The organism is Pseudochelatococcus lubricantis (assembly GCF_011762225.1).
GTDB classification, from domain to species: domain Bacteria; phylum Pseudomonadota; class Alphaproteobacteria; order Rhizobiales; family Beijerinckiaceae; genus Pseudochelatococcus; species Pseudochelatococcus lubricantis.
In genome coordinates this window covers 57,672-115,342 of sequence record NZ_JAASQI010000006.1, presented here as the reverse complement: position 1 = coordinate 115,342, position 57,671 = coordinate 57,672, and the positions used below count along the sequence as shown (strand labels likewise).

The 57,671-nt window shown below is 64.7% G+C and carries 46 protein-coding genes (2 of these 46 cut by a window edge); 9 read left to right on the top strand and 37 right to left on the bottom strand.

What is annotated here, in order from left to right:
• Positions 1 to 440: the 3' portion of a DUF411 domain-containing protein gene (locus tag FHS82_RS13315; RefSeq protein ID WP_166953631.1), read on the top strand. The gene continues 25 nt to the left of window position 1, outside the view; 440 of the gene's 465 nt are visible here — the last part of the coding sequence; its start codon lies off the left edge, out of view; the stop codon is at positions 438 to 440.
• Positions 441 to 528: 88 nt separating this feature from the next.
• A complete protein-coding gene (locus FHS82_RS13310) occupies positions 529 to 1,266 on the top strand; it encodes an HAD family hydrolase (protein WP_166953629.1) in 738 nt (245 codons plus the stop codon).
• 4 nt (positions 1,267 to 1,270) lie between these two features.
• Here the strand turns inward: FHS82_RS13310 and FHS82_RS13305 are convergent, their stop codons facing one another.
• From FHS82_RS13305 to FHS82_RS13280, 6 genes are all read right to left on the bottom strand, one after another.
• Positions 1,271 to 3,172: an FUSC family protein gene (locus FHS82_RS13305; RefSeq protein ID WP_343042576.1), complete on the bottom strand. Its 1,902-nt coding sequence runs from the start codon at positions 3,170 to 3,172 to the stop codon at positions 1,271 to 1,273.
• 493 nt (positions 3,173 to 3,665) lie between these two features.
• Positions 3,666 to 4,721 (bottom strand): ABC transporter ATP-binding protein, encoded by a 1,056-nt coding sequence (locus FHS82_RS13300; protein ID WP_166953627.1) that lies wholly within the window; start codon positions 4,719 to 4,721, stop codon positions 3,666 to 3,668.
• Positions 4,722 to 4,755: 34 nt separating this feature from the next.
• The gene (locus tag FHS82_RS13295) at positions 4,756 to 5,589 is read right to left on the bottom strand and encodes a carbohydrate ABC transporter permease (protein WP_166953625.1); all 834 of its coding nucleotides are present in this window, start codon (positions 5,587 to 5,589) and stop codon (positions 4,756 to 4,758) included.
• Positions 5,590 to 5,597: 8 nt separating this feature from the next.
• Positions 5,598 to 6,488, bottom strand: coding sequence for a carbohydrate ABC transporter permease (locus FHS82_RS13290; protein ID WP_166953624.1), 891 nt, complete (start codon positions 6,486 to 6,488; stop codon positions 5,598 to 5,600).
• A 32-nt stretch (positions 6,489 to 6,520) separates the two neighbouring features.
• On the bottom strand, positions 6,521 to 7,810 hold the full coding sequence (locus FHS82_RS13285; protein ID WP_166953622.1) for an ABC transporter substrate-binding protein: 1,290 nt from the start codon (positions 7,808 to 7,810) through the stop codon (positions 6,521 to 6,523).
• Positions 7,811 to 7,936: 126 nt separating this feature from the next.
• Complete coding sequence (locus FHS82_RS13280) at positions 7,937 to 9,385, bottom strand: hypothetical protein (protein ID WP_166953620.1); 1,449 nt, start codon at positions 9,383 to 9,385, stop codon at positions 7,937 to 7,939.
• A 197-nt stretch (positions 9,386 to 9,582) separates the two neighbouring features.
• On the opposite strand from FHS82_RS13280, the gene FHS82_RS13275 reads away from it, so the two are divergent.
• Positions 9,583 to 11,235 carry an SMP-30/gluconolactonase/LRE family protein gene (locus FHS82_RS13275; protein WP_166953618.1) on the top strand — a complete coding sequence of 551 codons (1,653 nt, stop codon included), beginning with the start codon at positions 9,583 to 9,585 and terminating at the stop codon, positions 11,233 to 11,235.
• Between the two features lie 198 nt (positions 11,236 to 11,433).
• Here FHS82_RS13275 and FHS82_RS13270 read toward each other — a convergent pair whose 3' ends face one another.
• From FHS82_RS13270 to FHS82_RS13260, 3 genes are all read right to left on the bottom strand, one after another.
• Positions 11,434 to 14,613 carry an efflux RND transporter permease subunit gene (locus FHS82_RS13270; protein ID WP_166953616.1) on the bottom strand — a complete coding sequence of 1,060 codons (3,180 nt, stop codon included), beginning with the start codon at positions 14,611 to 14,613 and terminating at the stop codon, positions 11,434 to 11,436.
• Between the two features lie 74 nt (positions 14,614 to 14,687).
• On the bottom strand, positions 14,688 to 15,887 hold the full coding sequence (locus tag FHS82_RS13265; protein ID WP_166953614.1) for an efflux RND transporter periplasmic adaptor subunit: 1,200 nt from the start codon (positions 15,885 to 15,887) through the stop codon (positions 14,688 to 14,690).
• A 52-nt stretch (positions 15,888 to 15,939) separates the two neighbouring features.
• A complete protein-coding gene (locus tag FHS82_RS13260; protein ID WP_166953612.1) occupies positions 15,940 to 16,776 on the bottom strand; it encodes an alpha/beta hydrolase fold domain-containing protein in 837 nt (278 codons plus the stop codon).
• A gap of 108 nt (positions 16,777 to 16,884) precedes the next feature.
• Between FHS82_RS13260 and FHS82_RS13255 the strand changes: the two genes are divergently transcribed.
• The gene (locus FHS82_RS13255; RefSeq protein WP_166953610.1) at positions 16,885 to 17,778 is read left to right on the top strand and encodes a LysR family transcriptional regulator; all 894 of its coding nucleotides are present in this window, start codon (positions 16,885 to 16,887) and stop codon (positions 17,776 to 17,778) included.
• A gap of 93 nt (positions 17,779 to 17,871) precedes the next feature.
• Here the strand turns inward: FHS82_RS13255 and FHS82_RS13250 are convergent, their stop codons facing one another.
• The 7 genes from FHS82_RS13250 to FHS82_RS13220 all read right to left on the bottom strand — a co-directional run bounded on the left by FHS82_RS13250 (position 17,872) and on the right by FHS82_RS13220 (position 28,736).
• A complete protein-coding gene (locus tag FHS82_RS13250; RefSeq protein ID WP_166953608.1) occupies positions 17,872 to 18,474 on the bottom strand; it encodes an NADPH-dependent FMN reductase in 603 nt (200 codons plus the stop codon).
• Between the two features lie 74 nt (positions 18,475 to 18,548).
• The gene (locus FHS82_RS13245) at positions 18,549 to 19,763 is read right to left on the bottom strand and encodes an FAD-dependent monooxygenase (protein ID WP_166953606.1); all 1,215 of its coding nucleotides are present in this window, start codon (positions 19,761 to 19,763) and stop codon (positions 18,549 to 18,551) included.
• Between the two features lie 45 nt (positions 19,764 to 19,808).
• The gene (locus tag FHS82_RS13240) at positions 19,809 to 21,482 is read right to left on the bottom strand and encodes a dipeptide ABC transporter ATP-binding protein (protein ID WP_166953604.1); all 1,674 of its coding nucleotides are present in this window, start codon (positions 21,480 to 21,482) and stop codon (positions 19,809 to 19,811) included.
• On the bottom strand, positions 21,482 to 22,288 hold the full coding sequence (locus FHS82_RS13235; RefSeq protein WP_166953602.1) for an ABC transporter permease: 807 nt from the start codon (positions 22,286 to 22,288) through the stop codon (positions 21,482 to 21,484). The genes FHS82_RS13240 and FHS82_RS13235 overlap by 1 nt, the downstream gene beginning before the upstream one ends.
• Positions 22,285 to 23,232: an ABC transporter permease gene (locus FHS82_RS13230; protein ID WP_166953600.1), complete on the bottom strand. Its 948-nt coding sequence runs from the start codon at positions 23,230 to 23,232 to the stop codon at positions 22,285 to 22,287. Before FHS82_RS13230 ends, FHS82_RS13235 begins: the two co-directional genes overlap by 4 nt.
• 96 nt (positions 23,233 to 23,328) lie before the next feature.
• Positions 23,329 to 24,864: an ABC transporter substrate-binding protein gene (locus FHS82_RS13225; RefSeq protein ID WP_166953597.1), complete on the bottom strand. Its 1,536-nt coding sequence runs from the start codon at positions 24,862 to 24,864 to the stop codon at positions 23,329 to 23,331.
• Positions 24,865 to 25,115: 251 nt separating this feature from the next.
• Positions 25,116 to 28,736, bottom strand: coding sequence for a hydantoinase B/oxoprolinase family protein (locus FHS82_RS13220; protein ID WP_166953594.1), 3,621 nt, complete (start codon positions 28,734 to 28,736; stop codon positions 25,116 to 25,118).
• A 305-nt stretch (positions 28,737 to 29,041) separates the two neighbouring features.
• Here FHS82_RS13220 and FHS82_RS13215 point away from each other — a divergent pair, with 305 nt between their 5' ends.
• Positions 29,042 to 29,590 carry a winged helix DNA-binding protein gene (locus FHS82_RS13215; protein WP_166953591.1) on the top strand — a complete coding sequence of 183 codons (549 nt, stop codon included), beginning with the start codon at positions 29,042 to 29,044 and terminating at the stop codon, positions 29,588 to 29,590.
• A 58-nt stretch (positions 29,591 to 29,648) separates the two neighbouring features.
• On the opposite strand, the gene FHS82_RS13210 is transcribed toward FHS82_RS13215, so the two are convergent.
• Positions 29,649 to 30,572, bottom strand: coding sequence for a DMT family transporter (locus tag FHS82_RS13210; RefSeq protein WP_166953588.1), 924 nt, complete (start codon positions 30,570 to 30,572; stop codon positions 29,649 to 29,651).
• Positions 30,573 to 30,670: 98 nt separating this feature from the next.
• On the opposite strand from FHS82_RS13210, the gene FHS82_RS13205 reads away from it, so the two are divergent.
• On the top strand, positions 30,671 to 31,537 hold the full coding sequence (locus FHS82_RS13205; protein WP_166953585.1) for a LysR family transcriptional regulator: 867 nt from the start codon (positions 30,671 to 30,673) through the stop codon (positions 31,535 to 31,537).
• A gap of 185 nt (positions 31,538 to 31,722) precedes the next feature.
• On the opposite strand, the gene FHS82_RS13200 is transcribed toward FHS82_RS13205, so the two are convergent.
• The 12 genes from FHS82_RS13200 to FHS82_RS13145 form a co-directional block, all read right to left on the bottom strand.
• Entirely contained in the window at positions 31,723 to 33,339 is a 1,617-nt protein-coding gene (locus FHS82_RS13200; protein WP_166953583.1) for an ABC transporter ATP-binding protein, read from the bottom strand.
• A gap of 80 nt (positions 33,340 to 33,419) precedes the next feature.
• Complete coding sequence (locus FHS82_RS13195) at positions 33,420 to 33,638, bottom strand: hypothetical protein (protein ID WP_166953581.1); 219 nt, start codon at positions 33,636 to 33,638, stop codon at positions 33,420 to 33,422.
• Entirely contained in the window at positions 33,635 to 33,976 is a 342-nt protein-coding gene (locus FHS82_RS13190) for a cupin domain-containing protein (RefSeq protein WP_166953578.1), read from the bottom strand. Before FHS82_RS13190 ends, FHS82_RS13195 begins: the two co-directional genes overlap by 4 nt.
• A gap of 53 nt (positions 33,977 to 34,029) precedes the next feature.
• Positions 34,030 to 35,355, bottom strand: a complete 1,326-nt coding sequence (locus tag FHS82_RS13185) for an FAD-dependent oxidoreductase (protein ID WP_166953575.1) — start codon at positions 35,353 to 35,355, stop codon at positions 34,030 to 34,032.
• A 5-nt stretch (positions 35,356 to 35,360) separates the two neighbouring features.
• Complete coding sequence (locus FHS82_RS13180; protein ID WP_166953573.1) at positions 35,361 to 36,248, bottom strand: ABC transporter permease; 888 nt, start codon at positions 36,246 to 36,248, stop codon at positions 35,361 to 35,363.
• Positions 36,249 to 36,259: 11 nt separating this feature from the next.
• Positions 36,260 to 37,210, bottom strand: a complete 951-nt coding sequence (locus FHS82_RS13175) for an ABC transporter permease (RefSeq protein WP_166953571.1) — start codon at positions 37,208 to 37,210, stop codon at positions 36,260 to 36,262.
• Between the two features lie 114 nt (positions 37,211 to 37,324).
• A complete protein-coding gene (locus FHS82_RS13170) occupies positions 37,325 to 38,980 on the bottom strand; it encodes a peptide ABC transporter substrate-binding protein (protein WP_166953570.1) in 1,656 nt (551 codons plus the stop codon).
• A gap of 101 nt (positions 38,981 to 39,081) precedes the next feature.
• The gene (locus FHS82_RS13165; protein WP_166953568.1) at positions 39,082 to 40,413 is read right to left on the bottom strand and encodes an NAD(P)/FAD-dependent oxidoreductase; all 1,332 of its coding nucleotides are present in this window, start codon (positions 40,411 to 40,413) and stop codon (positions 39,082 to 39,084) included.
• A 1-nt stretch (position 40,414) separates the two neighbouring features.
• On the bottom strand, positions 40,415 to 41,125 hold the full coding sequence (locus FHS82_RS13160; protein WP_166953566.1) for an SDR family NAD(P)-dependent oxidoreductase: 711 nt from the start codon (positions 41,123 to 41,125) through the stop codon (positions 40,415 to 40,417).
• Between the two features lie 2 nt (positions 41,126 to 41,127).
• The gene (locus tag FHS82_RS13155) at positions 41,128 to 41,631 is read right to left on the bottom strand and encodes a MarR family transcriptional regulator (protein ID WP_166953564.1); all 504 of its coding nucleotides are present in this window, start codon (positions 41,629 to 41,631) and stop codon (positions 41,128 to 41,130) included.
• 336 nt (positions 41,632 to 41,967) lie between these two features.
• Positions 41,968 to 43,392 carry an FAD/NAD(P)-dependent oxidoreductase gene (locus FHS82_RS13150; protein ID WP_246225340.1) on the bottom strand — a complete coding sequence of 475 codons (1,425 nt, stop codon included), beginning with the start codon at positions 43,390 to 43,392 and terminating at the stop codon, positions 41,968 to 41,970.
• On the bottom strand, positions 43,392 to 43,721 hold the full coding sequence (locus FHS82_RS13145) for a (2Fe-2S)-binding protein (RefSeq protein ID WP_166953562.1): 330 nt from the start codon (positions 43,719 to 43,721) through the stop codon (positions 43,392 to 43,394). The genes FHS82_RS13150 and FHS82_RS13145 overlap by 1 nt, the downstream gene beginning before the upstream one ends.
• A gap of 258 nt (positions 43,722 to 43,979) precedes the next feature.
• Here FHS82_RS13145 and FHS82_RS13140 point away from each other — a divergent pair, with 258 nt between their 5' ends.
• Positions 43,980 to 44,336, top strand: a complete 357-nt coding sequence (locus FHS82_RS13140; RefSeq protein WP_166953560.1) for a RidA family protein — start codon at positions 43,980 to 43,982, stop codon at positions 44,334 to 44,336.
• A gap of 169 nt (positions 44,337 to 44,505) precedes the next feature.
• On the opposite strand, the gene FHS82_RS13135 is transcribed toward FHS82_RS13140, so the two are convergent.
• On the bottom strand, positions 44,506 to 45,612 hold the full coding sequence (locus FHS82_RS13135) for an NAD(P)/FAD-dependent oxidoreductase (RefSeq protein ID WP_166953558.1): 1,107 nt from the start codon (positions 45,610 to 45,612) through the stop codon (positions 44,506 to 44,508).
• An 82-nt stretch (positions 45,613 to 45,694) separates the two neighbouring features.
• Between FHS82_RS13135 and FHS82_RS13130 the strand changes: the two genes are divergently transcribed.
• Positions 45,695 to 46,624, top strand: a complete 930-nt coding sequence (locus FHS82_RS13130) for a LysR substrate-binding domain-containing protein (RefSeq protein WP_343042574.1) — start codon at positions 45,695 to 45,697, stop codon at positions 46,622 to 46,624.
• A gap of 107 nt (positions 46,625 to 46,731) precedes the next feature.
• Here FHS82_RS13130 and FHS82_RS13125 read toward each other — a convergent pair whose 3' ends face one another.
• From FHS82_RS13125 to FHS82_RS13115, 3 genes are all read right to left on the bottom strand, one after another.
• Entirely contained in the window at positions 46,732 to 48,168 is a 1,437-nt protein-coding gene (locus FHS82_RS13125; RefSeq protein ID WP_166953554.1) for an NAD(P)/FAD-dependent oxidoreductase, read from the bottom strand.
• Between the two features lie 211 nt (positions 48,169 to 48,379).
• Positions 48,380 to 50,080, bottom strand: coding sequence for a hydantoinase B/oxoprolinase family protein (locus FHS82_RS13120; protein ID WP_343042572.1), 1,701 nt, complete (start codon positions 50,078 to 50,080; stop codon positions 48,380 to 48,382).
• Positions 50,077 to 52,134, bottom strand: a complete 2,058-nt coding sequence (locus FHS82_RS13115) for a hydantoinase/oxoprolinase family protein (RefSeq protein ID WP_166953552.1) — start codon at positions 52,132 to 52,134, stop codon at positions 50,077 to 50,079. The genes FHS82_RS13120 and FHS82_RS13115 overlap by 4 nt, the downstream gene beginning before the upstream one ends.
• Positions 52,135 to 52,297: 163 nt before the next feature.
• On the opposite strand from FHS82_RS13115, the gene FHS82_RS13110 reads away from it, so the two are divergent.
• Positions 52,298 to 53,194: a LysR family transcriptional regulator gene (locus FHS82_RS13110; RefSeq protein WP_166953550.1), complete on the top strand. Its 897-nt coding sequence runs from the start codon at positions 52,298 to 52,300 to the stop codon at positions 53,192 to 53,194.
• A 19-nt stretch (positions 53,195 to 53,213) separates the two neighbouring features.
• On the opposite strand, the gene FHS82_RS13105 is transcribed toward FHS82_RS13110, so the two are convergent.
• From FHS82_RS13105 to FHS82_RS13090, 4 genes are all read right to left on the bottom strand, one after another.
• A complete protein-coding gene (locus FHS82_RS13105) occupies positions 53,214 to 54,224 on the bottom strand; it encodes an ABC transporter ATP-binding protein (protein ID WP_166953910.1) in 1,011 nt (336 codons plus the stop codon).
• A gap of 11 nt (positions 54,225 to 54,235) precedes the next feature.
• Positions 54,236 to 56,119, bottom strand: a complete 1,884-nt coding sequence (locus FHS82_RS13100; protein ID WP_166953548.1) for a dipeptide/oligopeptide/nickel ABC transporter permease/ATP-binding protein — start codon at positions 56,117 to 56,119, stop codon at positions 54,236 to 54,238.
• A 9-nt stretch (positions 56,120 to 56,128) separates the two neighbouring features.
• The gene (locus tag FHS82_RS13095; RefSeq protein WP_166953546.1) at positions 56,129 to 57,079 is read right to left on the bottom strand and encodes an ABC transporter permease; all 951 of its coding nucleotides are present in this window, start codon (positions 57,077 to 57,079) and stop codon (positions 56,129 to 56,131) included.
• 65 nt (positions 57,080 to 57,144) lie between these two features.
• Positions 57,145 to 57,671 carry the 3' end of an ABC transporter substrate-binding protein gene (locus tag FHS82_RS13090; RefSeq protein WP_166953544.1) on the bottom strand. It continues 1,021 nt past the right edge of the window, so only the last 527 of its 1,548 coding nucleotides appear in the window; its start codon lies off the right edge, out of view — the gene reads right to left on this strand; the stop codon is at positions 57,145 to 57,147.

Below are 57,671 nucleotides of genomic sequence, written 5' to 3'. Positions count from 1 at the left end.
TGCTCGGCGTCGTGTCGATCAATCTTGCCGTCCCGATTGCCTGTGGCCTTGCATTTTTCGCACTGGCCGCGCCGCCGGCGGTCGACGTCTTCCGCTCCCCGGACTGCGGCTGCTGCGGAGGATGGATCGAGCATATGCGTCTGGCGGGCTTTACAGTGAACGAACGGCTCCGGGACGACCCGACGCCGGTCAAGGCGCAGTTCGGCGTGCCCGAAGACCTCTACTCCTGCCATACGGCGGTCATCGACGGATACATCATCGAGGGGCACGTGCCGGCCGGGGACATACGGCGCCTGCTGCGTGAACGCCCTGCGGCGACGGGGTTCGCCGTTCCCGGCATGCCAGCCGGTTCGCCGGGCATGGAGGTCTCCGACACGGCGGCGCCCTACGACGTGATCCTGTTCGGTCCGTCGGAACGCAAGCGTTTCTCACGGCACTGAACGCAGCCGGACCGGGCCGTCAGCCAAAGGACGAGTCACTCATGGGACGAGTCACTCATGGGACGATCGACGAAGAAGGAGCGGAACCATGCCGGCGAGCCTTTCCATCCGGTTTACCGGTATCGTGTCTGACAGCGCGCGTCCGATCGTCGTCTTCGATCTCGACGGCACGCTCGCCGATACCGCGCCCGACCTGATCGCCGCGCTGAACGCCACGCTGCAGGCAGAGGGCCTGCCGCCGCTCGTGTCCGAGAGGGCGAGACGCCTGCTCGGCTCCGGAACGCGGTCCATGGTCGAGCGCGGTTTCCGGGAGGCCGGCGTTTTCGGCAGCCCGGCAGACCTTCTGGAAACGCGGTTCCAGCGCTTCCTCGGCTTCTACGGCCGGAATCTCAAGCGGGACACGCGGCTCTTTCCTGGCGTTCCGGAGGCGCTCGACCGTTTCCGGGCGGAAGGCTGGCTGCTGGCAGTGTGCACCAACAAGGCCGAAGACCAGGCCCGCAAGCTGCTCGACCTGCTCGGTATCGGCGACCGGTTCGCGGCTATCTGCGGGTACGACACCTTTGCCTATCGCAAGCCGGACCCGCGCCACCTGACGTTGACAATCGAACGCGCGGGGGCGGACCCGCGCCGCGCGCTGATGGTGGGCGATTCCCGCACGGACATCGCCACCGCCCGCGCGGCCGGCATGCCCGTAATCGCCGTTCCCTTCGGCTACTCGGACATTCCCGTCGCCGCGCTGTCGCCAGACCGTCTGATCAACGATTTCGGCGAGTTGTGGGCAGCCGCCTCCGAACTCTCGGCCGGGATGCGGCGCCCGAAACGCTGATGCCTCACGCGCCACTGCGTTCTTCCGCGGCCAGACGGCGGTGCCAGGCGGCGGCGGCTTCCCCGGCGAGCAGCCTGAGCTTGCGAAGCGCGGCCGCATCCTCGTTCGACAATCTCTGCCAGCGGCGCGGCAGGCCGCCGAGGTCATGCAGGGCCACCTCGGCGGTCGTGCTTGCCAGACCCGCGCGGCGGCGTGCCGCGTAGATGGCCGTCTCGTCCCGTCCCGACGTGACCGCGTCGATGTAGTCGCGGTTGGTCTGCATCCCGTCGCCGATCATCGTGGCGAGGGGCGGGTCGAATTTCGGCCAGAGCAGCAGCGCGGCAAGCAAAGCCGCCAGGCTGCCGACCGTATTATCGAGAATGCGGGCCGAAGCGATGCCGACGCCGGGCTGGAGCAGTTCCGTCACGATGACGAACAGCATGGTGAGGAACAGGACGAAGACGGTATAGTTGACGCTCCGCAGCGCTATCGATACGCCCGCGAGAGGCACCGCCAGCGCCGCGAGCGCATAGGGATGGGTGACGAGGAGCAGGAACGACAGCGCCGCCGCACCGCCGAGCAGGCTTCCGAATATGCGCTCCAGCGCGCGTGTCCACGTCATGCGCGCCGCGCCCTGCATGACGACGATCACCGCCATCGTCGCCCAGTAGGGATAACCGAACCGGAACACCGTCGCGACATAGTAGACGGCCACGACGCCCGACGCCTGCCTCAACGCCTGCTGCAGCGCGGATTTCAATCCGGTTTTCGCGGCCTCGGGCAGTTCTGGAAGAGGCGCCCCGGAAGCGCTTCTTTCGGTTTCCGGATCGTTCACCAGCAGCCGCAGGGCCTGTTCCGCCGCGATCAGGCAGCCGATCGGGAGCTGTCCCGACATGACGGAGCGGCTGCGCTGAAGTCGCCCGATCTGGCGCCGAAGACTGGCCTGTCCCCGCTCGCCGCCATCGATAGCCATCTGGCAGGTGACGACCGCATGCAGCATGGCACGTGCCGCCACCACCCGTTCGTTCGCCGGGCCTTCCCTGACGACGAAATCATGCTCCAGCGCGATAGCGGCGCTGAACAATGTTTCCGCCGCGTCCTGAAAAAGCAGGAAGGGGCGCAACACCTCATCCGGCTCGCCCTTGTAGCGCGACAGGAGCTGGCGCAGACGCTCAAGGCCGATGCGCACCGACCGGCGGTGCTCCGCATGTCCGGGGTGCCAGATGGCATCCGGATGGCTGCCGTCCCGCGTCGCGACCATTTCGGCGATCATGTCCGACAAACGGGAAAACACCGCGGATGTCATTTTCCGCACCGGCAGCCAGGCGTCGATGCGCCACAGCACATTGATGAGGAGGTACGCCCACGCGCTCCCCAGAAGGAAGGAAAGCGCAAGCTTCGCCGCACCCTCGAACGGCAGCGGAAAGCCGATGGCGACCACGCCGACCACACCGAGCAGCACGGAAAGCGTCCCCGCCTGCGCCAGCCGGTAAGGCAGCAGCGCCGACAGAAAAACCAGCAGCGGGCCGGTGGCGAGCGCCTCCGGCGTGCCGAACGACCCCACCCACGAGCCGACGAAGGCAATCGCCGCTCCCGCGCAGACGAAAACCGCCAGAAGGAAACGGCGGAGACGGTCCGGCCCGGCATTGTCGCAAAGACAGGTCCAGAATGCCGCGAAGACCGCCCAGCCGAATTCGTATTGCCTGCTTCCGATGATCAGGATGAGCGGAAAGGCGACCGCAAGCGCGGCGCGCAGCCCTTCCGCCCCCGTGAAATGTTCCGGCGTCAGCCCGAACGAGCGCAGTTCAAGCCAGCGCGCCGCCCGGCGCACGATGGCCCCGATACCCAGTTTCGTACGCCGGGAGCTTTCGGCATAATGAAGAAGCCGCCTGACGCGGCTCTTCATCTGATGAGAGTAATCGCCCACGGGACCTCCGGATTTCTGTGCAGCCGTGCCGAAAAGCGGCGTCCCGGTCGATGGGGATGTCAGTGGCGCGACGCGGTGTCCTGCCATGGGATACCGGCGCAGGCACCGTAATGGTAGGGCCATTGACGCAATCGACTTATTCGTTATTTGCCGCACTCGCGGCCAACAATATCCATAGATGTTCCGCAAGCCGTTGTTGAAGGCCCCGAAGCACCCGGATGGCTCGAAGGGCGGACGGCGAGCGAGGTGGCGGCGCGGGCCGCCGGGCGGAGGCCGTCACCGCCCGACGAAGCCGTCACCGTCATCCCGCCACAGCCACGGGCCCCGGGAAAACAATCTTTTCCTTTATATATCAGTCTATTGTACAAACTCGGGACAGGGCCACGCCTCGTCGCTCGTGATCGCCGCCGCCATCCGTGGCGGCGGCGAATGGCAGGGTGTTGCATGCATGTTGAGTCGTTCCTCATCCGCACCCCGGAGCGAGAGGCCCCGGTCAGCGTCGCGCGCCGGTGTCGGACGAGAAAACATGCATGTCGGCGGGCGGGAGCGACAGCAAAACCTTCTGCCCCCGCTCCATATAGCGTCGTTCGCGGATGAGCACCCGCATCGCCGTGCCGGACGTCCGCACCAGCACGAGCGTGTCGAGCCCCGTCTGCTCGACCGCCTCGACGATGCCAGGGGCGCCGTCGTCTCCCAGCCGGACGTGCTCGGGCCTTATGCCGATCCTGACCTTTTCGCCCGGCGACAGCGCGGCCGTGCCGGTCGGAAGCACGAGGCCCCCGGGTGTCACGGCGCTGCGCCCGTCGCCGCGGACCTCGGCGTCCAGCAGATTGATCATCGGCGATCCAATGAACGTGGCAACGAATTCGTTCGCCGGACGGTCATAGATATCGAGCGGCGTGCCGATCTGTTCGATGCCTCCCCGGTTCATCACGGCGATCTTGTCGCCCATCGTCATCGCCTCGATCTGGTCGTGAGTGACGTAGACCGAGGTTACCCCGAGCTTCTGCTGAAGCGCGCGAATCTCCATGCGCATCTGCACGCGCAGCTGGGCATCCAGGTTGGAGAGCGGCTCGTCGAACAGGAAGGCCTTCGGTTCGCGCACCAGCGCCCGGCCCATCGCGACGCGCTGGCGCTGCCCACCCGAGAGCTGGCGGGGATACCGGTCGAGATAGGCATCGAGGCCAAGCGCCATGCTGGCCTGTTTCGCGCGGCGCAGAATCTCGTCACCCGCCATCCGGCGCATTCTCAGGCCAAAGGTAATGTTCTCAAGCACGGTCTTGTGCGGATAGAGCGCGTAGCTCTGGAACACCATGGCGATGTCGCGGTCGCGCGGATCGAGGTCGTTCACCACGCGGTCGTCGATGCGGATCGCGCCCGAGGACACGCTCTCCAGCCCCGCGATCATTCGCAGCAGGGTCGACTTTCCGCAGCCCGACGGCCCGACGAGGATCAGCATCTCGCCGTCGTGGATGTCGAGATTGATATCCCTGATCACGTTCAGCGTACTATAGGATTTCGAGACGTTCTCGAAGGAGATATGGGCCATGTCAGTTCCTCCCACGGCACTTTCAGGGACGGGCTCAGCCCTTGACCGCACCCTTCGTCAGCCCCGCGATCAGCAGGCGGCCGAAGACCAGGAAGGCGGCGATGATCGGCAGGATGGCGAGGGTCGCCGCGGCCAGCAGCGGCCCCCAGTCGCGACCGAAATATCCCATGTTCTGGTAGATCGAGACCTGCACCGGCCGCAAATCCGGATTGTCGACCAGCACCGAACCCGCGACGAATTCGTTCCAGGCCCCGACGAAACAGAACAGGGCGGCGGCACCGATGGCTGGCTTGCAGAGCGGCAGCAGTATCTCGAACAGGGTGCGCAGGCGCCCTGCCCCGTCGATCGCGGCTGCCTCGTCGAGTTCGCGCGAGAGACCGCCTAGCGCGCCCTTCAGCACCCAGACCGCCGTGGGCAGGTTATAGGCGATATAGACCAGCGGCAGCACCCACGGCGTATCGCTCAGCCCGAGAGACGTCATATAGAGGTAGCTGGGGACGATCAGCGCCGCGGCGCCGCTGGCGAGCGGAATGCCGGCGATCACGAGGAACATCACGACTGCCTTGCCCGCGAAGCGCAGCCGGTCCAGCGCGTAGGCCGCGATGCTGCCCGCGACCAGCGCCACGACCACGGTGATGGCCGCGTAGATCAGGCTGTTGCGTGCCGCGCCGAGGAACCCGCTTTCCGCGATCGCGGCGTAATGCTCCAGACTCAGGCTCGACGGCAGCGGCTGCGGGGGGAAGCGCATGATCTCCTCGCGCGGGCGCAGCGACCCGAGGATGCCCCACAGGATGGGGCCGAGATTGAAGATCAGGATGAAGGCCGAAAACGCAATCAGCGACAGCCGGGAACGAAGCTTGCGGGACATGGCGGCACTCATTCGCTCTGTCCCCGGACGCTGCGGACGTAGAGCCCGACGAGGACGATGTTCACGAGAAAGGTGATGATGGCAAGCGTGATCGCGCGCTGGAGATCGTACTGGCTGAATGCCTTCTGATAAATGGACAGCGCCACCGTGGTCGTGCTGTCGAGCGGCCCTCCTCCCGTCACGATCAACGGCAGCTCGACCGTGTTCAGATCGGCGATGCCGAGCACGACAGAGCTGATCAGCAGCGGTCCGGTCAGCATCGGCACGGTGATCTCCCGAAAGCGCGCGAAAGCGCCGGCACCATCGATTCGCGCGGCTTCATAATAGTCATGCGGAATGGCCTTCAATCCCGAAAGCAGCAGGATCACCGCAAAGCCGAGCTTCTTCCATACCGCGGAGAGGATCAGGGCCGTCATCGCCCCCGCCTGTGTGGACATGGGGTCGAAGGCAGGCAGGCCGAACCCGCGCAGCATCCCCTGGAACAGGCCCAGGTCGCTCATGTAGAACCAGCGAAACAGCAGCGCCCCCACCACGGACGAGATCGCCCAGGGAATGATGACCCCGATCTGGAGGATGCGCGCCGTCGCCTCCTCCAGGCTGTTGACGTAGAGCGCGATCGCGAGCCCGAGCCCGACCGTGCCGATGACCGAGCCGACGACGAACAGCGTGGTGGACAGCACGACCTTGCCGAAGCCAGGTTCTGCCAGCACCTTGCCGTAGACGTCCAGCCCCACGAAGGCGCCGGCGTCGGCGCCGTCGAGGCGGAACAGGCTCTGCCAGAAGCCGGAAACGGCCGGCCCGTAGAGAAGCAGGATCAGCAGCAGCACCGTCGGCGCGACATAAAGCATGCCGTAGTCGGTCCGGCGCCGGTTCGCGGCGGGATAAGCACCTGTCGTCATGGCGTCTTCCAAAGATGGGCAGAAAGGCCGGATCAGTATCCGTGGCGCGCATTGTAGGCCTGTTCGGCCTCCTGCAACGCCTTCTCCGGAGCCGCTCCGTTCATGACAACCTGCTGGATCGCCCGGTTCATGTCGTCGCGGTAGCCGCTGATATCCGCGCCGAAGGGCGGGACCCAGCCGCTGGTGCGGATGTACTCCGTCGCGGCGGCCATGAACCGGTGCGATTTCTGGCCCAGAAAGTCCGTCAGCCCCGCCGCGGTCGAGGTGCGCGCGGGCAGCGTGCCGCCCGTCGTTACCCACACCTCGTCAGCCTCGGGGCTGACCATGGAGGCGACGAGCTTCGCGGCGGCATCCTTGTTCTTTGAGCCCTCCCAGACGGAGGTGGTCCAGTTGCTCATCGCCTGCCGCGACGGCATGCCGGGCGTATCCGAGGGATAGGGGATGAAGATGATGTCCTCGTCGCCCGTCGCCTGCTGCAAGCCGCTGATGCGCACGCTCGCGCCGGTTATCATCGCGCAGCGCCCGGCGGAGAACTGGTCATACATCTCATCATTGGTCCAGTTCAGGCCCTCCCGCGGGCTCGAACCGGCCTCGATCAGGCGGGCGGTGCGCTGGATTCCGGCAACGCCGCGCGCATCAGACCAGTGCGCGCGTCCGGTCTTGTCGAATGCGGGCGCGCCCTCGCCCGTCAGCAAATGCGCGAGCAGGATGCCCGGATCGATCTTGGTCATGCCCAGATCCTGGCACAGGCCCCAGCGCCGGACGTCGTTGCCGGATCCCACGGTCAGTTTCTTCGCCGCCGCGTCCAGGTCGTCCCACGTGCGGATCGCCTCCGGGTCGACGCCCGCCTCCTGCAGGAACTTGTTCCGGGCGATCAGGCCGAAGATCATATAGGATTGCCCGACGCCATAGACCTTCCCTCCGTCCGAGGCCGAGCGGACGAGTTCGTTGTCCAGGTCCTTCATGTCCTCAGGCGTGAAGGCGCCGCTGATGTCCGCCAGGGCATTCGCCTGAATCACGGTGCCGAGCAGGTCCGAGTTCACCCAGATCACGTCGGGTGCCTTGCCCGCCCGGCTCGCAGCCAGGAATTTCTGCGTCATCTGGTCCCAGACCTGCTGTTCGGTACGGACCCTGATGTCGGGGTTCTTTGCCTCGAAATTCGCGATGACCTTCGCCAGCGCTTTTTCCCTGACGGTGGTCCCCTCAGGGTTGAAGAAGGTCCACATGCGGATCGTCGTCTGTGCTGCCTGCAGCGTGGCGGGCGCCAACGCGCACAGCAGGGCTGCGGCGACCAGGCCGCACAGTCCTTTGCCGGTGTTCATCTCGGTCTCCTCCCAAAGTCCCAGAACTGAACGATTATAATGGCCGCACCCCTGCGGCGGGACCGCTCCGGCGTGGGAGCGGCCCTTGTTGGACCACCCCGGCCTTTTCGCCGGGGCGGATCAGGTTCAGGTATAGTGGAAATACCCCGAGGCAATGACATCCCTGTCAGCCACCAGCCGCACCCAATGCGCGCCGAACCCGGTCGGGAAGGCGTGAGAGACATAGCCGTTCGGCTTCAGCTCGATCTCGTCATAGGTCTTCCAGCTGCCGTTACCGAGGAAGTCGATCTCGACACGGATCGTCACGGCATGGTCCGAGCCGTTGGACAGGTGCATGGACTTGTGCTCGAAGCCCGTCATCAGGAACGGGTCCGACGGCACGCCGCCCTTGACCTCGTCCTCCCACCAGACGCCGCCCCATCCCTTCGGCTTGCCGAATTTCGTCCACAGGTCGTCCATGGCGCCGAACCAGAGCCCGGTCTGCGGCTCGCCCGCGATCGGGTTGTTGTCGATCCGGGTAACGAGATCGAGCGTGTCGCCGACATCCTTACCCTCGTTCTCCGTCCGGTCGGAGCGCCACCAGTCGAGTTCCATGTTCGGCGAGATCTGGTTGCCGCCCAGCACCAGCATGCCTCGATAGATGGTGAAGTCGGGCACGACGCGCAGGTGCGTGCTGACCGGGCGCAGGCCCCAGACGCGACCTTCGTAGCTCACCGGGCTCACCTCGTAGAACATACCGCTCGCATCGATGATGTAGCGCTCGTGTTCCATCTCGCGGATACGGGTCCATTCGAGCGACCAATAATATTCGTAGCCGGAAGACGCCTTCGGCAGCCGATAGCGCGTCCACTGGCCATCGATCAGCGTGCGCATGATCGCCGAACGCTTGTCCCAGCCGATGGCGAAGATGGTGCCGCCCAGATTGCGCCGGCCGAACACCTCCATGAAGCCGGTGCGCTCAAGGATCGACCATTTGCCGTCATGGTACTCCGCCAGCAGGCCGCCCGTCCACTCACCCTTGTGATCGCGCTCATCATAGGTGTTGTTGCCCACGATGATACGGCCGTTCGAAGTGAATCCCGCCTTGAAATGCGGCTGGGTGCCCACCGGCAGCGTCAGCTCGCGCAGCATGTTGAAGGCGGTCTTCACCTCCAGCGTGCGCAGGTCCAGCTCCAGGATCAACCCCTCCATCGTGACGTAGCTGACCTTGTTCACCACATCCTCGTGATGATCCATGGTCGCGGTCAGGCGGTGCGGGATCAGGTCGGGGATGGTGCGGACATTGCCGTTGACGTCCACCAGATGCGGGCCGATCACCAGCTGGTCGGTGGCCGAGTGGATCCAGCGATTGGCATAGGTGCCCACCACGCTCGCCGGATGTTTTTCGAGATTCAGGTTCTCGTCGAGCGTATACAGGCCCGTGCCCGCGCCGGAACGCCCGGTGTGGCCGACGAATGTCACGAACCACAGTTTACCTGCCCAGGGCATCATCGCCCCGATGCCGCATTCCCCGCGCAACGGTGCGGCCTCGGCAATCACCGCGAGTTTTGGGTTGATACCGCTAATGAAAGTCAACTTCGTCCTCCATCTCCCGAAGCCGCTCGAACTCTCCCGCCCCTTCCGGGCCGGGCCTCCCTGCGGCGGGGGCTCTCTCAGCGGGATATTGTTCCGCCCCCTACTGCAGCCCCTTGTGTCCACATTATGGACGTGATATCCATAATGTGGTTACGCTAGGGCATATTCCGAGTTCCTGTCAACGGAGGATTTTCACGATGGCCGAAAAATCCGGCACTCAAGGTGTTGGCGCTCTCCTGAAGGCCCTCGACATCATTGAATTGATTTCGAAATCCCAGGAGCCACTGAGCATCGGCCAGATCGCCTCTGATCTCGCCATGCCCCGTCCCACGGTGCATAGAATCGTCGCCGCGCTCGAAAAAAAGGGGCTCGTCCAGCTGGAGGCCCAGACGCGGGGCTTCCGCCTCGGGTTCCATCTGTTCGAACTGGCACACAAGGCGTGGGCGGACATCGACCTGCGAGCACTGGCGCGCGGCCCGCTGGACAGGCTGCGCGAGGTCAGCCGCGAGGCGTCTGTTCTGGGCGTGCGCTCGGGCGACAACTTCGTGATCGTGGACCGGCGCGAGAGCCTGTTCGGCGTGCGATCGGTCGTGCCGATCGGTCAGACGGCACCGCTCGCGTCCGGTGCCCTCGGCCTGGCGATCCTCAGCGAGCTGGGGCCGGAGGTGGCCGCGGAGATCGACGACAGCCTGACACACGCAACCGCGCGTCTGTCCGACGGACGCGACGTGCCCTTCGACGAAGTGATGCGCCGTGCGGCCGCGCGCGGCTACGCGATCCACGTCGGCACGGGCGGAGACGGGGTGGCGAGCGTCGCCGCCCCCATTCTCGACTATCTCGGCCGGCCGATCGCGGCGATCGGCGTGACCGGCCCGACGAGCCGGCTGACGCCCGACCACCTGCACGCACTCGCCCCCACGATCATCGACTGCGCGAGGCGGATTACCTCGAACGCCGGGAACTCGCTCCAGTCCATCGAGCCGCGCGCCCGCCCGGCCGCGGAGCCGGGCCAGCCGGAGCCCCGTTGCATTGCCGCCAATACCCTGCTGGGAAAGACGCCGCGCTGGTCGCCGGCGTCGGGGAACCTCTTCCTGGCGGATATCCTCGGCCCCGCGATCCTGTGCGCGGAGCCGGCCTCCGGCCTGAGCCGGACCTTGCTGAAGCCCGACATGGGCGTGCTCTGCGGCTGGTCCGGCCCCGGCGAGCTGGTCTTCGCGGACAGCCGCGGCGTCCACCGTCTCGATATCGCGACGGGCGAGCATCGTCTTGCGGCGCCCTTGCCGAGGGGGCTGGGAGAAAGCCGCCTCAACTGTTGCGGTGTCGATCCGTCGGGCGGCTTCTGGCTGGCTCTCATGAGCGTTCGCGCCCGGCCCGGAGAGGGTGCCCTTCTGCACGTGTCGGAAACCGGCATCGAGGTCACAACCGAGAACCTGTCCGTTCCGAGCGGCATGGCCTGGAGCGCGGACGGCCGGACAGTCTTTCTCGTGGATTCCGGTCGTCGCGCCATCCTGCGCGCCGCCTTCGACGCCGCGGCTCACCGCATAGGGGCGTTCGAGACCTTTGCCGAGTTTCCCGCCAGCGACGGAAGCCCGGACGGCATCACGTTCGACAGGCACGGCGGGCTGTGGGTGGCGCTCTGGGACGGCTGGTCGGTCGTGCGGCTGAGTGCTTCCGGGGAGATCGACAGACGCATCACCCTGCCCGTCCCGCGTCCCACGGACCTGTGCTTCGGTGGCCCCTCGAACGAGACGCTGTTCATCACCACGGCACGCATCCGCCTGTCCGCGAACGTGCTGGAGGAAGCCCCCCTGTCAGGCTCGGTCCTGACTCTCGACCTCGCCTCCGCCTGAAGCTGTTTCAAAACAGAAACATAGACCATTATTGCGTCTCAAAAAACGTAGTAAACGCAGTAATGGTCTATAGCATTTCGACATTTCATTGAAACGCCGAAATGATATAAATTTTTGATATTACGCGCTTTCTTCACGCAAACCGGTATCCACTTTGCTTGAAAACGCTTTAAACGATGACGATGTACGACCCGGCCGTCACTCCGCCGCCTGCGCAACCGGCGCCTCGACGTCATGCCTGGCCAGCGGGCGGTTGCCCGCCAGCTTGCGCATCAGCACGTAGAAGACCGGTGTCAGGAAGATACCGAAAGCGGTGACGCCGATCATCCCGGAGAAAACCGCGATGCCCATGGCCTGGCGCATCTCGGCACCGGCGCCGGTCGAGATGACCAGCGGCACCACGCCCATCACGAAGGCGAGCGAGGTCATCAGGATAGGCCGCAGGCGCAGCCGGCTCGCCTCGATCGCCGCCTCGACCGGCGTCCTGCCTTCGAATTCCAGCTCGCGCGCGAATTCGACGATCAGGATGGCGTTCTTGGCCGACAGACCGACCAGCACGACGAGGCCGATCTGGGTGAAGACGTTGTTGTCTCCCCCTGTGAGCCACAACCCGGTCAGCGCCGCAAGCAGCCCCATCGGGATGATGAGCAGGATCGCGATGGGCAAGGTCAGGCTCTCGTACTGTGCCGCAAGCACCAGGAAAACGAGAAGGATGGCCACGGGGAAGACGATCACCGCCGAATTGCCCGCAAGGATCTCCTGATAGGTCAACTCGGTCCACTCGAAGGCGAAGCCCTGCGGCAAGGTCTCCGCGGCGATGCGCTCCACCGCTTCCTGCGCCTGGCCGGAGGAGAAGCCGGGCGCCGCCCCCGCGTTGATGTCTGCCGAGAGGAAGCCGTTGTAGCGCATCGCACGCTCGGGCCCCGAGTCGGAGCGGACGTTCAGCACGGCGCTCAGCGGGATCATCTCGCCCGTGTTCGCGCGCACCTTCAGCCGGCCGATATGCTCGGGCTGAGCGCGGAAGGGCGCATCTGCCTGCACACGCACGGTGTAGGTGCGGCCGAACCTGTTGAAGTCGTTGACATATGTCGAACCGAGATAGGTCTGCAATGTGTCGAACACCTCATTCACCGGCACGCCGAGCTGACGGGCCTTGGTGCGGTCGATGTCGGCATAAAGCTGCGGGACGTTGACCTGGAAGCTTGAGAACATGCCCGCGATCTCCGGCGCCTGCGCGGCCTTTGCCATGAAGGCCTTGGTCGCCTCGTCGAGGGCCGCATAGCCGAGGCCGGCGCGATCCTCTATCTGAAGCTTGAAACCGCCGATGGTGCCGAGCCCCTGCACGGGCGGCGGCGGGAACATCGCAATGAAGGCTTCCTTGATGCCGGCGAACTCCTTGTTGAGCTGCATGGCGATGGCGCCGCCGCTCAGGGACGGGTCCTTGCGCTCGTCGAAGGGCTTCAGCGTCACGAAGACGATGCCGGCGTTCGACGAGTTGGTGAAACCGTTGATCGAAAGGCCCGGAAAGGCGATCGCATGGTCGACGCCGGGATGCTTGCGAGCGATCTCGTCCATGCGGCGGATCACGTCCTCCGTTCGGTCGAGGGTCGCGGCATCCGGCAACTGTGCGAAGCCGACGAGGTACTGTTTGTCCTGGCCCGGCACGAAGCCGCCCGGCACCGCCTTGAACAGCACGCCCGTCAGGACGAGCAGCAGGACATAGACGCCCAGCATGACCGCACGATGCGAGATCACGCGGCGCACGCCGCCGCCATAGGCCTCAGAGGAGCGCTGGAAGAAGCGGTTGAAAGCGCGGAAGAACCAGCCGAGCACCCGGTCCATCACGCGCGTCAGCGCATCCTTCGGCGCTTCATGGCCCTTCAGCAGCAGCGCCGCCAGCGCGGGTGAGAGCGTGAGTGAGTTGATAGCCGAGATCACCGTCGAGATCGCAATGGTGAGCGCGAACTGGCGGTAGAACTGGCCGGTGAGCCCGGAGATGAAGGCGAGCGGCACGAAGACCGCGACGAGCACCAGCGCGATGGCGATGATCGGGCCGGACACCTCCCGCATCGCCTTGTAGGTCGCCTCGCGCGGGGCAAGGCCGTTCTCGATGTTGCGCTCGACGTTTTCGACGACGACGATCGCATCGTCGACGACGATGCCGATGGCCAGCACGAGGCCGAAAAGGCTGAGTGCGTTGATCGAAAAGCCCATCAGATACATCACCGCGAAGGTGCCGACGATAGAGACCGGAACGGCGATGAGCGGGATAATCGAGGCCCGCCAGGTCTGCAGGAAGACGATGACGACCAGCACGACCAGCGCCACCGCCTCCAGCAGGGTGTGGATGACGGCGTTGATGGAGGCGCGCACGAACTGGGTGGTGTCGTAGACGATGCTGTAATCGACGTCCTCCGGCATGTTCTGCTTGATTTCGGCCATCACCGCGTCGACCCGGTCGGCAATGGCGATGGCGTTGGAGCCCGGCGCCTGGAAGATGGGCACAGCGACGGCCGATTGACCGTCCAGCAGCGAGCGCAGCGCGTATTCGGCCGCGCCAAGCTCGATGCGGGCGATGTCCTTCAGGCGAACGACCGCGCCGTCGGTGCCGGTCTTGACGATGATCTCGCCGAATTCCTCCTCCGACTGGAGGCGGCCCTGTGCATTGACGGAGAGCTGGAAATCGAGGCCGGGCGCGTTCGGCGATGCACCGATCACGCCGGCGGCGGCCTGCACGTTCTGGGCCCTGATTTCGCGCACGACATCACCGGGGGACAGGCCGTGCTCGGCAACCTTCTGCGGGTCGAGCCAGACACGCAGCGAGTAGTCGCCCGCGCCGAAGATCTGGACCTGGCCGACGCCATCGATGCGCGCCAGCCGGTCCTTGACGTTGAGCAACGCATAGTTGCGCAGATAGGTCACGTCGTAGCGTCCGTTCGGCGAGGTGATGTGCACCAGTATCGTCAGGTCGGGCGAACTCTTGACCGTGGTGACGCCGAGCCGGCGCACTTCCTCGGGCAGGCGCGGCTCGGCCTGGCTGACGCGGTTCTGCACGAGTTGCTGGGCCTTGTCGGGATCGGTGCCGAGCCGGAAGGTGACGTTCAGAGTCATCACACCGTCGGTCGTTGCCTGACTCGACATGTAGAGCATGCCTTCGACGCCGTTGATCTGCTCCTCGATCGGCGTCGCCACGGTTTCCGCGATCACGCGCGGGCTGGCGCCGGGATACTGCGCGCGCACGACCACGGTCGGCGGCACGACCTCCGGGTATTCGGAAATCGGCAGAGCCCTCATCGACAGCAGCCCGGCCAGAAAAATCAGAACGGAGAGGACCGCCGCAAAGATCGGCCGGTCGATGAAGAACTTGGAGAGGTTCATGGAGCGTCCCCTTTCGAGCGACGTAGCCTTGCGTCTGCGGCCCCGCTTGACGGCGGCCGCAGACCGCCATGGGTTCAACGTTGTGTGAGTTCGGTCGCGGGCTTCTTCAACTCGCTCTTCTCCGCCATGGGAACCCGTTCCGGCGCGACTGCCGCGCCCGGCCGGACGTGCTGCAGCCCGTTGACGATGATGCGCTCGCCGGGCTTCAGTCCGGCATTGACCACGCGCAGCCCGTCATGAGACGAGCCGAGCGAGACCTCGCGCCAGACAGCCTTGCTGTCGTCGCCGACGACGAAGACGAACTTCTTGTTCTGGTCGGTGCCGACCGCGCGCTCGTTGATGACGAGCTGAGGCTCGGCCTTGGCCTGCCCGAGCCGCACCCTGACGAACTGGCCGGGCATCAGCCGCCCGTCGGGATTGTCGAGCAGGGCGCGCACCCGCACCGTCCCGCTGGCGCCATCGATACCGTTGTCGACGAAGTGCAGACGGCCGCTGAACTGCGCCGCCTCGGTCGTCGCCGTGGTGAGCCTCACCGGAATCTGCTCCAGCGCATGCGAGCCATCCGGCAGTGAGGCAAGCGCGTCGAGCACGCTGCGCTCGTCGGCGTTGAAGGCCGCATAGATCGGATCGACCGACAACAGGCTGGTCAGCACCTGGCCGCCGGCGGTGATCAGATTGCCGACGGTGACGTCCAGCCGGCCGATGCGGCCGCTGATCGGCGCGCGGATCTGTGTGTAGTCAAGGTTGAGCTGCGCCACGCGGCGGGCCGCCTCGGCGGCACGCAGATTGGCCTGAGCTTCGCGCAGGGCGTTGACGCGGGTGTCGAGGTCGCGCTGCGACAGGTTGCGGGTGGCGATCAATTGCTGGCCGCGTTCGTGCTCTCTCTCGGAAAGCGCGACGCGCGCCTGGACGGCCAGTACCTGCGCCTGAGCGCGTTCCAGCTCGGCGAGATAGGGCGCCTGGTCAATGCTGACGAGCAGATCGCCCTGCTTCACCAGATTGCCCTCGCGGAAATGCACGGCCTCGACGACGCCGGAAACGCGGGAGCGCAGCTCGACGCGCTCGATCGCCTCCAGCCGGCCGGAAAACTCGGCCCAGGGCACAATCTCACGCGCCTCGACCGTGGCGACGGAGACCGGCACGGCGGGAGCGGGAGCAGCGGTGGTGTCGCCCTGCGCGCGGCTGCCGGAAAAGGCGAAGGCGGCGATGGCGGTCAGCGCGACGGAGACAGTCAGGGCAGCCACGAGGCCGCGACGGTTCGTTCCCTGAATCATAGGGGTCGGTCCTTCTTCGAAAATGACGTGGGATAGCTGGAAAGGGATGCCGTCAGGACGGCGCGGTCCGCCCATAGAAGGCGGCGATCTCTCCACAGGTCTTGCACAGGCAGGAGCCTTCCTCCGGTGCATCCGCATAAGCCTGCGGCCAGTGCGTCGGCGCAGCGCGCTCGATATGACGGACATGGACACCCGCCTGGCCGAGGCGGGCCGCATATTGCGCCGCCTCGTCGCGCATCGGGTCGTCCTGCGCGCTGATCAGCAGCGCCGGCGGCAGGCCGGCGAGGCGCGTCGCCTGCAACGGCGCGGCATAGGGATGAGCGGCGCGCTCGGGCGTGCCGAGATAGGCGGCCCAGCCATCGGCCCAGCAGCAGCCGACCGGGCCGGCCTGCGCACCGCGCAGGGAAGCGGTGGCGAGGCAAGCATCGAGCATCGGCGAAAGCAGGATCTGGCCGGCCAGCGCCGGGCCGCCGCGATCGCGCGCCATCATGGCGAGCGCTGCGGCGAGATTGCCGCCGGCCTCTTCGCCGGCGACATACAGCGGCGCGCCGCGGGCCACCCAGCGGCTCCGCCCCCTGGCAAGAGCCTCAAGCGCTGCATAGATGAGTTCGAGCGTCTCGGGGAAACGGTGGGCCGGCGCGAGCGGATAGGAGAGCGAGAACACGACTGCGCCGGCCTCGGTCAGTGCCGCCGCAACCGCCTGCCCTTCCGCCGGCGAGCCGCTGTTGAAGTGGCCGCCATGCAGATGCAGCACAAGGCCGGCGTGCTCCGGCACCTTGGCCGAAACGTAGAGACGCCCGGAGAAGGTTTCTCCACGAACGTTCAGGCTTTCTTCCCGCCAGAAGACGGAGAGAACCGGCTGAAGCTCCTGCGCGGCGGTCTCGGCCATGGCCTATCCTCGATGTTGCGTTGCGGTAGAAATTAGTGAATCGACGCACCGGAATAAATAGGCTATTCGTTCATTCATTATTCACGTACAGAAACAATACGAGATCACATGGACCAGTTGGCAGCGATACGGGCCTTCATGCGGGTGGTCGAGACAGGAACGTTCACCCGCGCGGCCGATATCCTCGACATGCCGAAGCCGACCGTCACCAAGCTGATCCAGCAGCTCGAAGGGCACTTGCGCACCAAGCTGCTGAACCGCACCACGCGGCGCGTGACGGTGACCATGGACGGCGCCGCCTACTACGAGCGGGCGCTCCGTCTCCTGTCGGAACTCGACGAACTCGACGCCAGCCTGACCCTGGCGCAGGCGCGGCCGAGTGGCCGGCTCAGGGTAGACTGCAGTTCCGCGCTGGCGATATCGATCATCATCCCGGCGCTGCACGAGTTCAACGCGCGCTACCCTGACATCCAGCTCGATCTCGGCCTGAGCGATCGCCCGGCCGACCTGATCGGCGAGAATCTCGATTGCGCGGTGCGTGCCGGGGAGATCACCGACCAGAGCCTGATCGCCCGGCGGATCGGCGAGATGCAACTTATCACCTGTGCCACGCCCGACTATCTTGCCCGCTTCGGCACGCCACGCCATCCGCGCGACATCGAGGACGGCCACCAGATCGTGGCCTACCGGCCGGCGCTCGGCGGCCGGGTCCTGCCGCTGATCTACCAGAACCACAGCGAAACGATCGAAGTCTCAGGGCGTTATACCATCGCCGTCAATGACGGCATGGGCTATCTCGCTGCCGGTCTCGCCAGCCACGGCATCATGCAGCTGCCGGCCTTCATGGCCCGGGTGCCGATCGCCGATGGACGCCTCGTCCCATTGCTGGAGAATTGGTGCACGGCGCCGAAGCCGCTGCACATCATCTATCCGCCGAACCGGCACCTCAGCAACAAGGTGCGCGTTTTTGTCGATTGGCTGGCAGAAATTTGCCAACGATGAGTTCGTTCTCGGCCAAAACGCCGGTCGACGGACGGGATGGCGGAACCCGGCCGAACGGGCGGCCGGGTTCCGGGAAACGCTGGACGCAAGCGGTCAAGCCGACTTTTGCGCCCGGGCGGCGCGACCGGCCTTGGTGATCTCGGCCCACCAGGAAAGCTGATCCAGCATTTCCTGGGTGCCCTGCCCGATCGTGCCCTCGATCGCCGTGATGGGCTGGTCGCCGCCGCCGTGCCAAACGGTAAAGAACTCGGTGCCGCTGATATGAACGGTGGAGCGGACCGGCACCATATAGAGTTCGACCGTAATCGAACGCAGATGCTCCACGGCACGCGCACCGCCGACCGCACCGTAGCCGAGGATGGCGGCCGGCTTGTAGTTCCACTCCACATAGGCCTGGTCGAGCGCGTTCTTCAGCGAGGCCGGTATGGAACGGTTGTATTCCGCAGTAACGAAGATGTAGCCGTCCAGCTCGCCGATCTTTTTCTGCCAGGCCAGAACCTTGGGATCCTGCGAGGCCTGCCATGCATTCGACGACGCCTCGTTGAAGAAAGGCAGGTCGTAGTCGCGCAAATCGACCAGCTCGACATCGATGTCGTCGCGGCGAGAGGCGACTTCAAGCAACCATCTTGCCGGCTTCTCGCCGAAACGGCTGTCTCGCGTCGAACCGATGATTATGCCGATCCGTGGCTTCGTCATAGTAGCAATCCTTATATTCTCGGACAAGAAAGGGCGGGACAGCAACGGGGGCGACCGGTGCCCGGAAAGCAAGATCAGGCCGCGACGTGCTCCTGAAAGGCGCGCGCGACATCGTAGTTCAGAATCCAGTGGTCGACCGAATTGCCGAAATAGCCGGTGATCGCCTTCGACGCCTCGCGCCATTGCAAGTTGCGCTGGTTGATGGCGAAGGGGTCCTTCAGCATCATGTAATTGGAGCGCGCGCGCGACTCGAGCTGAACCCGCGAGGCGCGCGGCAGGCGGAATTCCTCATAGAGCATCAATGCGCCAACCGGATCATCCGGCATGTGCGCCAGCGCATCGCCCAGCGCGCTGGCGTCCTCGGCGCCCTGCCCCGCTCCCTGGCCGATGAACGGCAGCGTGGCATGCGCCGCATCGCCCAGAAGCGCAACGCGCCCCTTGGCCCAGGCGTTGAGCGGTTCGATATCGAACAGCGGCCAGCGCAGAAAATCGGCCGACCTGGACAGCCATTCGCGAGCGGCCGGCTCCCAGCCCTCGACGAAGGAAAGAACCTGTTCCATAGACACGACCGCAGTGCGGTGGCCGGTGTCGAGGTCTTCCAGCCGCTGGTTGTTGCGATAGAGGCTGAGGTTGATGGTCCTGCGCCCGGCAAAGTTCTGCAGCAAGAACTGCCCCGGCGCCGGCCACGCATTTGCCGTCCACTGATAGCTTTCGAAATCGGGCAACTGTTCCGCGGGGATCAGGCCGCGATAGGCGACCTTGCCCGAGAACACGGGCTCGATCTCACCAAACACCAGACGGCGCACGGTCGAACGGATGCCGTCCGCGCCGATCAGCACATCGCCCGTGGCGACGTGGCCGTTCTCGAAGACCGCGCGCACGCCGCTGTCATCCTGCTCCACCGCTACACATCTCATGCCATACCGGGCCAGACCGGCGGGCAGCTGCTCACCCAGCCGGTCAAGCAGTTCGGAACGGCCGAACACCAGATAGGGCGACCCCAGTTCACGCTCGGCGATGGTGTCGCCCAGCCGGTTGGTGCTGATTATATTGCCGGTGTTCCATTCGCGCATGTTGCGCACCTCGACGGGCGAGCCGCAGGCCTTCACCAGATCGAGCAGCCCGATGCGCTTGAAGATGTTGGTAACATTGGCGGTGAACTGCACGGCCGAGCCGATCTCCGGGTTTCCCTCGGCGCGCTCGTAGAGTTCAACGTCCATGCCGTGGTAGCGCAGCGTCAGTGCGCTGATGATTCCGCCGATGCCACCACCGATAATAATCGCCTTCATGGCTGTTTCCTTCGCAAATTGCCGTCGAACGATGTGCTGGCGGCGTCAGGGATGCGTGCCCGGACCGGCCGGCCGCGCTCTGCGGGCGCGCTGGGCGGCCGGATCGGGCAAGGGGATCGAGTCGAGCAACGCACGGGTGTACGCATCGGCCGGATTGCGCAGCACCTCTGCCGCGGGACCTTGCTCGACGATGCGCCCACGGTTCATCACGACCACCCGGTTCGAGATGCTGGCGGCCAGCGACAGGTCATGCGTGATGAAGATGCAGGCGAAACCGTATTGCCGCTGCAGTTTGCGGAACAGCTCCAGCACCGTCTTCTGCACGGAGACGTCCAGCGCGGAAGTCGGCTCGTCCGCCACGACGAGCGAGGGTTTGACCGACAGCGCCCTCGCGATTCCCACACGCTGCTTCTGCCCGCCCGAAAGCTCGTGCGGGAAGCGGTCAAACAGCTCGGGCGCAAGGCCGACCTCCGACAGAAGATGGCGGATATGCCCGTCGCTGCAATCCAGGCCGGGCTTGTAGCGGCGGTTCCATTGCAGGGCCGCGCGCAGCGTGGCCCCGATCCGCATGCGCGGGTTGAGCGAGGCGTTGGCATCCTGAAACACCATGCTCACACCCGGAGAGTGCAGATCCTTTCCCGTACCCGCCCCCTGGCGCAGCCTGCCGTCGATGGTGACCTGTCCCCGATTCACCCGCAGCAGACCGGCTGCGACGTTACCCAGCGTGCTTTTCCCGCTTCCGGATTCCCCCACCAGCGCCACCACTTCGTTGCGCCGGATGGTCAGATCGATGCCGTCGAGCGCCTTCAGCTCATGCCCTCGGCGACCGTAGAAGGTGATGCCGACATCACGGAATTCCAGAACCGTCGTGTCATCTGATGGCGCCGGCGCATCCTCCAGGAAATCGCGCCTCTCCAGCGACGGGACCGCCGACAGCAACATACGGGTATAGTCCTCGCGCGGGGCGGAAAACAGATCCCCGGCCGGGCCGGTCTCGATCTTCTCGCCATGCCGCATGACCAGCACCCGGTCGGCGATATCCGCCACGACGCCGAAATCGTGGGTGATGAACAGGATGGACATGCCCATCTCGGCCTGCAATTCCCGCAGCAGATCGAGGATGCGGGCCTGCACCGTGACATCCAGCGCGGTCGTCGGCTCGTCGGCGATCAATAGCCTGGGGCGGCAGGCGATCGCCATCGCGATCATAACCCTTTGAAGCTGGCCGCCCGACAGTTCGAACGGGTACTGATCGCATTTGACCTCGGGATTGGGCAGCTTGACCTTGTGCAGCAGCTCGACCGCACGGGCGCGGGCCTCCGCCGGCGACAGTTTCAGGTGATTGCGGAGCACATCGCCGAGCTGCCGGCCAATCTTGTAGACCGGGTTCAGCGCCGCCATCGGCTCCTGAAATATGATCGACACATCGTTGCCGCGCAGACCGGTCAGCCGGCCGAAATCGTAGGGCAGCAGTTCCTCACCCCCGAAGGCGATGCTGCCGGTTACCCTGGCCCGCGGGCCGAGCAGGCCGAGCAGGCTGAGGGCCGTCACAGACTTGCCGGAGCCGGACTCCCCCACGATGGCCAGGGTCTCGCCCGGAGCGATGTCGAACGACAGGTCCTTGACAATTCCCGTGTCCCCGAAGGCGATGTTCAGCCCGCGGACCGCCAGCAGCGGCGGTTTTGCGATGGCGGTTGCCTCTGGCGTAAGGATACCCATCAGCGGCCTCCCTGTTCGCGCGGGTCCCAGAGGGTCCGCAGCGTGTCGCCCAGCGCGCTGAAGGTCAGGATGGCCGAGACAACGAACAGCCCGGGTATGAGCATCAGCATCGGGTGCGTGGCCAGATACCGCTGCCCGTCGGCAACCATGCCGCCCCATGAAGGCATCGGCGGCCGGATACCGAGGCCCAGGTAGCCGAGGCCGGAACCGACAAGAATCGCGGAGGCGATGGTCAAAGAAGCCTGCGCCAGCAGGGGGGCGACGATGTTGGGCAGAATCTGGCCCAGTATGATCGACCGGCGCGGAGCACCGAAGATGATGGCCGCCTGAATGAAGGGCCGGCTGCGGACCGAAAGGGTCTGGCCATAGGCCACGCGCGCGAAGCCAGGCGTGAACAGCAGCGCCAGCACGCCGATGAGGGTCGGCACGCTGGGGCCCAGCACGGCCACCACCAGCAGCGCCAGGATCAGCGGCGGGATCGACAGCATGACATCGATGCCGCGCATCAGAAAATCCTCTGTCAAGCCGCGCGAATACGCGGCGGTCACGCCGATCGACACCCCGAGCGAGAGCGCGATCATCGTCGAGGCCAGCGCAGTCAGCAGCTCGACCTGCGCGCCGGTGGCGATACGGGCCAGTATGTCGCGGCCGAAGTTGTCGGTGCCCAACAGATGCCCCGGCGTGCCGACGGGGGCAAAACGCGCGAGGATGTTCTGCGCCAGTGGGTCGACAGGCACGAGCAGCGGCCCGGCGACGGCGAAAGCCACCAGAATTCCGGCAATTAGCGGCAGGATGATGCGTTTCATCGTTTGCTCACCCGCGGGTCGAGAAAGCCGTACATGATGTCGGAGATGATATTTATCGCGATATAGAAGGCTGAAATCACGAATACGGCCCCCTGGATAAGCGGGTAGTCCCGCACACTGACTGACGAGACCAGCAGCGAACCAAGACCGGAGAGATTGAAGACCTTCTCCACCAGAACGGTGGCTCCGATAAGCCCGCCCAGTTCCAGCGCCGAGATGGTCAGCACGGGTGTCAGGGCATTGCGCAGAATGTCCCGGCGGAAGGTCACCCGTGTGGGAAAGCCGTAGGCGCGCGAAGTGCGCACCCAGTCCTGCGTCCGCACCTCAAGGATCTCGAAGCGCGTCACCTTCGCGATGGTCGCGGCGATAGGCAGCGCCAGCGTAACGACGGGCAGCACCAGGCGACGGACGTGCTCCGCGGGGTCGGAGAAGGGGGCGACGCCGCCGGCGGGCAGCCACCCCAGCGACAGCGACAGCCCGAGGATCAGGACCGAGCCCAGCACATAGCCCGGCACGGACAGGATGACCGGTCCCAGTATCGATACCAGTCGATCGCCCCAACGGGTCTGCACACTCAGGCTGCCCAGCAGAATGCCACCCGTTATGCCGAAGAAGGCGGCGAGCACGACCAGTTCGATGCTGACCGCCAGTCTGCTGGCAATGATATCGAAGGCGGGCTGGCTATATTGAAAGGAGATGCCGAAATCCAGCCGGAGCAACCCGATTACATGGTTGAGCAGCCGCACGGGCATCGGCTTGTCCAGCCCGAACTGCTGGCGCAGGGCGGCGACCACATCGGGGCCGATACCGGCCGTCTCGCTCAGCATGGCTTCGACCGGATCGCCGGGCACGACCTGGATAGCCAAGAAGATGATCACCTGCACGCAGACGATCATCGCCAGACCGATCAGAATGCGCTTCCCGCAATATGCAGCCAATCCCATCACGGTGAACTCTTTCGATTTGCAGGGCCGGACGCGGGCGAGCCCTCGCCCGCGGGCCGGTGATATCGCCCGGCGGACGGAAGAAGGCCGGCTCGCTCAGCGGATCGAGGTTTTCTCGATCATGTAGCCGGTGCCCGTGATGCTCAGGAAGCCGGGAATGTTCCTGAAGCCCTTGACCCTGTCGGTGTAGGCAAAGGCCTGGCTGCGTTGCGCCAGGGGCAGAAAGGGCACCTGATCGCCGATGATCCGGACGGCTTTCGCGTACTCGGCCCGCGCCTCTTCGTCGCCGGCGATGGCCTCACCGGCCTGGATATGGGCGACGATCTCCGAGGCATCGTATCCGTAGCTGCCGAAAGACGAGGCGGGCGCGCCAACCGCGTAGGCCTGCATGTAGACCGGTCCGGTCACCGACGGCGCGCCGCCGGCAACGGCAAGGTCGTAGTTACCTCCGTTCTTCGCGGAAGTGTAGGTCGGCCAATCGGGGGCGTTAAGCTCGGCGTCGATTCCAACAGCCTTGAGATCGGCCTGCATGGACAGTGCCATGTCGCGGAAGAACGAATAGGTCGACGACGTGAGGAGCGAAATCTTCATCCCCTTGGCCACGCCCGCTTCGGCCAGCAAGGCACGGGCCTTGTCGGGATCGTAGCTCCACAGCTCACCCATCGCGGGATCGTAACGATCGTTGCCCGGCGACATCGGCATGCCGTTCAGGGGATTGCCATGGCCGTAGAAGGCCGCGGCCACCACGTTGTCGCGATTGATCGCGTAGGCGATGGCCTGCCGAACCTTCGGATTGTCGAAGGGCGCGCGCCCGGTGTTGAATAGCGTATAGACGAATGGACCGGGAACCGCGTCGAGCACCAGTTTCGGCGTCGCCTCGATACGTTCGAAATCTTCCCAGCCGACGAAATCGACCATGTCGACATCACCGGCGATGAGCGCGTTCGCGCGGGCAGACGAGTCCGGATAGAAGATGAACTTCACGCCGTCCAGCGCAACCGCGTCCTTGTCATAGTATGTATCGGCCTTGACCAGAGTCAGGCTGACGCCGCTGTCGTTTGCCTTCAGCCTGAACGGGCCGGCGCCAATCCAGTTCACGGCACCCGGGGCGAGCGCCGCCGGCGGCGAGATGCCCGCGTTCGGATCGGCGAGGTAGTCCAGAAGCGAAGCGTTCGGCTTCGACAGGCGCACGAGTACTGTATGCGCATCCGGCGTCTCGATAGCTTCCAGGGTAGACAGTGCGGCATAGATTGCCGCTCCGGTCTCGCGACGCGCCAGATATTCGAGGCTGGCCTTGACCGTGGCCGAGTCGATCGGCGTACCGTCGTGGAACACCAGTCCCTTGCGCAAGGTAAAACGGTAGGTCGACGTGTCCACGGCCTCGAAGCTTTCCGCCAGAGCAGGGACAACGGTCCCGTTCTCGTCGAACTTCACCAGGCCGCGATGCAGCTGCTGGTTGACGATGAACTGGGCGGCGCCGCGCGACGGGCCGTAAATCAGGTTGCCGACATTGGCCGACAGCCCGAAAGTCAGCATCCTGCCGTCGTCCTGCGCCCGCGCAACCTGCGGGACGAAGCCGGCCATCAAGGTGACCAGGCCCATTGCCGTGGCCAGAAATGTTCTGCGGTGCATGCCGCAAGAAATTCTCGTCTTCATTTTCCCCTCGTTCTTGTCCTCTGCCGGGACCACAATAATGGAGAGATATTCAGCAGCTACCGAAATCCAACCCTATTGATAATCCATTATTTCAGCATCAAAACTTCCACCCGTTAATTTTTATATTGATGTATATTTTATTGTGAATTTATCTATTATTTTATAATTGTAAATTACATTTTTATAATTTGCCTCCCAAATTATCATCAACCATCAACACGTCGCCGTCATGCTGCTCCGCTCTCGTCCGGCCGGGTCTCCGCCTTTCCATAGCCGCCCCCGGTCGGCGTTTCGATGATTATGGCCTCGCCTGCCCGGATGGCGATCTGGACACAGGAGTCGAGTTCCTCGATGCGACCGTCGGTCCGACGGAGAAGATTGCGTCCCAGGCTACCGGGCTCGCCGCCGGCTGTGCCGAAGGGCGCCACATGACGATTGCCGCTCAGAATCGCGCAGTCCATGTCCTCACGGAACCGGATGACGCGACGCACGCCGTCGCCGGCCTTCCACCGGCCACGTCCGCCCGATCCGCGGCGGATGGAGAACTCTTCCAGCACGACCGGATAGCGCGCCTCCAGCACCTCGGGGTCGGTCAACCGGGTATTGGTCATGTTGGTATGCACCGCGGCCGCGCCGTCAAAGCCGGGCCCGGCGGGAGCGCCGGAGCAAATGGTCTCGTAATACTGCGTGGCCGCATTGCCGAAGGTCAGGTTATTCATCGTCGCCTGCGAAGAACCAAGCCGCCCAACGGCACCCAGCAAGCAGTTGGTCACCGCCTGGCTGACCTCCACATTGCCGGCCACCACCGCCGCCGGCCAGCGTGGCGATAGCATCGTGCCCTCGGGGATTGCGATATCGATGGGACGCAGGCAGCCGGCGTTCATCGGTATCGGACGCCCCACCAGCATGCGGAACACGAACAGCACCGCCGCACGGGTGATCGATTCCGGCGCGTTGAAATTGCTGTCCTGTTGCGCACTGGTGCCGGCAAAGTCGATGCGGAGCCGACGCGCGGCACGGTCCACGCTCAGCGAGACGCTGATGTGGCAGCCCTGATCCATAAGCAATTCGAAACGGCCGTCCGCCAGCCCGTCGATGACCTGCCGGACCTCGGCCTCGGCATTGTCCTGCACGTGCCCCATATAGGCCGCGATCACCTCGTCGCCGAACCGGGCGATCATGCGCCGCACCTCCGCCGCACCGCGCTCGTTGGCGGCAACCTGCGCCTTCAGGTCTGCGATGTTCTCGTCGATGTTGCGCGCGGGATACCTGGCGCCAGCCAGCAGCGCGCGCATCTCGTCTTCGAGAAAGCGGCCCTGGTCGACCAGCTTGCGGCTGTCGATATAGACGCCCTCCTCCTCAATGGTGCGGGCGCTCGGGCTCATGGAGCCGGGCGCCAGGCCGCCGATATCGGCATGATGTCCGCGGCTGGCGACGATGAAGCGGATGCGACTTCCCGTCTCGTCGAACACCGGGGTCACGACAGTGATATCCGGCAAGTGCGTCCCACCCTGATAGGGAGCGTTCAGCACGTAGACGTCACCCGACTTCATGCTGTCGCGGCCGCGCTCCAGCACGGAGCGGACCGAACTGTCCATCGAACCCAGATGCACCGGCACATGCGGGGCGTTGGCCACGAGATTCCCGGTTCCGTCGAAAAGGGCGCAGGAAAAATCCAGCCGTTCCTTCATATTGACCGAGCGGGCGGTGTTCTGCAGCACCACGCCCATCTGCTCGGCTATCGACATGAAGAGGTTGTTGAATACTTCGAGCATGACAGGATCGGCGGCGGTATCCAGCCGGGCGGTCTCGACCACGCCGGCGGTGCGCGTCAGGACAAGGTAGTCGCGTTCCGTAATCCGCCCGCTCCAGCCGGCCTCGATCACCACGGTCTGGTTGGGCTCGATCACCAGCGCGGGACCGGGCAGAATCCGGCCGGGCGCAAGCTGGTCGCGCCGGACAATGCGCGCATCGCGCCAGGCGCCCTGACTGTAGATGCGCGTGAAAGCGTCGGGCAACGCCGGCGGCAACGCGGGCACCGGGCGCAAGGTCTCGGGCACGACGGCTCCACCGCCGATCGACTCCACCGCCAGAGCTTCGACCACAAGGTCGTGCCCTGCCTGCACGAAGCCGAAGCGCTGGCGATGCGCCTGCTCGAACGCTTGCAACATGTCCTCCAGCGGGCCGGACTTTATCTCGATAGCCGAGTCAGTGCCGAGATAGCGCAGATGCACACGCACCTCGTCGCGGATCTCTTCGCCACTCACACCCTGCGCAGCCAGTTCGCCGCGCGTCTCAGCAAGCAGCGCGTCCGTCAGACGCGCTATCGTGTCCATCGCGGCGGCGTCCAGCACCGCTTCCACGCTTTTCTGCCGGCTGGCCCGCAGGTCCCCCAGGCCGATGCCATAGGCCGACAGCAGACCGGAAAAGGGGTGCACGACAATGGTACTCATGCCGAGCGTCTCGGCCACGAGACAGGCATGCTGCCCCCCGGCGCCGCCAAAGCAGGCCAGCGCATAGCGGGTGACGTCGTAGCCGCGCGCGACCGAGATTTTCTTGATCGCGTTGGCCATGTTCTGCACTGCGATGGTGATGAAGCCATCCGCGGCCTCTTCCGGGGTCTTCGTCCCGCCCGCACCCGCCACCAGCGCCGCAAATCGCTCTCGCACCACCTGCCCGTCCAGCGGCAGGTTCTGCTCGGGGCCGAATATGGAGGGAAAATTCTCCGGCCGCAGCTTGCCCAGCATGACGTTCGCGTCGGTGATGGTCAGCGGCCCGCCGCGGCGATAGCAAGCCGGACCGGGGTTGGCACCGGCCGATTCCGGCCCCACCTGGAAACGCGCGCCGTCGAACGACAGGATCGAGCCACCGCCCGCCGCAACGGTATGGATCAGCATCATCGGCGCGCGCATCCGCACGCCGGCCACTTCGGATTCGAAGCTGCGCTCGTACTCTCCGGCATAATGCGTCACGTCAGTCGAGGTCCCGCCCATATCGAAACCGATGATATGGTCGAATCCCGCCGCGTCGCAGGTTCGCGCGGCGCCCACGACACCGCCGGCCGGCCCCGAAAGGATCGCGTCGCGCCCCTGGAACAAGTGCGCGGAGGTCACCCCCCCGCCCGACGTCATGCACAGAAGCCGCGCGCCGCTGCTATCGAGATCCAGATCCGCAATCAGCCCATCCAGATATCGCTGCAGCACCGGCGAGAGATAGGCGTCGACCACCGTGGTATCCCCGCGCCCGACGATCCGGACGAGGGGCGAAACCTCATGACTGACAGACACCTGCCCGAAACCCATCTCGCGCGCCAGCGCAGCGAGCGCCCGCTCGTGCTGCGGGTAGTGATAGGCGTGCATCAGCACGATCGCGACGGAATTGATCCCGCTGGCACGCACTTCCTCAAGCTGGCGCCGGGCCAGTGACAGGTCCAGCGGAAGCTCGACCGTGCCGTCCGACAGGACGCGCTCAGCCACCTCGACAACGCAGCCGTACAGCGCGTCGGGCTTCTCGATGCGCACGGAGAAGATGTCCTTGCGCGCCTGATAGCCGATTTCGAGCTGGTCGCGGAAGCCGCGGGTAATGAGAAGTGCCGGAGGCTCGCCCTTGCGCTCCAGCAGCGCGTTGGTCGCGACCGTGGTGCCCATCTTGATCGTGCCGATCATCCCCGGGGGAATCTTCTCGCCGGGCTTCAGGCCAAGAAAGCTGCGGATGCCGGCAGAGGCGGAGTCGCGATATGCCTCGGGATTCTCGGACAGCAGCTTGCGCGCTTCCAGCCCGCCATCGGGCCTGCGCGCGATGACATCGGTGAACGTACCGCCGCGGTCGATCCAGAAATCCCAACGCATCGCCAACCTCTGTATATATAATTGATGATACGTTGACGATACATCGATATTTTGTCAATAAGAAATGGCTGTTCTTGATAGGGGATCGCATCGCGGCATGGACCGATCGCACGGTTTCCTGCACGCTCGCAGGCATGAGTGGTTTCCAGACGCTTGGTTTTTTCAGCCAATCCGGCAAAGGTGAGCGGTGAAACATCGTGCTAGAGACCGCTTCGGGCTTTCATTCTGAACGATAAAATGCAGATACCTTATCAAGCTGCGGAGCGCCCGCCGCACCGGGCCGCGGAACGAGACATAGGACAGGCATGAAAAAGGGAACTGAAACCGTGGCCCCTCAGCAGCACACGCATGACGGCCCCATCGTCTCCTCGGCGCATCTGGCGGCGGGCAGCAAGCTGCCGGAGCTTTCCGAGTTTGAGTTCGGGTTGATCCTGGCCCGCAACGCCTTCGATCGGTGGATCGTGCGCTGCATGGCCGCGGCGGGCCTGCCGGGGCTGACGCCGCTTGAGGTACTGGTCCTGCATTCGGTGAATCACCGCCAGCGGGCAAAGCGGTTTGCGGATATCTGTCTGGTGCTGGGCATCGAGGATTCCCACACGGTGGTCTACGCGCTCAAGAAGCTCGAATCGCAGGGCATGGTTGTCAGGGTACGCCAGGGCAAGGAGAGGCTGATCCTGATCACACAGGCCGGAGAGGATCTCTGCCAACGGTATGGCGAGATCCGAGAACGACTGCTGGTAGACGCAATCTCGACGCTGGGCCTTGATCCCCGGGCGATAAGCGGGGTCGCGTCGACCGTTCGGGTGCTGTCGGGGCACTACGATCAAGCCGCCCGCACGGCAACGACCCTTTGATCCGGCTTCCGCGCCGCGTGTCTTCGCCCTCCGCGGACGCGGGCGCCCGGACCACCACTCAACGGTGCGCGGGCGCCGGCGTCAGGCGCCCGCTTGCCAGCAGGACACCGAAGATCGCCACGGCCACACCGGCCATCTGCGACAGATCCGGCATCCGCCCGAACAGCGCCGCAGTGACGAGGGCGGCGACCGGAACCAGATTGAACAGCACCGACGTCGCGCCCGGGCCGCGCACCGCAATGCCCACCTGCCAGAACAGATAGGCAAGGACCGAGCCTATCAGCGCCATCCACAGCGTCGCTCCCCACGCCGTGCCGGAGGCGGCGGCCGCCGCACCGACAGGCGCCTCAAACGAGAACGCGGCCGCCAGCAGGGCCAGTGCGCCGAACAGCATGGTCCAGGCCGAGGTTTCCAGCGGGCTGGCCTCCTTCACCCAGCGGCGGCAGCCGATGGTGTAGAGCGCCCAGGCGAAGCTACCGATCAGAATCAACAGATCGCCGGCGGCAAAACGCGCGCCCGAAAACGCCCCGACGGTCAGCGCCACACCCAGCAGGCTGACCGCCATGCCCACCAGGGCGAGGACGCCCGGAAAGCGCCGGCCGATCAGCGCATCGAGCAGGTTCGTCGTCAGCGGACTCGTGCCCATGATCAGCGCTGCGGTGACCGGGCTGGAACTGCGCATACCCAGGAACAACGCGGCGTTGAACCCGGCCACTCCGACGACACCCAGCAGCATGAAAGCCGGAGCATTGCGCCGCAGAGCCCGCAGGCCGGAGCCCTGGGTGACCCAGAGCCACAACAGGATCGTGGCAGCGGCAAAGATGAAGCGCCCCGAAGCCGCCGTCCAGGGCGGCACCTCGAGCAGGGCGATGCGCGTGGCTTCGAAATTCGTGCCCCAGAAGATTGCGGCAAGCGCACTGAGCAGAAAAGCCGCCCCCTCGGAGCGGGGCATGGCGGCGCGCGCGGTTTCGGTAACGGACATGGAACATCTCCGGTTGGCGGGATAAGGCGTTGTCGCATTCCGGAACGCACAATGGTATCGCATCTATCTGCAGACTGTTTTCCGATATCGGAAAGATGATGGATCGGCTGAACTGGGATGATATCCGCCTGTTTCTGACGCTGGCGCGCGAAGGCACGCTATCGGGCGCGGCCCGTAGCCTGGGGATCGGGATCGCGACGATTTCGCGCCGCATCGAGCGGATCGAGCAGGCGCTCGGCTTGCCGCTGTTCCTGCGCCATCAACAGGGTTATGACCTGACCGATCAGGGCGCGGCGCTGCTACCCCGGGCAGAGGCTATGGAACTGGCCGCGCAGGGCATGCGGCAGGAGGCTGAGGCACAGGTGGAAGTGCGCGGACTGGTTCGTCTTGCCAGCTTCGAAAGCCTGATCGCGCCTTTCGTCGTGCCCGCACTCGCTTCCCTGCTGGCGGACAATCCAGGGCTCGATGTCGAGGTGCTTTATTCGGCCTCCACCGTGAACCTGCATCGCCACGATGCCGATCTGGCTCTTCGCATGGTCGCGCCCGAGCGCGGCAATCTGGTGGCGAGGCGTCTGACGGCCATGGGATTCGCGCTTTACGGCCCGCCCGACGGGACGCCGCCTTCCCGACACGTGACTTGGCCCGACATGGTGAGCCTGGGCACGCCGCTGGCGTGGTCGAGGGCTTTCGGCGCGGAGGAAAACGGGCGCTTTGCCGTCAATACGCTGACCGCCCAGGTGGCGGCGGTACGGGCCGGAATCGGTGTCGCGGTGCTGCCGTACTTTCTGGCGCGCAATGCCGGGCTCCGGCTATTGAGCGAGACCCTGCCGGACGGGGGCGCGATGACACGGCCGGTGCTGCTGGTCATGCATGCGGATCTGGCGGGCTCGCGGCGCGTGCGCACCGTTGCCGATGCCATCGCGCGTGAACTCGTCGCTCGCCGGCAGGAACTGGAACAGCCCTGAGACGTAGCGGCGTCGCCGTCCGCCCTGCGACATGGATCGCGGAACCGAGAAGCGCGTCTCCCGCGGCTGTCCGTAGGGGAGCGCTTTCATGGCCGTTTGTTCCATTTCATGAGCCATCCGACGGCCGGCGGAGGTTTGGGTTCTGCCGGTCATGGGTGCAAGAACGCGAGAAGGTTATGCCTGCGTCAATGCGTCCCCGGAATAGCTGCGACCAGATTGCGGGTGTAACCCTGTTGGGGAGTCCCGAAGATGACGTTCGGCGCACCGGACTCGACGACGACACCCCGATGCATGACCAGGATGTCATCGCAAATCTGGCTGGCCACGCGCAGGTCGTGCGTGATGAAGATGATCGCCAGATTGCGTTCGCGCTGGACGCGCTGCAACAGCTCTAGGATCTGGGCCTGAATGGACACGTCGAGCGCGGACACCGCTTCGTCGGCAATCAGGATTTCGGGGTCCATCATGAGCGCGCGGGCGATCCCCACCCTCTGCCGCTGGCCGCCGGAGAATTCATGCGGAAAACGCTCCATCGCGCCGGGATCGAGGCCAACCAGTTCAAGCGTCTCATAGGCCCGCGCCCGCACCTCCCGGGCGTTCCGGCCGTGGGCGACGGGTCCCGCGGTCAGTGACATGCCGATCGTGTGGCGGGGATTGAGCGAGGCGAAGGGGTCCTGGAACACCATCTGGATGCGGGGCCGCAAAGGGCGGAACTCTTTCTCGGAAAGGGCGGCGATATCGCGGTTCTCAAAGAGGATGCTGCCGGAATCGAGAGTCGTCAGCTTCATGAGCACCCGCCCAAGGGAACTCTTGCCCGAGCCGCTTTCGCCGACGACGCCCAGCGTTTGTCCCCGACGCAGGGTGAAGCTGACATCCTGCAAGGCGACGACGATCCGCTTGTGGCTGAACGTCCCCGAACCGAGCCGATAGGTCTTGCGCAGGTCCGCGACTTCAAGCACGACATCCGTCTCCGGGGCCGCTGTCCTGTCGCCCTTGCGCATATGCGGAACGGCGGCGATCAGGCGTTTGGTGTAGGGATGCCGGGGATTGAGAAGCACGTCCTTCGCGCCCCCCTGTTCCACGAGATCGCCCTTCTCCATCACGATGACGCTGTCCGCGATTTCGGAAACCACCCCGAAATCATGCGTGATGAACATGACGCTCATGCCCTTGCGCCTCTGGATCCTGCGGATGAGATCGAGAATCTGCGCCTGCGTGGTCACGTCCAGCGCCGTGGTCGGCTCGTCCGCGATCAGCACGTCTGGATCGAGAGCCAAAGCCATGGCGATCATGACACGCTGGCGTTGCCCGCCGGAAAGACGGAAAGGATACTGGTGCTGGATCACCGCCGGATCGGGCAGGCCGACCTCACCGAGAAGCTCGACGATCTTCGCGGCGCGGCGCTCGCGGTCGCCGAAATCGTGAGCGACGAGAACCTCCTCGATCTGATCGCGGATCGTCATCAGGGGGTTGAGCGATGACAGCGGGTCCTGAAAGATGATGGAAACCGACTTGCCGCGCAGCAGGCGGCGCTGACTTTCCGGGACCTTCAGAAGATCGACGCCTCGAAAAGCGATCGATCCACTTTCTATCGTCATCGTCGACGGCAGCAATCCCATGATTGTGTTGGCCGTCACCGATTTGCCCGAGCCGGACTCGCCGATGATGCAGAGAATTTCGCCGGCTTTCAATTCGAACGATATGTCATGGACGGCATATCGCCGGTCCAGCCCCTTGGGCAGGCGGACGCTCAGGTTGCGCACTGACAGAATCGCCTGTCCGCTCTTGTCGTTTCCCGTCATGTCAACAGTGCTCCGCAACGTGGCTGTTCTCCGCTGGCGGAAGGCCGCCGAACGCATCGGCGGCCTTCGGCAATCATGATTCAGGCGTCAGCCCTGAATGTAGACGGCGTGGGTTTCGGTGAACCCGTAAAGACCATGCTTGCCGTCCACGCGGTCTGCATGCCGGTGCCGATCTCCGCCGCGTCGACGAAGTTGCGATAGTCAACAGGTGGGGCGGAAAACGTCGCCGATTGCGAACGTGTGAACGCCATTTCCCCGGTCTCCTCCCGCTTGATCGGAACGCGGACCAGCCGGATCATGGCTTGGGAACCACCGTCGCCACCTTGCGCAGCGGAGAAAGGACCTCAAGCGTGATGGCGACGCCTTTGGCGATGCGCACGATCGAGCCGGTGGAAATCGGCACCGGCTGCGAACCGTCGAGGCTGCACAGCGCCTCGCCCTCGATGACGACAAAGGTCTCGTCCAGGTCACGCGCCGGATAGACATAAAGGCCCGGCTCCGCTTTCCACACGGCGACTTTCGTGCCGTTCTCCACGTCGTCCTCCCAGATCAGGCGGGCATCCGAACCGCTGTCGCGGCCCTCGGCGGGGCGGCTTGGCGCGAAATCGATATCGTCGGCGACATTATAGATGGACATGGTTGAGGTTCCTCTCCTGTGATCGGGCCTTGCGGCGCGGTGGATACTCGTCGTCATGCGTGCGGCGGAAGCGCCGCTCCCGACATCCGGCTCCTGAACCAGTCATGCACGCGGTAATAGCGCAGCGTGAGCGGCGGGCCGTAATTCATGTAGAGCGGTGCCCGGTGCAGAGGCTCCGGCCGCAGGGCCAGGTCGTTCGTCGACGTCCCCAACGCCCATTCACTCAGCACGCCACCCAGCATGCTGCCGGTGGGGACGCCGCGGCCGGAAAGCCCGGTCAGCGCCACCACACCCGGTGCGAGATCGTAGAGACGCGGCACGGTGCGGTACTGCATATCGAGTTCGCCGAACCACAGATAATCCCACTCGACCGGCTCCTCGATCTGCGGGTGAAGCCATTTCAGTCGGTCGCTCAGAACCCGTTTGGTGAACTCAATGTCCGCGCCGCGCCGGCCCATGGGGAACATGGAGGCCACGATCCGCCCCTCGGCGTTGTACTTGTAGACGAAGATATCGCCGCGCCCATCATGCATGGTTGTGTTGCGCGGCAGCACCGACAAACGCGCCGCCGGCGACAGCGGCCGTGTGGCCGCGACAAACACCTTTTGAATCTTGAAGCTCTCGTCCAGCTTCGGCCAGCCGGCGACCGTATAGGCGCCGGTAGCGAAAATCACCTTGTCCGCGGTGACCGAGCCGCCGGCAGTCCTGACCTTCCACCGCCCCCCGGCCGGCTCGCAACCCGCCGCCTCGCAGCGGGTGTAGAGGCGCGCGCCCTCCTGCATGGCCGCGCGGGCGAGTCCGCGCGCATAGCCAAGCGGATTGAGGTGGCCCGCCTCCTCATGCAGCCAGCCGCCGTAGTAGCGCTGCGACCCCGTGACACGGGCGACTTCGTCACGGTCAAGCATGCGGGTGCGCGCACCGACCGCGTTGTAGCTCTGCACCTTCGCCTCGATATCCGCCAGTTGGCCGGGATGCAGAGCGCCCATGACGTAGCCGTTCTGTACCCACTCGCAGTCGATGACGTAGTCGCGGATATAGGCGGAGACCTTGTCGTTGGCGCGGGTCTGGCGGGCGATCAGGCGGCTGGCCCATGGCTCGCCCAGCATCCTGCGCAATTCGTCGAGACTGTAATGCGTGAAGGTGGGCGTGCAATGGCCGGCGTTGCGGCCCGATCCGCCATAACCCACCTCCCGACCTTCCAGGAGCACCACCTCCACGCCGGCTTTCGCCAGCTCCAGCGCCGTGGTGAGGCCGGTGTATCCACCGCCGACGACGCAGACGTCGGCCTTCTCGTCGCCGGACAACGGGCCGGTTTCGGGCGCGGGCGCGGCGGTCGCGTACCACAGCGACGTTTCGAAAGGAGAAAACTTCGGTTGCACCGCATTCACCCCTGATCGGAACGGGCGTCCAGCGCATCGCGCAGGCCGTCACCGATGAAATTGAAACCGGCAACCGCGATCGTGATCGCGACGCCCGGAACGATGGCCAGCCAAGGCGCCGAGGTCAGATACTGCTGCGCGCCATTGAGCATGTTGCCCCAGCTCGGCAGCGGCGGCTGAATGCCGTAGCCCAGAAAGCTGATATAGGCCTCCAGCAGGATAGCGCGCGCGATGGTCAGGGTCGCGGCGACGACGATCGGCCCCATGACGTTGGGCAGGATTTCGCGGAACATGATCCAGCGTCCGCGCAGGCCGAGCATTCTGGCTGCGAGAACGAAATCGCGGTCGCGCAGCGATCGGGTTTCGGCCTCCACGATCCGGGCCACCTCCATCCAGCTCGTCACCGCGATGATGACGGTGATCATCAGCGGGCTCGGCTTGACGAAGGCCGCGAGCGTCAGGAGGAGAAAGATGGACGGAAACGACAGGAAGGCATCGACGATGCGCATCAGCGTCGTGCCGACGAGCCCTCCATAATAGCCCGATACGACACCAACCACCGATCCGATGCAGGTCGAAAGCAGCATGGCGGAAAACCCGACCAGCAGCGAGATGCGCCCGGCGTGGAAAAGCCGCGCGGCGATGTCACGCCCCAGCGGATCAGTGCCGAAAATGTGCGCACCGGTTCCCGGCGGCGCAAAACGTGCGCGCAGGTCGATGTAGAGTTCGTCGAACGGCAGAAGATGCGGACCGGCGACGCAGGCAAACGTCAGGATAGCGATCATCGCCAACCCGACGAGCGCAAGCCGGTTCCTGACGAAGCGCCCGACGACACGGCTTCGCCACCAGCGCGGACGCGCGGCCTGCGGGATTGTTTGCATGACCGTGTTCATGGGATTTCCTCTCAGTCCAGACGAACGCGCGGATCGACAAACGCGACGAGAAGATCGGCAATGAAGTTACCCAGCAGAACCAGAATTGCCGAAAACATCAGTAGTCCCATGACGACCGGATAATCATTGTATCCCAGGCTGTCGAGGAACAGGCGCCCCATGCCCGGCCAGGTGAAGACGGTTTCGGTCACCAGCGCGCCGCCGAGAAGCGCCGGCAATTGTACGCCGGCCAGCGTTATCATCGGCAGCATCGCGTTACCCAGCACATGCTTCAGCAACACACGGCGCGGCGACAAGCCCTTGGCCCTGGCCGTGCGGATGAAATCCTGATTGACGACCTCCAGCGTGGCGCTGCGCATGTAGCGGCTCCAGACCGCGACGTTCACCAACGCCAGCACGACACTCGGCAGGATGAGATGCCGGACGTAATCCAGGAACGATCCGTCGCCGACCGTGAACATGTTGCCCGCTGGCAGCCACTGCAGTTTTAGCGAGAATACGTAGATCGCCACCAGGCCGAACCAGAACGTGGGTATCGACAGGGAGACCATGGCGACGATCGTCCCCACATAGTCGAAAGCCGAGCCGCGCCGGATGGCGGTATGGACGCCGAGCCAGGTGCCGATCAGGATAGACAGCAGCGTCGATCCACCCATGAGCAGGATGGTGGCCCACAGATGACCGGCGATGATTTCAAGAACCGGCCGCCCGTCGCGATAGGAATGCCCCCAGTCTCCTTGCACGAGCCGCCACAGCCAGTCGAGATACTGCACCGGCAGGGGCCTGTTCAGACCCATCTGCTCGGCGATGCGGTCCAGCGCCTCCTTGGTCATTCCCGGCGTCAGCGTGTACTGAGACAGAGGGCCGCCGGGTGCGAGGTTGAGAACCGAAAAGCCGATAACGGACACGATCAGCAGCAGAATAACGCTCTGCCACAGTCGCCGTAAAGTATATCCAAGCATGGGATCTCCGCCTAAAGCGAGCAAACCGGCGCAGGACAGTGTGACACGAATGTCCCGGGCGGCTTTTGACGCCGCCCCGCCATTCAGGCACACGGCACGGCGCCAGAAGGCAGCTTATTTGCGACGCCAGTCGCGGATGTTCCACGTATCAATACGATTATTGATGTTGCCCTTGAAGCCGTCGACATCGGCCTTGCGGCCGCGCACCTGCATATACTGGAACATCGGCAGCATCGGGAGATCCTTGCGGACAAGCTCCTGCACCTTTTTGTAGATCGGCAGACGCTCTTCGGGAACGAAAAGCGCCCCACCCTGCTCCATCAGCGCATCGACTTCGGCGTTGGCGTAGACCCAGGTATTCTGGCCCGTCCCGCCCTTGGCCGGGGAAGCCGTGGACTTGAAGAAATCCGACGGATCAGGATCGGGGCCAATCAGCGGCGTAAGGCCAACCATGACCGAGTCGAACTGCGACATCATCCAGTAATCGCCCCACATCACAGCCGGCGGCAGGTTCGAAATGGTCATTTCGACACCGATGTCGCGGAACGATTGCTGGACGAATTGCTGGGCCTGCTCGCGCAGATTGTTGCCGGCCGTCGTGGAGTTCTTGAAGGACAGGCGCACGCCGTCTTTTTCACGAATGCCGTCGGCTCCCGGTTTCCAGCCGGCCTTATCAAGGATCGCCTTGGCCTTATCGATGTTGTACTCATGCTTGGGCAAGTCGGGATTGTAGTAATATGACTCCTTCGGCATGTAGGATTCGGTCGGCGTCGGCACGCCATAATAAATGGCGTCGATGATCGCCTGCTTGTCCAGCGCGTGATAGAGCGCCTCGCGCACCGCCGGATCCTTGAAATAGGGGCGTTCCATATTGAGGCTGATCGATTCGATCGTCGCGACGCCGGTCAGTTCTATGATCCGTCCCGGCAGGCTCTTGGCTTCCTCGTAATGATCGGCCGTGATCCATTGCACGCCCACCAGATCCACGTCGCCGGTCTTGAACTGCGTGTAAAGAACCGTCAGATCGGGAATGTATTTGATGACGACCTGCTGGATATGCGGACCCTCGCCGAAATAATCCGGGTTGGCCTCCAGTTCGATATGGTCGCCGGCGACACGCTTCTTCCACTTGAACGCGCCCGTTCCGATCGGCGCGTTGTTGAACGGCGCGCTGTTCTTGTCGACAACGCCGTCGAATGCGTGCTTCGGCACGATGAAGGTCGATGCGAGAAACGCGGCGTAAGGCGCGAACGGCTTCTCCATGCGCCACGTCAACTCGGTCGGTGACACGACGGTCAGATCGCGGACCAACTCATGCCCGGTGCGTCGCCAGCTCCTGAAATCAGGATCTGTCAGAAGTTCGAGCGTGAACTTGACGTCCTCGGCGGTGAAAGGTTTTCCGTCATGCCATTTCACGTCGTCGCGCAGCTTGATCTTCCAGTTGAGGCCGTCGGCGGAAATGCCGCCATTGGCGACGGTAGGAACCTCGGCAGCCAATAATGGAAAGTAATTGCCCTCAGGATCGACGTCGAAGAGAGGATCGAATACCGCGTAATGAACACCCTCGTCGCACTCGACATGCAGCAGGTGCGGGTTGAAGACGGTCGGCTCCTGCGAGAAGCCGATGATAATCTGCCCCTTGGGGGCCTCTTTCGCCAAAGCCTCGCCACGGAAGAAGCCGGGCACGGCGATCGTGGTCAGTCCCGTCGCACCGAGCATCAGCAGAGTCTGGCGACGATTCAGCAGGAAACCATCTTGCTTGTCAGTCATCATATTCCCCTTTTTTCAACGTTTTTGGTTCGCATTTAATGCTTTTACTGTTCCGCATTCGCGGCCGGCGGGCATGCAACACGCGCCCGCCTCGTGAAACATCAGAATCCGCTGATCAGCCTGATCTTGGACCCGTCGGAGAACCGGCTGAAGCGGAAGTCCGCAGGATCGACGATCGGCGTCTTTCCAAGCACAAGATCGGCCATCAGACGGCCAGCCGCGGGGCCAATGCCAAAGCCGTGGCCGGAAAAACCCGTGGCGACGAAGAGGCCCGGTATCTGCTCTAGCGGCGAAATGACGGGCACCGCATCGGGCGTGACGTCGATGTAGCCGGCCCAGCGCTGCGCGATTTCCACGTTTTCTAAGGCGGGGAACGCTTTTTTCACATGGACAAGCGCCGTGTCCGACAGGCGCTTGTCGGGCTGCGGATCCAACACCCGATTATACTCAAACGGGGTCGGCTCATCGAGACCCCAGCGCTTCGGCAGCCGCGCCTCGTCCAGAAAGCGAAATCCCAGCCGCAGATTGAGCGAGCGCCATTCCTTCTTCAGCGCAGGCAGGAAATCGAGCGCATAGCGGAACGAGTTCGGCACGATCGGCACGACGTTTTCGTGGCCCGAAGCGATGGTGTAGCCGCCGTCCAGCCGCTTGCGCATCGCGAAGTGGCGCGACCAGATCGCCTGCTCCGGCCCGCCTTCCGCCGGCGAGGTGCGCAGCACAGAGTTCATGACCTTCAGTTGCGGCAGATTGATATCGTTGTTGCCGAGGAAAAGACCGGACCATGCGCCGCCGGCCAGCACCACCGCCTGGCACTTGATATATCCGCGTTCGGTGACGACGCCGCAGATCTTGCCGCCCGCCGTTTCGACCCCGCGAACGGCGCATTCCGTCATGACATGGGCTCCGCGGTCGCGCGCGGCCTCCGCAATGGCGGGCGCAGCCTTTTGCGGCTCCGCGCGCCCGTCCGCCGCGGTATAAAGCCCGCCCTTGACCGGCAGGTTGGAGCCAGGGAACATCGCCTCGAACTCGTTGCGCGAGATCATCCGCGAGTCGAGCTGATAGCCGCGCAGATTCTCGTTCCAGCGCTCGTGTTGCGCGTATTCCTCATCCGTCGCGCAGGTGAAAATGATCCCGGCACGGCGATAGCCCGTTTCGCGTCCCACACGCTCGTCCATCGTTCGCCATATGCGCAGCGCCTCGGCCATGAGCGGAATTTCGCGCGGGTCGCGGCGCGAGATGCGCACCCAGCCCCAGTTCCGGCTCGACTGCTCGTGACCGATACCGCCCTTTTCGCAAAGGGCGACCCGCGTGCCTCTCTCGGCGAGTTCAAGCGCGGTAGACGCACCGATGATGCCGCCGCCGATGACGACCACATCCACTTCGGCAGGAAGTTCGGCGTCGCCGTGAAATGGAACTACGAAAGGTCCCGGCATTTCAGAACGATTCCTCAAGCTGGCAATTGATCGTAAATTCCGCCACGCTCGCCTCGTTCGGAAGATCGAGCAGCATTTCGATGATCCGCGCGATATCCGCGGGATCGGTCATCCGGTCCTGCGGGAGATCGGTCAGGGCCGCTGACATGTCGGAGGCGACGAAGCCCGGGCAAACGGCGGTCGCGCGCACGCCGCAATCGAACCCGGCGTGGCGCAGGGCGTGGGCCAGCGCCACAGCCGCGAATTTGGAGATGGAATAAAGCCCGGAGCGCGCGCTTTTCACACGCTTGCCCGACAGCGACGCCATGACGATGATGCGCCCGTTTCTGGCGCTCGCCAGCCACGGCCATGCGGCCCTGGCCAGCCGGCGCGGCGCCTTGACATTGATATCAAGCAGTTGCTGCAATTCCTCGTCGGAAGCCTCGATGACGTCCTTGGGATTGGCAACGCCCGCGTTGGCGACGATCGCGTCGATGCGCCCGAAACGCTTCGCCGCGGCGGCGGCCCACGCCTCCTCTGCGTCGGCGTCGAGGGCATTATAGGCGGCCAGATGAATGCGATCCTCCGAGCCGGCCATCCACGCCTGCCGATCGGGATTGCGCATCCCGAGCGACACGCTCCACCCTGCCGAGACCAGCCTTTGCGCGATCGCCGAGCCGATCCCGCGTCCGCCACCAGATATCAGAGCAACGCGCGATTCATTCTTTGGCACGCTCACCTCCAGTTCTCCCGCAGGCGCTCATAGGCGCGCTTCAGAATGTCCATCAGGATTTTCTGTTCATCCTCGGGGATGATCTTGAAAAAATCCTCCGATTGCCGCGTGACGATGCTGCGGACGGTCCGCGCCAGCGCCGCCCCTTTCGGCGTGGTGTAGAGTTCCTGCGCCCGACTGTCCGCAGGCGACATCCTGCGTTCGATCAGGCCCTGCTTCTCGAAATGATCCAGAATGCGACCCATGGCCGAACGGTCCTTCATCGCCAGTTGCGCGATAACGGAGGGCCGGATGCCCGGATGGCTGTCGATAAGCAAAAGGGCGGTTATCTTTCCCTTTCCCTTAGCCACTTCGAGCGTTTTCAGCCTGTCATCAAGGTCTTTTGAAACAGACAAGTCGATGACGCGGATATAGAAACTCAACGTGTTCTCAAGAACATCAATATCGACATGGTCTACATTCGTTGGAGGTGCTGCCTCACCTCTTGAGAGGACGTCATCCGCCACTCAATTCCCCATTTTTATGTCCTGACGAAATCGTCATCCAGCTAATGGAAGGTTATACAAATGATGGACAAATACAACTATTTTCGGTGGATAAATACCACTATTTTCGCCGCTTGCCGTCAAGCAGCGCGCCACCCTGATCACCAGCAATCTTCGAATGGATGGAAATACCGGGGCCAAGCGCCTCACCGACGTTCTGCTCGATCGCGTCGCCCGCCACGTCAACAGGTGTCAGACGAACGGCGGGGGCTAACGTCCCGCTCAAAACCGCGCCCGAGGGGCTGGCTGAATGATCTCGGCCATCCCGTCGTCGCGGGGGCTGATGTCAGCGTGGCATCAATCAGCTTCCATCGAGAGATCGGAGAGCTGCCCCAGCGTCACCGGCTTCAAGGGCGCGCGGATGCGGTAATAGCCGGCCTCCGGCACCGGGACGCCTCTTGCGGCGGCGATGATCTCGCCTGCCGTCAGGCCGCAGCTGCGCCCCTGACAAGGGCCCATGCCGCAGCGGCTGAATATCTTCAACTGGTTTGGCCCTGTGCAACCGGCCGCGACGAAACGACGGATATCGCCCGCCGTCACCTCTTCGCAACGGCAGACGACGGTTTCATCCGGTGGAGCCAAAAAATCCGGGGCAGGCGCATACAAGGCATCGAGAAACGGCCTGATCGCCAGATTCCGGGATAGCTGCCGCCTCGGTGCGCTGGCCATCTCATCCCTGCGGTCGGGCGTGAGACGACCGAGCGACCGTGCCGCGTCCAGCGCCGCGAGCCGGCCCTGGCTCTCCGCCGCCAGCGCACCGCCGATGCCCGCGCCGTCGCCCGCAACCCACAGCCCGTCGAGGGACGACGCTCCCCATTTGTCGGTGACGGGGCGCCAGCAGCGTTGCCCCTCGTCCCATGCGTGAGCGCAATCCAGAGATCGCGTGAGTTGCGTGTTGGGGACCACACCCTGATGCAGCAAGAGCAGATTGCAGGGATCGGTAAGGAGGCGCGAGCCGATGCGGTACTGAAGCCGCCCCACGCGCCCGCTCTCGTCGGGAAGCACCCGCAGGTCCTGCGCGCCGCGCCGGATAGGTACGCCCGCTTTGGCCAACGCCGCGATGAGCGTTACGCCCTTGCGGAGATAGGAAGCCGCGCGCAGGGCGCGCGGGAGATGGCGCAACGCGCGCGCGTGGTTCCCCACCGGCGTCGTTTCAACCACCGCGATGGAGGTGACGCCGGCGTTCAGGTATTGCCAGGCTACCAGAAACAGCAACGGGCCGCTGCCCGCCAGCACGACTGGCCCAACGGGTACGAAACCCGCGCTCTTCATCGCGATCTGCCCCGCGCCCGCCGTCATCACGCCCGGCAGAGTCCAGCCGGGGATCGGCATCGGCCGCTCCATCGCGCCGGTCGCCGCGACGATGGCCGACGCCCGCAGCAGGCGCGACCGGCCGCCTGCCGAAAATCCGATTTCCAGCGAAGGCGTAACCTGCCATACGGCCGCGGACGCATAGTAGTCGCAGGCGGCTCCGCAGGCGCGAAGCGCGGCGACCAGCTCGCGGCCGCGCCGATAATCCGGTCCCAGAAGCGCGACGTCCGCCAACGGCGAAGCGCCGGCGGCCCTGTAGATCTGCCCTCCCGGCTGATGCTGCTCGTCGATCAGGGCAACGCGCAATCCCAGCTCGCAGGCACTCAGCGTTGCCGCCATCCCGGCCGGCCCCGCGCCGATGACGGCAAGATCGTATGGCGCAGCGATCGCCGGCATGGCAGAGGGCGGCATCACGCGCCTCCCCGCGGCTGACCGGCCGGGAGGCGCTCGCCCGCCTGGCTTCTGACGACCATGCCGTCGCGGACGAGCGTCATGCAGGCCTGGCTGTTGGGCTCACCGTCGATATCCATCAGGCATTCGAAACACACACCCATCAGACAATAGGGCGCCCTCGCGCTGCCGCTCACCGGCGTGGTGCGTGTGCTGACAACTCCCGCCGCAAGGACAGCGGCGGCGACGGAGTCACCCTTCAGCGCCTCGATCGGATGGCCGTCGACAGTCAAGACGACCTTCTCGCGATCAGGACCGGGCAACCGGCGGAATACCGGAGTATGCGTCATGATACCCTCAACGATCGGCCGGCCTCTCCGGCACCAGGGCTCGGCCCAAGCGGCGTCAGCAATTGTCTGATGTTGCACAAGGCTAAATATGCATACAAATGCATTCTCATTGCCATCTTATGCTTGGATATTATATAGATACATAATATTTGTGCATGGATAGATGCGATATGGCTATTTGATTTATACCCTCGGATCGGGGACGGTCACGCAGGGCGTTTCACGCTCATTCTTCCAGACAGACGGGAAACATGGATCATGGCGACGCGATACATTCCAACACCAATCATGCACCGGGCGGTGGAGCACGGCGGCCTTGTCTTTCTCGGCGGCATCGTGGCGGACGACAAGAGCCTCGGCATGAAGGGCCAGACAGAACAGATACTCGCGAAGCTCGGCACCTATCTGGCGCAGGCGGGCTCTGACAGGAGCCGCGTGCTGGCGGCGACGATCTACGTGACGGACCTCGGCCTGAAGGACGAGATGAATGAGGCGTGGGTCGCATGGTTCGGCGCGGAAAATCTTCCCGCACGCGCCACGGTAGGCGTGGCCCAACTGGGAAAAGATACCCTGCTCGAAGTCGTCGTCACCGCCTACGTGGACAACGCGCGCTAGAATCCGTCCTGTTTCAACGTAAACAGGACGGATTCCAGGAGTGCGCTCCCGGTAAGGGCATGCCGCTTTCTGAAAAGATCGTGCAGCGGCAAATGGAGAGAACGGTGGCGGTTTTCCATCCACCGTTCCAAGGCCGTTCGCCCGGATAGCCTGTCCGGAGGCCGCATCGTCAGGAGAAGCGGGCGGTGGAAAACGCCCGTGCCTCCTCGTCGATCGCGCCATCCGCCACCCATCGGGACAGTTCCGTTACATGCATCGGCGCGAGCGTCACGCTGCTGTGCGCTGTGAAGAAGAACACGCCGGGCCAGTCCGGCGCTTCCTGATAGACCGGCGCGCCATCCTTGCTGAGCACGCGCAGGGCAACCCACGAGCGGACGATCCGGATGTCGGACAGTTCGGGGATCATCCTGACGGCCCGGTTCGCGAGATGGTGCATGACGGAGAGCGAGGTCGGGGTTTCGTAGGTCTCGCCGCCGCTGTTGTCGCCGACGAGCAGCGTGCCGTCCGGCGTCTGTCTGATCTGGGATATCGGCACGTCGAGAAAGGGCTTCACACGCTCCGTGACGATGATCTGCCCCTGCTGGGGATGCACCACCGGCCCCACGCCGATCTGCCGACCGAGATCGACCAACCCGAGGCCGGCGGCAATGACGACCTTCGGCGCCCACCAGGTTCCCTCCGCCGTTTCCGCGCCATAGACGCCCTTCCCTCTGAGCAGGCGGCGGACGGCCTGGCCCGGCCGGTAGTCTCCGCTGCGCACGGAATAGGCTTCGTGCAAGGCCCTGAACAGCGCCAGCGAGTTGCAGTCCCCGTCGAGCGGGTTATACGAGCCGCCGACCACGGAGGGGCCGATGAAAGGCAGGCGCGCCTTCAGCTCATCCCGCTCCAGCATCACCGTCCGGGCGTCGTGGGGCTGGCCCGGCCTGATGCGGGCGACCATCGCGGCACGCTTGTCGCGTTCCGCATCCGACAGACACAGATGATAACCGCCGGGACGGCGGTATCGGACGTCGATGCCGGTAACATCCCTCAGTTTCGAGGCGAAACCGGGCCATGCGTCCACGGCCTTGCGTGTCCATGACGTATATTCCCGCAGGCCCGCGCCCTTGCTCTGCAACCACACCAGACCGAAATTGCCTCTCGCGGCACGCAATGCCACGTCGCCCTCGTCCAGCAGCACCGTATCGAGGCCGCGTTCACGCAAACCAAAGGCGACAGCGGTACCGATGAGGCCGCCGCCGATGACCACGATATCGCTCGTTCGTCCGTTCGTCATGCTCCAGATCCTGCAACCAGTGCCCAGCATAATGGTTCGTTGACCGCAACCTATAAATCAAATACCAATAACCCTTGCTTTCATGAGGCAATGTTATAGGCGCATGTTCACGCATCGACAGATTGAGATATTCCGTGCGGTCATGACTCACGGCACCGTTTCGGCGGCGGCGGACGCGCTGCACATCTCGCAACCGGCGGCGAGCAGGCTCATCCGCGATCTGGAGCAGCATCTGGGCATGGCGCTGTTCGAGCGCAGCCACGGCCGCGTCAACCCGACGCCGGGCGCCTTCGATCTGCTGGAAGAGGTGAACCGCTTCTTCATCAGTCTCGACCAGGTGGAGAGAACGGCGAAAGATATCGCGCATGGCCGGCGTGTCGGCCTGGTCGTCGCTTCCATGCCCGCCCTTGCCACCACCGTTGTGGCCGACGCCATGCGGATCGTGCTGGAAAGGCACCTGGACCTGTCGATCCGCATCATGTCGGTGACCACGATAAGCGCGCTGCGGATGATCTCCAGCCAGGCGGCGAACATCGGGATCGCGTCCCCTTACCGGGACATTTCCGGCCTGATCGCCATCCGCCAGCTTGCCGTTCCCTACATGTGCATCCTCCCTCACGATCACGAGCTGGCCTCCCGTCCAGCCGTCACGCTGAAGGATCTAGAGCGCTATCCGTTCATCGGCTACTCGAAGGGAACGGCCAGCGCCGAACTCATCGAGCGGCTGGTCCGCGAAAACGGGCTCGATATCCGTTCCCGCATCGATGTGCACCTGTCGCAGATGGTTTCGTCCTTCGTCCTGCGCGATCTGGGCATTGCCATCGTGGACGCCTTCACCGCCCGCGAGCATATCCGCGCCGGCGGGGAGGCCCGGCCGATCGACATCCAGGCCAAGTTCGGCTTCTCCATCGTCATGCGCGAAATGGCGAAGATGACCCGCATCGAACATGAATTCATCTCCGCCGTCGAGACGCTGACGGCGGCGCTAGAGGCTGTTAGTGATCATGGATAGGGTCTGGACGTTGCGACGGAAGCAGGACAGATTCTAAGTCCTATATTTTGCCGTAACTTGCATTCGATTCGACGGATCGACTCGAAGGCAAACTGCTCTGGACGCCGCTACCTGACGCCGATCCGCAGCCCGAGCCGCGCCGGAAGACCGGCGACCGTCCGGGCGAAGGCGGACGGGGCGCGCCCGTTCTCCTCAGCGTCCTCGCAGGCGAGGATCGCGCGCCGCACCGCCGCCGCACCCAGATAACGCAGGGGCTCGGGCGGCAGGCGCGGCATCTGCCGCCGATAGAACGGCAGGTCGAGCCACGGATGGTGCTGGCCCGCCACGAGTGCGGCGAGGCATTGCGCGACGATAAAGGTCGGGTTGACGCCGTGTCCCGAGAAGCCGCAAGCGTAAAAGACGTCGCCTCCCGGCAGGCTGCCGACAAACGGCAGGCGATCGGACGCGACATCGATCGCACCGCCCCATACGCGCTCGGCGGGAACCGCGTTCATCAGGTCCGGCAGCAGGTGACGCATTCCGGCAATGGCACGCCCGGCGCCTTCCGCCGATCCGGTCATGCCCACCGCCTCGGACCGGTTGGCGTAGGCGACGGGCCCCGCCCCGGCCCCCATCAGTGCGCGTCCGTCCGGCGTACGGCGGAAGTAGTGGACGAACATCCGCATGTCGGCGAAGCTGACGTCCGTATTCCAGCCCATCGACGCCAGTGCGCCGGCGGCCGGCCGGCTGATCGCCGCATAGCTCGAAAATACGCTCAGGAAGGGTGAGATCGACGGCTCCCGCCCCAAGGCAGCGTTGGTTGCCAGCACCACCTTGCGGGCGACGATATCGCCCCTTGCGGTGCGCAGGCGCGAAGGGTTTCCACGATCGAGGCCGACCACCGGCGTGTTCTCATGAACAGCGATGCCGGCTGCCATGGCCTCGCGCCGCAGGGCGCGCGCCAGCCGGGCGGGCTGGATCGTGGCGCCTTCGGCGAACAGCACGCCGCTGCGAAACACCGGCGACGCGCACAGCCCGGCGACCTCCCCGGCGCTCAATGACCGCGCCGTATCGGGCACGCCGAGCCGGCGCGCCGTCTCGACATAGCCGCGCAGCTTCGCCTCCTGCTCGGGTGTCGTGGCGACGCGGACGTTTCCGCCCTCGCGCCACCACACGTCATACGTGCCGGCGGTGGCGAAGGCGCGGAGCGCATCCTGCGCCTGCGTTCCCGCCCGCGCGATGGCGAGGGCGGCGTCGGGACCGAAAGTAGCGGTAAGATGGGGCAACTGAGACCAGTAACCGTGCACCTTGCCGCCGTTCTTCCCGCTGGCGCCGCTGCCGCAGACGCCTGCTTCCACGACAGCGACCGACAGCTCCGGCGCGCGCTGGCGCAGGGCGAGCGCCGTCCACAGGCCGGTGAAGCCACCGCCGACGATGGCGACATCCACCCCGGTTTCCGGCAACGGGCCGGACGGCGGCGGAGGGAGCACGCCCTCCCGCTGTTCCGCAGCCATCGCTTCCTCTAGCCACCAGGATGTGCCTGACGGTGCAATCTGGTCGGACATCTCGCTCACGCCTCCTGTCAGTCCGCGAATATGTTCCATGGAATACGCCCGCTGGAATCTGTCCTGTTTATGTTGAAACAGGACAGATTCTCGTTTCCTTATTTTGAGCGAGTTCTGATCGATCAGATGCTTACATCTGATCGGAACGCCCGCTAGGCGTGGGGAGCTGCGCCGGAACGTTCCCGCGGACATGTCCGGCGCGCCGCCATTTTCACCGGCCGTAAAGCGGCAGATCCCCGGCGGCGATGACGCCGTCAGCGATATCGCGTTCAACTTCCGCGTCGGTCCGTTCGGACGGCAGGCCATAGCCGCCCGCGCCGGGCGTCTCGATGCGGATGTTCTCCCCTTTCGCGAGCACGAGATGGGTGACTTTCGAGGCGAGCGCCTGTTCCGTCGGCAGCCCGTAGTTGCGATAGAGATGGGCGGTCGCGCCGTCGCCACCGCCGGCGACGCCGGTCGCGGGGAATTTGTGGCCGTCCGAACGGGCGGAGAAGATGGTGCCGTCCCGAAGCGCCGTGATCTGGCGGGTGATGCCGAGGCCGCCGCGGCGCCGGCCGGCGCCGCCCGAGCGCTCGACCAGGCTGTATTCGTCGACCATCAGCGGATATTCGTGCTCCAGGGCCTCGACCGGCAGGTTGGATGTATTGGTGACATGCACGTGGATCGCGTTCATGCCGTCCGTTTCCGCGGACGCCGGGCCGCCGCCGCCGATGGTTTCCAGATAGACATAGGTACCCGCCCGGCGCGCGTGATTGGCCGAGAACACGATGGTCGGCAGGTCGTCGTTGCCGGAGGAGAGCGCACGGCTTTCGGGCAGGATTTCCCGGAAGGCACCAAAAATCGAGCGGACGATCTTCTGGCACGTGATGCTGCGCGCGCCGACGGCTGCGGGAAACTGCGCGTTGATGATGAGGCCCTTTTCCGCGCGGATATCGACGGCCGCCATCATGCCCTCGTTGGGCATCAGCTGCGGATCGAGAAGCGCCTTGGCGGCATAGAAGACCGATGCTTCGAGCGCGCTGCGGGAGACATTGAGCGCGCCCTTCGCCTGCGGCCCCGTGCCGGAAAAGTCGAACACGAGATTGCCGTTCTCGACCCAGACGGAGACCGCGACCGGAACCGGGTCGCCGCCCGAGCCATCGTCATCGAGGTGGCACACGAAGGAGCCGCGCGAGGAGCCGAGTTCGCCGATGCGCATCTTCATGCGCAAAGCCGTGTAGTTCAGGATGTCCTCAATCGCCTGCTCCACCTGCGCCAGCCCCATCTGCCGCACCAGGCCATCGAGCGCGGCGTTGCCCCGCTCGTTCGTCGCGATCTGCACCTTGAGATCGAGGATGCGTTCTTCCGGCTCGCGCGTGTTGGAGGCGATGAAATCCAGCAGATCCTCGCGAATCCGGCCGTTTTCCACCACGAGGATCGGCGGAATGCGGATGCCTTCCTCGAAAACGGTTCTTGAGGCGGCAGAAATAGAGCCCGGAACGCTGCCGCCAACATCCGAATGGTGGGCGATGTTGGCGGTGAAGAAGCGCAGTTCGCCTTCGGCAAACATCGGCGTCACCAGCGCGATGTCGGGCATGTGGGTGCCACCCGCCAGATAGGGGTCGTTCGAAATGAACGCCATGCCCGGCTCGATGGTTTCGGCCGGAAAGCGCTCCAGCACGGCCTGCACGCTGCCGCGCAGCGAGCCGAGGTGCAGGGGGATGTGGGATGCCTGCGCGATGAGCCGCCCGTGCCTGTCGAAAAGGCCGACCGAGCAGTCCTTCCGTTCCTTGATGTTGGTGGAGAACGATGAACGGATGAGCGTGTTGCCCATGTCTTCGGTGATCGTCAGCAGACGATTGGAGAATACTTCCATGCCGATGGGATCGGCGATCCGGGGCGTCCCGCCCGCCTGATTGGTCTGGTGGTTCACTGCGCGTCTCCCAGGATGGAAATGATGATGTTGCCGGCCTGATCGATCTCGAAACGGGTGGCGGGCGGAATGACCGTGGTCGAGCTCATTTCCTCGACGATCGCGGGGCCCGCCATCGGCACCCCCGCCGGCAGCTTCTCGCGTTCGTACACAGGCGTCTTCTCGCGCCCGCGACCGGCGTTGAAGTAGGTCGTGCGGTGTTCGATGAGCGCCTCCTCCACGCTTCCCCCGATCTTCGGCTGAAAATCGTTGTAAGGCTTCGGCACAAGCCCTACGGCCTTCGTGCGGCAGTTGACGACCTCGACCGTGCGGCCGGGGATGTCGTAGCCGTATTCGATCCGATGAGCCGCATCGAAGCGGGTCAGAAATTCGGCCAGCGTCAGCGTCTCGTCGGGGGCGACCTGCACGGTCACCTCGAAGTTCTGGCCCTCGTAACGCGCCTCGATCAATTGCTGGAAGCTCCGCAACTCCGCTGATACATGCTCGCCGTCGAGCCACTCCTCGCCCTCGCGGCGCATTTCATCGAAAAACGTCATGACCGATCGCCACGTTTCCGGCGTCGCGGCCGCCACGCGCGTGCGCACGAAATCGAGGCTGATGTCGGAGAGCAGGATGCCCCGCGCGCACATGGTGCCGGGCTCGCGCGGCACGATGACGGTCGGGATTCCGCATTCCTGCGCCACTTCGCAGGCATGCAGCGGACCGGCACCGCCAAAGGCCATCAGCGCGAACCGGGACAGATCGTGGCCGTGCTCGCTGGAAATGGAGCGGATCGCACGCCCCATGTTGGCGTTGGCGATGCGCAGGATGCCGAGCGACGCCTCGTCCCTGTCGATGCCGAGCGGGCCCGCGACCTGATCATCGATGACGCGGATCGCCGCCTGCTCGTCCACGGCCAGTTTGCCGCCGAGCAACGTCACCGGATTGAGGCGGTGCAGGACGACGTTGGCGTCCGTGACCGTCGGCTCCGTGCCGCCGCGTCCGTAGGCGACAGGCCCCGGCACGGCGCCGGCGGAAAACGGGCCGACCTTGAGGGCGGAGGCATCATCCCGCCGGGCGATGCTGCCGCCGCCCGCGCCGATGACGTGAATGTCGATCATCGGGATCTTGACCGGAAAGTCCGCGACCGTGCGGCTTGACGTAAACTGCGGGCGGCCGTCGAGAATGAGCGAGACGTCCGTGCTGGTGCCGCCGACGTCGAAGGTGATCACGTGGCGGAAACCGGCCTCGCCCGCCAGCACGGCGCCGCCGATGACGCCCGCCGCCGGGCCGGAGAGGCACGTGCGGACCGGATACTGGCGCACGGTCGGGATCGACATCAGCCCGCCGTTCGAATGGATGGTATAGGGCGCGACGGGCGCGTTCAGCTCCTTCACGCCTTCCGACAGGCGGTCGAGGTAGGTCTGCATGCGCGGGCCCGCATAGGCATTAAGCACCGTCGTCGACAGGCGCTCGAACTCGCGGAACTCCGGCAGCAGGTCTGACGAGGCGGTGATGTAGAGATCGGGCGCCAGTTCGCGCAGCCGGTCGCGCACACGGTTCTCGTGGTCGGGATTGCGATAGGAGTGCAGGAAGCAGATGGCGACCGATTGCACGTCGGCGGCGCGCAGCTTCTCCAGAATGCCGTCGACCTGCGCCACATCGACCGGCTTCAGCACGGAACCGTCGAAGGCGACCCGCTCGTCGATTTCGAAACGCAGGGAGCGCGGCACCAGTATCTGCGGCTTGACGGCGCGGTAGTCGTAAAGATTGGGGCGGGTCTGGCGGCCGATGTCGAGGATGTCGCGGAAGCCCTTCGTCGTCAGAAGGGCGGTCTTCGTTCCCTTACGCTCGATGACGAGGTTCGTCGCCACGGTCGTGCCGTGCCCGATGAAGCTCACCTCCTCGGCCTTGACGCCGAACACATCGAGCATCTCGCGCGCGCCGGTGCAGATGGCTTGCGACGGGTCCGCGGGCGTGGACGATACCTTGTAGAAAGAAACCTGGCCCGTTATATCGTTCAGCAGCGTAAAGTCGGTGAACGTGCCGCCGACGTCGACACCAATACGGTACATGGATATCTCCAGAAGAATTGCATGTGACCCGAAAGCTAGCGCCAGACAGGGGAATTGCGCCAATGGTCATTCCTGATGACGATCCATCAGGAAATCTTATTGACCCGCGCACGCCTGTCGTGGCCCGTCCCGCCCTCTCCGCAGCTCCGGTCCCGACCCGCCGATGAACCTGAACCATTTGCGCGCTTTCGTTACCACCGCCCGCCTGCTCAACTTCACCCGCGCGGCGGAGAAGCTGCATCTGAGCCAGCCCGCGATCAGCGGCCAGATTCGGGCCCTTGAGGAAGAGATCGGCGTGTCGCTGTTTCAGCGCGACGGCAAGAAGGTGGCGCTGACGGAAACGGGCGCCCGGCTGCTGGACAAGGCGGAGGCCGTGCTCGATGCCGCCGCCGCGTTTCTGGATCGCGCGGACTCGTTGCGGACGGCGCCGCCGCGTCATCTCCGGCTCGGCATCATCATCGGCGCGGAAGTCTTGAGAATCGGCAAGACGCTGGCACGACTGAACGCGAGCGATCCCCATCTGCGGATCGACGTGCAGCAGGGGTTGTCCGGCTGGGTGATTGCCGGCCTGCGCAGCGGCCAGCTCGACGCGGGCTTCTTCCTGGGGCCTAACCTTCCCGGCGACGTGGACGCCACGGAACTGACGCGCCTGACTTATCTGGTCGCGGCGCCGGCAGCCTGGGCGGGCGAAATCGGGAGGGCCGATCTGGCCGACATCGCCCGCATGCCGTGGATATGGACGCCCGAGAACGGATCATACCCGCATATCGTGCGCGATCTCTTTTCCGGCCATCACCTGACGCCGATGAAAATCATCGAGGCCGACAGGGAGGCGACCATCGTCAATCTGGTCGCTTCCGGTATCGGCCTCTGTATTCTCAGGGAAGAGGTCGTGCGGGCGATTGCCCGCGACGATCGTATCGTCGTCTGGGAAAAGGGACGTCGGGAAGTGCCGCTGTACTTCGTCACCCGTCCCGATCCGGACGCTCCGCTCCGGACGCTGCGCACGGCCGTCATGGAGGAATGGGGCGTGCGACCCGACGCGGAACGCGCCGCGTAGGGCCGGATCACCCCGCCTCTCAGGCAACCGCCCGCAGCGGCTCCCCGCCCGAAATATCGTCGCGGATGCAGCTGTGATAATGCCCTTCCCCGACCTGCCGATAAGCCGGCCGTTCGGCCGCGCACGCGGCGATCGCGAAAGGGCAGCGGGTGCGGAAGGTGCAGCCGCTCGGCGGGTTGGCGGGGCTCGGCGGCTCGCCCTGCAACAGCGTCCTCTTGCGCGCCCGCGCCTCGCGCGGGTCCACGGAGGGCGTGGTCGACAGCAGGGCGCGCGTGTAGGGGTGGAACGGCCGGCTATAGAGATCGCGCGCGCTGGCCATTTCCACGATCCGCCCCAGATACATCACCATGACCTTGTCGGCAATGAACTCCACGAGGCCGAGGTCGTGGGAGATGAACAGCAGAGCGATGCCGGTGTCGCGCTGCAAATCCACGAGCAGGTTCATGACCTGCGCCTGGATGGACACGTCGAGAGCGGCGACGGGCTCGTCCGCAACCACGAACCGGGGCCGGACGGCGAGCGCGCGGGCGATGTTCAGACGCTGGCGCTGGCCGCCGGAGAACTCATGCGGGAAGCGGTGCAGGTGATCCCGCGACAGGCCGACCTGCTCCAGAAGCCGGATGACCGAAGCCTCACGCTCGTCCTTTGGCAACGCTCCCCGCAGATCGACCGCCTCGCCCACGATCTCCATGATACGCGAGCGCGGGTTGAGGCTGCTGAAAGGGTCCTGGAAGATGATTTGCATCTCCCGCCGCAAATCGCGCATGCGCTGCCCGGAAGCGTGGGTGATGTCCTCGCCGTCGAAACGGATCGTTCCGGCGGTCGGTTCGTGCAGACGCAGCAAGGTGCGGCCGACCGTGCTCTTGCCGGACCCCGATTCTCCGACCAGGCCGAGGACCTCTCCCCGGGCAATGGAGAAGCTGACGCCGTCCACGGCCTTCACCGGCTTGCGCTTGCCCGAGAACAGGCCGCCCGACGAGTAGTACAGCTTTTGAAGGTTCTCGACTTCCAACACAGGCGTCGTTTTCAAGACAGGCGTCGTCATGCCAACTCCCTCCAGCGGACGCACCTGGCGGCCTGGCTGTCCGAAACAGGCTCCAGCGCAGGAACACCGGCATTGCATAGATCTGTCGCGTGGGCGCAGCGGGGTGCGAACCGGCACCCCGGCGGCAGCGCCAGCGGGCTCGGCACGGCGCCCGGAATGGAGGAAAGCCGCTTGTTACCGCCGGTCTTGTCCTCCACCTTCGGCACGCTGGCCAGCAGGCCGCGCGTATAGGGATGGCGCGGCGTGTAGAAAATTTCCTCCGCCGTGCCTTCCTCGACCACCTGTCCACAGTACATCACCACGACACGGTCCGCGATTTCCGCGACCACGCCGAGATTGTGGGTGATGAAGATGAGGCCGATGCGGCTCGCCTCGCGGATCTGCTCCAGGAGGTCGAGTATCTGCGCCTGCACGGTGACGTCGAGCGCCGTGGTCGGCTCATCCGCGATCAACAGGCTCGGCTTGCCGCACAAGGCGATGGCGATGGCCACTCTCTGGCGCATGCCGCCGGACAGCTGATGCGGATACTCGTGCAGCCGCCGCTCGGGGTCCGGAATGCCGACCTGCTTCAGCGCCTTGAGCGCCCTCGCCCACGTCTCCTGTTTCGGAAGGCGTGCGTGGGCCGTGACCGCTTCCACAAGCTGATAACCGATGGTGTAGACGGGATTGAGGCAGGCCATCGGCTCCTGAAACACCATGCCGATTTCCTTGCCGCGATAGGCGCGGAACCGGTTCAACGGCACCGTCGCCAGGTCGTGGCGCTGGCGATCGGCGGTGACGTAGTCGATCGAACCGCGCGCGATCCTGCTGATGCGTCGCGGCAGGAGCTTCATGATCGCGAGGCCGGTCATGGATTTACCCGAGCCGGACTCGCCGACCAGCGCGACCGCCTCCCCCCTGCGCACTTTCAGGCTCACGCCGTCGACGGCACGGATCGAACCGCGCGGAACGGCGATTTCCGTCGTCAGATTGCGAATATCGAGCAGCATGTCGTCCGTGGCCGACCCGGCTGCCGCTTCCCGCCCGCGTGCGCCGTCGTCCTCATCGATGGCGGAAGCGGGGGAGAAGGAAACGCGCCGCGCCTTCGGATCGAACACGTCGCGCAGATGGTCGCAAAGCCGGTTCACCGAAAACACGGTGAAGACGAGCGCCATGCAAGGCCAGACGATGCCCATGGGGTCGAGGTGCATATAGGCCCTCGCGCCGCGGATCATCAGCCCCCACGAAGGGGTGGGCGGCACGACACCGAGCCCCAGAAAGCTCAGGCCGGACTCAAGCACGATGCAGGAGGCGACGACCAGCGAGAACTGGACGAGCACCGGCCCGGCGACATTGGGCAGGATCGTCCGCGCCAGGATGCGCAACGGCCGGTGCCCGAGCGCGCGCGCCGCCTCGACATATTCGTGATTGCGCACGACCAGCACTTCGCCGTAGGTGACGCGGGCATAGGCCGGAATGAACAGGATCGACAGGATGACCGTCAGGGTCAACGCGCCCGGCCCCAGCAGCGCGACTGCCAGCAGAGCGAGCAGCATGGGCGGAAAGGAAAGGATGACATCGAGCGGACGCATGGTCGCCAGCTCGATCCAGCCCTGAAAATAGCCGCCCACGAGACCGACGATAACACCGGCGGCACCCGCCAGCGCCGCCGCCGTCAGCGACACCGCCAACGACGCCCGCGCGCCGTGGATGATCCGGCTGAAGATATCGCGGCCGTATTCGTCCTGACCGAAAGGATGCGCCCAGCTCGGTCCCGCCATGCGCGATATGACATCCATCTTGACCGGGTCCGGCAACGGCAGCAGCGGCGCGAAAACCGCGAGAGCGACCATGGCCGCCAGAAACCCGATCGCGAAAACAAGTGTGACATTTCTCAACATTGGCGCAACTCACTTGTACCTGACGCGCGGGTCGAGCATGCCGTACAGGAGGTCCACCCCGAGATTGATCAGGACGAAAAGCAGGCAGATGACCAGCACGATACCCTGCACGGCCGGATAGTCGCGCTGCTCGACAGCCTGCACGAGCATGCCGCTGAGGCCAGGCCAGTTGAAGACGTACTCGACGAGCACGGTGCCGCCCAGCAGCGTCCCCATATGCAGGCCCAGAACCGTGACGACCGGCGACAAGCTGTTGCGCACGACGTGCAGCAACAGCACGCGCGGCTCGTCCAGCCCCTTGGCTCTGGCCGTGCGCACCCACTCCTTCTCCAGAAATTCGAGAATGGAGGTGCGTACCATCCGGAAAACGACGGGAATGAGACCGACCGCGATGCTGACGGCCGGCAGCAGCAGGTAGACGATATGCTGCGCCGGATTGTCGGCGAAGCCCACATATCCGCCCGCCGGCACCAGCCGCAGGATCTGCGAGAACAGCAGGATCAGCAACGTGCCCGTCACGAAGACCGGGACCGAGAGCCCGAAGCTCGCCAGCGACGAGCACAGCCCGTCGATGACGCCACCGCGCCGCAGGGCCGCCGCCACGCCCGCCGGCATACCCACCAGCACGGAGATGAAGGTGGCCGCCAGGATGAGTTCGAGCGTCCGCGGCAGGCGCTTGACGATCTCGTCGCCGATGGGCGCACCGTCCTGAAAAGACGTGCCGAGATTGCCGGTGGTGATATTGCCGAGATAGGTAATGTATTGCTCCAGAAGCGGCTTGTCGAGGCCGAGGTTGACGCGCAGAGCCTCCACGCTCTCCTTCGAAGGCGCGATGCCGCCGCTGCTCAGGAGAATCTCGGCCGGGTCGCCGGGCACGAGATGCAGCAACAGAAAAATCAAGGAAGCAACGGCGAACAGGGTTGCGATCGCCGTTGCGCCCCGACGGACGACATAGTTCATTGTGATCTCCGGCTGACGGCGGGTCGCCCGCCCATGGCGGGGCGGGCGCAATTCCCAACGCTTGCTCAGGCGCTCGTGACGTCTTCGAGACGCAACGCGCTCTGGAATGACAGGAAGCCGGGCAAGGGCGCGAAATTCCGGATCGACCGGCGCACCCCGTATGCCTGCGGGCGCCACAGAAGCGAGAGCAGCGGCGCGTCCTGCACGATCAGGCCATCGATTTCCGCATAGATCTTCTGCCGCTTCGCGTTGTCCATCTCCTGACGGCCGGCGGAGAGCAGTTCGTTGACCCGTGCGTTGTTGTAGCCGAAAGGCCGCGTGTAGGACGGCACCTGCCCGCCTTCGATATAGGCCGAAACCGCATCGGGATCGTTGAAGGCACCCGCCGTGCCCTGCACCGCAAGGTGATACTGGCCCCGGTTCCCCCGGCTCACGCGCGTCGCCCAGTCCGGCAGGGACAGATTGGCGTTGATGCCGATCTCCGCCAGATTCTGCTGGATGACGAGCGCGGTATCGTTGTGCTGGGCATACTGCGACGTCGACAGCAGCTCGATCACGAGACCGCCGCCCACCCCGGCCTCCGCCAGCAGAG

Bases quoted from the DNA above. Each gene is read 5' to 3' on its own strand.
- FHS82_RS13310 (WP_166953629.1), top strand. From the start codon at position 529: ATGCCGGCGAGCCTTTCCATCCGGTTTACCGGTATCGTGTCTGACAGC.
- FHS82_RS13300 (WP_166953627.1), bottom strand. From the start codon at position 4,721: ATGGCCCATATCTCCTTCGAGAACGTCTCGAAATCCTATAGTACGCTG.
- FHS82_RS13295 (WP_166953625.1), bottom strand. From the start codon at position 5,589: ATGTCCCGCAAGCTTCGTTCCCGGCTGTCGCTGATTGCGTTTTCGGCC.
- FHS82_RS13290 (WP_166953624.1), bottom strand. From the start codon at position 6,488: ATGACGACAGGTGCTTATCCCGCCGCGAACCGGCGCCGGACCGACTAC.
- FHS82_RS13285 (WP_166953622.1), bottom strand. From the start codon at position 7,810: ATGAACACCGGCAAAGGACTGTGCGGCCTGGTCGCCGCAGCCCTGCTG.
- FHS82_RS13275 (WP_166953618.1), top strand. From the start codon at position 9,583: ATGGCCGAAAAATCCGGCACTCAAGGTGTTGGCGCTCTCCTGAAGGCC.
- FHS82_RS13270 (WP_166953616.1), bottom strand. From the start codon at position 14,613: ATGAACCTCTCCAAGTTCTTCATCGACCGGCCGATCTTTGCGGCGGTC.
- FHS82_RS13265 (WP_166953614.1), bottom strand. From the start codon at position 15,887: ATGATTCAGGGAACGAACCGTCGCGGCCTCGTGGCTGCCCTGACTGTC.
- FHS82_RS13260 (WP_166953612.1), bottom strand. From the start codon at position 16,776: ATGGCCGAGACCGCCGCGCAGGAGCTTCAGCCGGTTCTCTCCGTCTTC.
- FHS82_RS13255 (WP_166953610.1), top strand. From the start codon at position 16,885: ATGGACCAGTTGGCAGCGATACGGGCCTTCATGCGGGTGGTCGAGACA.
- FHS82_RS13250 (WP_166953608.1), bottom strand. From the start codon at position 18,474: ATGACGAAGCCACGGATCGGCATAATCATCGGTTCGACGCGAGACAGC.
- FHS82_RS13245 (WP_166953606.1), bottom strand. From the start codon at position 19,763: ATGAAGGCGATTATTATCGGTGGTGGCATCGGCGGAATCATCAGCGCA.
- FHS82_RS13240 (WP_166953604.1), bottom strand. From the start codon at position 21,482: ATGGGTATCCTTACGCCAGAGGCAACCGCCATCGCAAAACCGCCGCTG.
- FHS82_RS13235 (WP_166953602.1), bottom strand. From the start codon at position 22,288: ATGAAACGCATCATCCTGCCGCTAATTGCCGGAATTCTGGTGGCTTTC.
- FHS82_RS13230 (WP_166953600.1), bottom strand. From the start codon at position 23,232: ATGGGATTGGCTGCATATTGCGGGAAGCGCATTCTGATCGGTCTGGCG.
- FHS82_RS13225 (WP_166953597.1), bottom strand. From the start codon at position 24,864: ATGCACCGCAGAACATTTCTGGCCACGGCAATGGGCCTGGTCACCTTG.
- FHS82_RS13220 (WP_166953594.1), bottom strand. From the start codon at position 28,736: ATGCGTTGGGATTTCTGGATCGACCGCGGCGGTACGTTCACCGATGTC.
- FHS82_RS13215 (WP_166953591.1), top strand. From the start codon at position 29,042: ATGAAAAAGGGAACTGAAACCGTGGCCCCTCAGCAGCACACGCATGAC.
- FHS82_RS13210 (WP_166953588.1), bottom strand. From the start codon at position 30,572: ATGTCCGTTACCGAAACCGCGCGCGCCGCCATGCCCCGCTCCGAGGGG.
- FHS82_RS13205 (WP_166953585.1), top strand. From the start codon at position 30,671: ATGGATCGGCTGAACTGGGATGATATCCGCCTGTTTCTGACGCTGGCG.
- FHS82_RS13200 (WP_166953583.1), bottom strand. From the start codon at position 33,339: ATGACGGGAAACGACAAGAGCGGACAGGCGATTCTGTCAGTGCGCAAC.
- FHS82_RS13195 (WP_166953581.1), bottom strand. From the start codon at position 33,638: ATGATCCGGCTGGTCCGCGTTCCGATCAAGCGGGAGGAGACCGGGGAA.
- FHS82_RS13190 (WP_166953578.1), bottom strand. From the start codon at position 33,976: ATGTCCATCTATAATGTCGCCGACGATATCGATTTCGCGCCAAGCCGC.
- FHS82_RS13180 (WP_166953573.1), bottom strand. From the start codon at position 36,248: ATGAACACGGTCATGCAAACAATCCCGCAGGCCGCGCGTCCGCGCTGG.
- FHS82_RS13175 (WP_166953571.1), bottom strand. From the start codon at position 37,210: ATGCTTGGATATACTTTACGGCGACTGTGGCAGAGCGTTATTCTGCTG.
- FHS82_RS13170 (WP_166953570.1), bottom strand. From the start codon at position 38,980: ATGACTGACAAGCAAGATGGTTTCCTGCTGAATCGTCGCCAGACTCTG.
- FHS82_RS13165 (WP_166953568.1), bottom strand. From the start codon at position 40,413: ATGCCGGGACCTTTCGTAGTTCCATTTCACGGCGACGCCGAACTTCCT.
- FHS82_RS13150 (WP_246225340.1), bottom strand. From the start codon at position 43,392: ATGCCGCCCTCTGCCATGCCGGCGATCGCTGCGCCATACGATCTTGCC.
- FHS82_RS13145 (WP_166953562.1), bottom strand. From the start codon at position 43,721: ATGACGCATACTCCGGTATTCCGCCGGTTGCCCGGTCCTGATCGCGAG.
- FHS82_RS13140 (WP_166953560.1), top strand. From the start codon at position 43,980: ATGGCGACGCGATACATTCCAACACCAATCATGCACCGGGCGGTGGAG.
- FHS82_RS13135 (WP_166953558.1), bottom strand. From the start codon at position 45,612: ATGACGAACGGACGAACGAGCGATATCGTGGTCATCGGCGGCGGCCTC.
- FHS82_RS13130 (WP_343042574.1), top strand. From the start codon at position 45,695: ATGAGGCAATGTTATAGGCGCATGTTCACGCATCGACAGATTGAGATA.
- FHS82_RS13125 (WP_166953554.1), bottom strand. From the start codon at position 48,168: ATGTCCGACCAGATTGCACCGTCAGGCACATCCTGGTGGCTAGAGGAA.
- FHS82_RS13115 (WP_166953552.1), bottom strand. From the start codon at position 52,134: ATGTACCGTATTGGTGTCGACGTCGGCGGCACGTTCACCGACTTTACG.
- FHS82_RS13110 (WP_166953550.1), top strand. From the start codon at position 52,298: ATGAACCTGAACCATTTGCGCGCTTTCGTTACCACCGCCCGCCTGCTC.
- FHS82_RS13100 (WP_166953548.1), bottom strand. From the start codon at position 56,119: ATGTTGAGAAATGTCACACTTGTTTTCGCGATCGGGTTTCTGGCGGCC.
- FHS82_RS13095 (WP_166953546.1), bottom strand. From the start codon at position 57,079: ATGAACTATGTCGTCCGTCGGGGCGCAACGGCGATCGCAACCCTGTTC.